The organism is Vibrio splendidus (assembly GCF_024347615.1).
GTDB lineage: Bacteria > Pseudomonadota > Gammaproteobacteria > Enterobacterales > Vibrionaceae > Vibrio > Vibrio splendidus.
In genome coordinates, this window is record NZ_AP025508.1 from 230,687 (window position 1) to 288,357 (window position 57,671).

Here is a 57,671-nt window from a genome sequence, read left to right on the forward strand (position 1 = left end):
ATTGCTGCAAAAAAAAATAAAAAAAATCACTTTGGTAAATTAGTTAACTTTGACTCGATTTTTTTTGGAAGCAATAATAAACTGGAATCGGATATCGGTAATGCCACTTCAAGATACAATCCTTTAGATTTTTTTAAATCATTACTCAGAAAGGTTGTAGATAAAGTCATAAATCCATTTTTTAATGAGCCCTCAAACCTATTAGCTTTGAGGGCATTTTTATGGATAAAGAAATATAGAGATGATATTTTTAACCATATATCGAATAACGATTTTGATACTGTTATTATTAGTGGACCACCATTTACTCTTTTCTCTATATCTAAGGGTATAAAGCGTCAATTTCCTGGTGTAAAAGTTATTTTAGATTACAGAGACCCTTGGGGTATTTGGAATGGTAATAAAAGTATAGCATTTTATCGTGAGCGGAGTTTTATTGATAATTCAGATGAAATTGTAGTAGTTACACCAGCTGCAAAAGTAAGTACTGAAAAGTTTTTCACATTAAATAAACCTGTAAAAGTGATTTATAATGGGTTTTCTAATGATAGCTGGAATTCAATGAAACCTTTAGATGAAGTACGCAGCTGTCTAATCAGGATTGCTTTTATTGGTAGTATTGACTTTAAAGACAATTCCTATAGAAGTACTAAGGTATTTTTTGAAGCATACGATTTGTTTAAAGATCGTTTTGAACTTTTGTTTGTTGGTGCATCTGATACAAGTGAAGCTAGAAGTCTATTAAGTAAATATGAAAACTTAAAAATCATTCCCAATGTTGACCAAACTAAATCTCTTAGTTACATGATGACATCTGACATTCTTCTAACCTTGCACACTACGAATGATTCTTCTGGTTCATTTTTAATCCAAGGTAAGGTGTTTGATTACTTAAGAAGTGGAAAGTTATTATACTCTATTGGCAATGAAAGCGATTATACAAATATCTTCATAAAGAATAATTCCTTAGGGTTTACTTCTAAAAATAGTAAAGAAGAGATTATAGAGGTATTAGAAAGTATCATTGAGTTACATAGTTCTACAGGATTAAAGCGGAGAATTGTTATAGATATTGACGAATATTCTCGAGAGTTTCAAAATAGAAAATACTTAGGTATAATTAATGAAGGTGAGGAACAGTTATGAAACCTAAGTTACTAATTCTTGTTGTAAATTATAATCTTGACTTGAAATTAAGCGCTACAATTAATTCGTTGATAAAATCTAGGGATATATTATCTTCTAGTGACGTGCTTATCTGGGAGAATGGACCGATTAGTTCTAGTAACTCAAGTGTAGAATTTTTAAACACTACTGGCGTTAATTTTCATTATAGGTTTTCGAGAGAAAACAAAGGTTTATCATATATATATAACACGGTTATAAGAGAATATGTTTCTAATTATGACTACTTGGTTATTTTGGATAATGATTCAATATTCGATAGTGAATTTTTTTCTTCTATTAACAAAGCCATCAGTTATGATCCGGAAATTAATTTACTTGTACCATTAATAAAACATGAGGAAAAATTGATAAGCCCCTCAAACTTGAATTTCATATTTATGGAGAGGTGGCAGTCTGATGAAGTTGGAAAAATATCATCGGTAGATAGATTTGCTATAAACAGTGGAATGGTTATAAAATCCTCATTTCTTTTAAATGAGTTTCCTGGCTATAATGAGCTAATTAAATTTTATGGTACAGACGACGATTTTTTTAATAAATACTCGAAAATCAATAAGTATTTTTATGTTTTAGATTATGTGTTTTCTCATGATTTCTCGATGTTCAGTGAGCAAACTTTAGATAAGGAATTGTTTCGTTTTAAGGAGCGATGCACTGCCTATCGATACGTCTATTCTAGCAGTTTTTTAAAAGGAGCCTTTTTGAAAGTATACTTATTCTTAGTCGCTTTGAAATTGGCCTTTAAATTTAGAAGTCTTAGGTTTCTTATTTAAAATGATTTATTTAATAGTTACAGTTTACTTTTTTTGTGTATTTCATTTTTCATTAAAGCATTCAAAGAATACAAGTTTGATTTTTTTTGTTGCAATTTTTCCTATGTTCACACTTTCAGTTCTGAGAGGGGATGTGGGTCCTGATACTCCAATGTATTTGGGTTTTTTAAAATATTTGCAATCTGAACCTGATACTTTAATGATTTACGAACCATTGTATACATTTTTATCTGCATTCTTGTTATTTATACTTAATGAACCTAGAGTTGTACTCTCATGTTATGTGGTTATATTTACTTTGGTTTTACTTTTTTCAGTGAAGAAAGTGGATACTCAAGGCGTTATTGTTGCTTCTATCGTTGTCCCCATATTCTATATAGATATGACAATGAATGCTATTAGGATAGGGCTGGCATTTAGTGTTATTTTATATTCTATGAAAGCATTATCAGATAGAAAATACACATTTTTCTTTATTCTTTCTGTCATTGCAACAATGCTTCATATATCGGCTATAGTAGTCTCCGGACTTATTTATGTTATATTTAGTAAGGGATGCAAGAAAGTCATTATTTTCATTGCATCTATAGCTTTTGTTTTATTGTATTTTAATGATTACATTGTTGCAAAGTTAACAGCTTATGAAACTATGAGCTCGCCTAGTGCATCATCAGGTCTCTCCGTATTGTTTCTATCTCTTAGTTTTATTTTTGTTTGGATCAAGTATCCTTACTTAAGAAAGGGAAGTGAACGAGTAATATTATATTTATTATTTTTTACTATTATGTCTTACCTTCTTGTTTTTGTAAGTTATGCGGGATTAAGAATTCAAAATTTAGTTTTCATTACTATATTTTGTGCTTTCATCGTTCATCTAAGACGTCGAAATTTAGTAATAAGGAAAAATGCATATATATACTTTTGCCTGGTTGGTTTGTGTGGCTTCTTATTTAAGTTTCGAATTTTCTTATCAACTTATGGTTTAGGTGACTCTCCCTTTCTTCCTTACCACTTTTTTTGGAATTAATAAATAATCATTTTTAAATAGTGACATTTACCTCCCATAATGGGTGGTTATATTATAGGAGCGTTATGAAAGACCGTTTTGAAGTTTTAGATAGTTTTAGAGGGCTTTGTGCCATATCTGTTGTTATATACCATATGAATGTGTTTGGTACTGTAACGGAATTAGATTTTTTCCGTGGTAGTTATTTATTTGTTGAATTTTTTTTTGTTTTAAGTGGTTTTGTTCTTTCTCATGGCTACTTAAATAGAAAAGATGTTGGATTCAAAGAGTTTTTTATTGGGCGTTTATTTAGGCTATATCCTCTGCATATCTTTACACTGTCATTAGTATTACTATTCCAAATAATAAAAGTCATTGCTTTAAATTTCAATGTTAGTTTTGAAGCTGAGCCTTTTACAGGACCTTATAATATTGCACAATTATTACCTAACATACTGCTTTTGCAATCCTGGAGCTTTATAACTATACCGACATCTTTTAATGCTCCAGCATGGAGTATTAGTGTTGAATTTTATATGTATTTTATTTTTTTCTTGCTAGTTTGTTTGTTTGGTCGGAGAAGTATTGTTCTTTCAACAGTTTTAAGTATGATTTTTTTTATATTTATTATTGGAGAATTCGAGTTTAGTACACCTAATGTAGCTAGAGGTATAAGCTGCTTTTTTGGTGGAGTTTTGTTTTATTATTTTTATGAATTAATTAAAGATCTACACCTTGAAGTCCATAGGATTTTAGCAACGATAGTTGAGTTTTTATTACTCTTGGCAATATATTTTTCTGTTAGCAGCGATTTTAATTTTGTAGGCCCTATTTCCTCATTACTTTTCATGATTTCAGTCCTTGTTTTTTCCTTTGAGTTAGGAGCCATTTCAAGCTTTTTTAAATTAAAGTTTTTTAAGTTAATGGGGCTTTTATCTTTTTCAATTTATTTGACTCATTGTGTTGTAATAAATTACATAGGTGCAATGATTAAGCTTATATCGAAGGTTGTCGGGGGCGAATTTTACTTTACTTTGAATGATGTTAACTATATTGATTTTGGGGGGTTATTATATAATTATATTTATATTTTTTCTATACTAGCCCTGACTTTTATTTTTTCCATTTTTACTTACAACTTTGTTGAGATTAAATCTGTTCGTTATGGAAAAAGAGTTATCCATAATATTAAGGGGCATGAACACTAAATTTTTTAATGGAAAATTTACACAGGTTAAGGGCGCTATAAACCGCCAGAAACAGAGTAAGCGAGCGGTAAACTATGAACATGTCTAGGTTTGAACATATTATCTATTAGCATTTTTTTAATATTCATGGTGAGAATTGAAACGACTTTTGTTTAACTGGTTTTTTATTAACTAAGGACACTGTATTTTGTCTAGTGGTAACAACCTTTATTAATGAAGCTCATCTCTATTTGATAGGTGCTAATCATGAGTTGCCAGGTTATTGTATTCATATAACTTCATTTTTGTAATGTGTATGCGTTATAAGTTTTGTACTTATTGGAATTTACTTGACTTATGGAGGTTAATTTCTCGTAAATTCTATCACTTACAAAGATAATTCTCGAAATTACTATTGTTCCTATTTAATGAGGTTGACGAATAAAATTTATAAGATTAGATGCTCAATACGATTGTTGATTTTTTCTGTTATAGTGTTGAGTTCATTCCTATTTAGTTAAGCCCGATTTCAGATAATAAGTGCGACATTTATGGAAAGGTGTAGAAGAGGAAGCCAACTGCTGAAAGTGGTACGCTCTTCTCGCCAAAGAAACAAGCAGTACTACCATGAATTATCAGCAGTTGACCGAGAGTAGAAGATACCAGATTTCTGCTCTTTTAGAACGGGGAATTTCGGTTTCTGAAATAGCTAAAACCGTTCAGTGCCATCGCTCTACGGTATATCGGGAGCTTAAACGCGGCAGCAAAGGCAGTCATTATTGCCCAAGCGAAGCTCAGGTATTCTCAATCAAAAAACGCACATCAGCGCGTAAATACAAATTATCTCAGGAGCGTGTTGATTTTATCAGCCTCCCCTTAGAATGGGATTGGAGTCCAGAGCAGATTTCCTGTGTATTAACTAGAGTCGGTGCTGCGGTCAGCCATGAGTGGTTCTATCGATTTGTTGCGCAGGATAAACGCTTAGGAGGCTAGTTATATCGCCACTTGAGGCAAGGTCACAAGCGGTATCGTCGCGGTAGAAAAGAGAAAGCGCCAGCGATCAAGAATGCTGTTTCTATCGATGATAGGCCAAGCATTGTTGACAGTAAGAAGCGATTGGGTGATTGGGAAATCGACACCGTATTAGGCAAACCTGGCACAGGTGGTATGGTAACAATTTTAGAGCGTAAAACAAGATTTTACGTGGTCAAGAAGGTGCCATCGAAGTCAGCAGATGATGTCACTAAAGCCACCATAGAACTACTCATGCCTTATAGGGAACATGTCCATACCATTACGGCAGATAACGGGAGAGAGTTTGCAGGTCATGAAACCATCGCAAAGGCGTTGGAGACTGATGTGTACTTTGCCCATCCTTATAGCTCTTGGGAGCGTGGAGCCAATGAGAGTGCTAACGGGTTTTTAAGGCAATATGTGAAGAAAGGAACCGACTTAACAACGGTAACAGACAGCGATATTGAATTCGCTGTATCACGTATAAATTATCGACCGAATAAGTGTTTAGACTTCAAGCAACCAGCTATTATTTTTGAAGAAATTGCAGTGGCTGCTTGATATTTGAGAGTGTCGCACTTCGCAGTCGAATTCGGGAGTAGTTAGCTAATAATACAAGATCAATAGAGAGCTTATTTAAATCGCAAATACAGAAAACATTTATTCCATTATTATTAGCCATTAACCCTCTGTTTTTCAATCGTTATATTCATACAATTCAGTGTAAGAATTAAGTGGAACGATTTTAATGACGTTAAAACATTAATTTGCATTGTGTAGGTTTTTAAAAAGTGCAACTGCATTTCATTGAAAGCTAGTTGGAGGTAGTGTATACCGAAAGTGATAACTGAACAAGATTGATTATACATAGTGATTGTGTACTAACTGGATAAATTGCGTTTACGAGTTCGTATAAAAGGTACTATCTAGAGTATTATTTTGAAGTTTGTTTAGAATGGAATTAACTTCAATAAGAGTAAGTCATGTTTGTCTTCGAATCGAGGAGCATAAGTTTTTTTGGTGAGTGGTTTGGTGGGTTTGCATATTTATTTAAATAGTAAATATTTATATTAAAGTTGTTAAAATAATCACTCAATTTTATTCTGATGAGTGTGATGTTTCTTTTATTTTGCGCCTTGTTGGTTTAATTTTCTGATGTGATTTTGGAGGTTGTGGTTCAGGAGAGTTATAATGATAAAATTTTCAGAATCATGCTAAAAATAGCAAAATACCACAAAACTCTCGTTTATGTAATCGAGAATTATTAGCAGTTTCTATTCAAATATGTAATTTGAAATTGACATTAAATAACATTTAAGCGTTTACAGGGTAGGAGAATGAAAATAATTGGTACCCACATTTCTGATGTGAAAATTATTGAACCAAGTGTATTTGGTGATGAGCGTGGTTTCTTTATGGAAACCTGGAATCAAAAGCAATTTGAAGAACTAGTAACGGGAAAGCCGACTCAATTTGTACAAGATAATCACTCTAAATCGAAGAAAGGTATCTTACGCGGCCTGCATTACCAAACTGAAAACACCCAAGGTAAGTTAATTCGCGTTGTTTCTGGTGAAGTGTTTGATGTTGCAGTCGATATTCGAAAAGGCTCACCAACTTTTGGGCAGTGGGTAGGAGAGTACTTATCTGCTGAAAACAAACGTCAATTGTGGGTGCCAGAAGGGTTTGCTCATGGGTTCTACGTGACAAGTGATGAGGCGGAGTTTGTTTATAAGTGTACGGACTATTATAACCCATCAGCAGAACGCTCAATTGCTTGGAATGATGAAAATTTAGCTATTGATTGGCCTATCTCAGTCAAGCCTTTATTATCAGGAAAAGATAAGCAAGGCAGCAAACTTTCTAAGGATACTTCCATTTTAATATGAATGTTTATATTTCTGTAATATCACATGGCCACTCAGAATTAATGAACCGGTTATTGTGTTTACCCGCTTTAGCTGAAAAATATCAAGTTGTAGTTAAAAGTAATAAACCTCAAGATAAGTTTGATGCTTGGATTTCACATCCGAATGTTCATTGGATAAATGATGGATATGGGTATGGTTTTGGTCATAATAATAATATTGCTTTTAATCACTGTTGTTCAAAGCTTGGGATGGTTGAAGATGATTGTTTTATTATTTTAAACCCTGACGTTGTTATTGAGGTTTGTGAAATTGAGCGACTAATTTTTGATATGCAAGAAAAACAAGTTAAGTTGGCTGCAATTAATCTGTTTAAAGATAATGAATTTACTAATTATGATAACTCCATTCGAAACTTTCCTTCTTTAATTCAATTTTCAAAATCTTTCTTAGGGTTAGGGAACAGCTCAATATTAGATAAATCTTCATTAAGTGCCCCATCTCAAGTTGATTGGGCGGCAGGCTCTTTTTTGGCATTTCAAGCTCGCCACTATGCTAATCTTGGTGGCTTCGATGAGAACTACTTTATGTATTGTGAAGATATTGATATTTGTTATCGAAGCTATTTAGTTGGAGAGAGAACTATGTATTACCCTGATATAAAAGCGCGACATTTGGCTAAACATGAAAACAGAAAACTTATCTCGAAACATTTTTATTGGCATGTGATAAGTGTAATACGCTTTTTGTTTACTAAGGCGGGTTTAACAAAAGCTAAGTCAGACTTGACTCTAGATAAACTGTTATAGCATTAAAGATAGAATAGGATATTTACATATGCGGTGATCTTATTCCAGCTTTACACCGTGGTATTACCAAATTATCACAATCATTTATTGCTTGTTAACCACCCCTTCAAGCATTAAAAATACGTACTAAATGACTCGTTGAACTGGATAATACTTCGCTGATGCAATAATCGTTTACCATGCCGTGAATTAATCTGTGGTTTATTGGTCGAGGCTATTGATTTCTGCGGAGTAACAGTCTCCTATAAAAACCATGATTTAGTCTGGTCTGATGACTGTCTCAGTGCTGAGGCAAAACTGAGAGGGTTTTACGTTTACGCTTGATTTCCCCAATAGGTGGTGAAACTTGGCTTGTTTGTGAACATCAAAAAATATAGGACACCCATGTATTTGACAGGTTTCAAATCGCCGACTAGCCTTAGTTTATCTGTTTAGATTTTGTTCACTGGCGGTCAGGATGACTCAAGCACGCTCAACTCAAGTTTCCCTTCAAGATACTGCTTACTATCACTGTATTTCACGGTGTGTACGTCGCGCGTTTTTGTGTGGCGAGGATAAGTATTCAGGGCAAAACTTTGAGCATCGCCGAGTTTGGCTGGTCGAACGTATGAGGTTGCTAAGCCAAGTGTTTGCGATTGATGTGTGTGCCTATGCCATTATGTCTAATCACTACCATTTGGTGTTGCATGTTAATACGGCGTCGGTGGAATCTTGGAATGACGAAGAGGTCGTTCAGCGTTGGATTACGTTATACAAAGCGCCTTTGCTGGTGAGTCGTTGGCTGAGTGGTGAGTTAAAATCTAAAGCTGAAATCAACAAAACGCTTGAGCTTATTGATGAATGGCGTGAGCGTTTGCAGGACATCTCTTGGTTCATGCGTAACCTGAATGAGTTTGTCGCTCGTGAAGCGAATAAAGAAGAAGGTTGTAAAGGCCGCTTCTGGGAAGGGCGGTTTAAGTCTCAAGCTTTGTTGGATGAAAAAGCGCTGTTAAGCTGCATGGCTTATGTGGATTTGAATCCGGTTCGGGCTGGCATGGCGCAATCATTAGAGGAATCTGAATTTACTTCCGTCTATGAACGCATTCATTCTATGGCTTGCAAAGGCGATGAAGGTAAAGGCGAGGTCGTCTCTTTACCCGCTAAAGGCTTGGCTGGCTTTTTAGGGAATGAGCGACAAATGCAGCCTTCGGTGTTTTCTAAGATAGGGGGCATTGAGTTCTCTTTGTTGGATTATTTAGCCCTAGTGGAAGCATTAGGCCAAGTGGTTCGGCCAAACAAGCGTGGTTATATTCCGCCATGTGATAATACGACTCTTGAACGGCTTAATATGGGGGCTGAGGAATGGCTTAAACTCTCAGAAAGCTTTGGGGGCAAATTTCGCTGTGCTGTTGGGTCTGCTCAAGAGCTTGAAAGCTATGCATTGCACACCAACCGAGCGTGGGTATCGGGACAAAGCTTGATGACGGCTTGTGACGCCTAGAGGGAGTAGATGTGGTACTAAGTTTCATATGAGTGTCGAGGTCAGAACAAATCACTATGCGAGCCAACCCTTGCCAGTTGGAGTTGTCCGTCGAAAATTCGGTAGATGAGTAATAGATCTGGCTTTATGTGGCAGTCTCGAAACTCTACCCAATTTCCAGTTAATGAGTGGTCGACATTTTTAGCATCGAGCGTTTCACCACGTTGCAGCTTGGATATTATGTTCCCGACTTCAACAATGTCAGGAATAGACATCTTGTTTACTTTTTTGAAGTCTTTCTTAAATTGAGTTGAGTATTCTAACTCATACATTGTTAACTTTACCTTCAGTGAGCTCAGATAGTAGAGAATCAACTGAATTCGTTTTATGTCCCTTACCTTCAATAAGCTCCATGATGGCAGCAGAAGTCACATCGTTTGGCTGTGGTACCCTTAAATCAAAAGGTATTCCGCCGTGGTTGATTACAGCTTTCGCGAATAGTTTTATTGCCTGGGAAGTGCTTAAACCAACCTCATCACAAATATTTGTAAAAGCGACTTTAGTATCGTGATCAATACGTGTACTCAGCATTTCATTTTTCATGTTTATACCTTTATGTAGTGCAATGTAATACAAAGTATAACAGTGTTTGAAAGCGTGCAACAATAAGCAATAAGCAATAAGCAATAAGCAATTCAGGGTTAAGCGTTGCATGGCCTATGTTAATTTGAAACCAGTTGAGACCTATGTGGTTCAGTATCACGAAGCGGTGGTTGATATTATGGTTGAAAAATCGGCAATGCTTAACAACAAGTAATTCCCAATTGTGGATACAGAAATTACCGATTTTCCTAACTGATTAAGAGCTAAAAAATTCATCGCTAAGATATTAGCTAGAGACAAACAATAACCAAAAAAGGCTTAAACCCATGTCACTGTTTGATTACCTTATCGAACTCTCTATGTTCTTCTTTCTTTCATTTTCGGTGTTGTACTGTATGCGTAAAGTGGGCTACGCCATTGGTCTAGTCGATAAACCGAATGCCAGAAAACATCATGAAGGTGTGGTTCCTTTGGTGGGCGGGATCTCTCTCTGCATTACTGTGTTGTACTTCCTTTACGTGAATGCAGCTGAGTTCAAGAATGTAGAGATAGCCGCAGCGTGCTTAACGGCACTGGTATTGATTGGAGTGGCCGACGACCGTTTTGATATCAGCTTTAAGCTCCGAATGGGCGTGCAAGCCATCTTAGCTCTGATCATCATGCATTATTCTGGATTAACCCTCTCTCATGCTGGTGATGTGTTCGGATTAGGCGTGCTAGATTTCCCAATAGTGGTCGACAGTATTGTTACTGTAATTGCCGTGATTGCTGCCATTAACGCTTTTAACATGGTCGATGGTATTGATGGGCTGCTGGGTGGCTTAAGCATGGTGGTGTTTGCATCGTTAGGTGTGGTGTTCTTCGCTTATGAACTCGAGTTTTACGCCTTTTTTATGGCAGTGATGGTGGTGATCTTATTACCCTTTGTTCTGTTTAATTTAGGGTATTTTGGCAAACTGCGTAAAGTGTTTATGGGCGATGCCGGCAGCATGATGATCGGCTTCATTGTCATCTGGGTGTTAATTGGCGGAACGCAACACGAGGAGGCCAAGTATATGATTAGACCTGTGACCGCCTTGTGGTTAATCGCGGTGCCTTTGATTGATATGATGGCCATTATGATCCGTCGGATTCGTAAGGGGCATTCTCCGTTCCATCCTGACCGCGAACACTTTCATCACATTATGCAGCGCATCGGTTTTACACCTCGAGAGTCTTTAGTGGTGATTTGCTTGGTGCAATTGGTGTACTCAACGCTCGGGTTACTAGGCGAATACTTCCAAGTACCAGAATACATTATGTTCTACACCATTGTTGCGTGTTTCTTATTGCACACTTACGCGATGACGCACTCGTTTAAAATGGCCAAGATTCTAAGAAAGTGGAAGAAGTTAGAGGAAAAGCCATCTGAGGAAGCTGCAGTATTATAAGGTGATGGAAGTGAAGAAATAACAACATTTTCATGTTTATAGCAGCGGCAGTTAGCTTCCCTTATTGTCTGTTTCATTCATCGTTGTCTGTTGTTATTGATTAGTCCATTCAGTTTTCAGGTTGCCATAACTCAAGCTATAATGAGCAAAAGGGCCCAATCTCAAGATGAGGTTGGGCCCTTTTTACGTTTAACTTGAGAAGTTTTAGACTTGAGCGCTTTTGCTCTCAATCATCTTCAATTGAAAACCTAAGCCATTAATACACTTCTAATCATTAGTACACTTTTTCTGGAAGGTTACGCCAACTTCTAATCCAGCTTGTAATGCGCCAAACATAGCTCATGGCTACAGTGTATGAAGCAAAACATATCATAAACAGGATGAACATGGTCGATTCTGCGATCTCTAGGAATTCACCGTAGATACCGAAGCCAGCAAAGCTACTTGCGATCGCACAAATGATGGCGAGCGTTTGACGCGATGTAAAACCAAGGCGTTGGAAAATATGGTGTAGGTGTTCACGGTCGGGCTTGAAAGGGGAGTCACCGCGTCGTGCGCGTCTGAACATGATGGCAGCCATGTCCATCAGCGGGACAGCAATTAGCCATAATGCAGTAATCGGTCGCATCATAGCTTCTGATGGATCTTGGCTTGCGCCCAGCAGTAACCAAATCACAGTAAAGCCAATCATCATGCTGCCAGCATCACCCATGAAAACTCTACGCTCTCGTCCAAGAATACCGAGATTCATTAAGATATAGGGAATAGTCGCGGCAATGAATACAGCACACAAGTAAGCCAGGCCGTGTTGACTGTCGATTTTAAGCAAAATGGCGATACCCGCAAAGGTAACAATAGCAAGGCCACCTAACAGGCCATCAATGCCATCGACCATATTGAACGCATTGATAGCACCAATCACAGCAAGTACCGTGACTACAGGGCTAAGAAACCCTAAATGCAGCTCTCCGCTTCCAAAGAGGTTACCAATGTTCTCTAGTCGGATATCGGCGAAATACATCATGCAAATGGAGAGGATCGCTTGAACCACAAGGCGAATCTTGAAACTGATATCGAATTTGTCATCAAGAGCGCCGATAAAAATCAGCGTGGCGATAGAGGCTAAAAAGAGCTGGCTATGGGGGATCACATCGGGGTGCGTGACGATAAACTGGCCTATCGATAAGCTGATAGCGATACCGCCTACCAGTGGGATCGCACCCTTGTGCAGCTTTCTTTCATTGGGTTTATCTACTAAGCCGATGACTTTTGCTACTTTTCGCATTAAAAAGAGTGAGGAAAAGGAGAAGAAACCAACAAATGATAGCTCTAATAACATGATTAACTCTAGCCAGTGTTTTGTATGAAGTTTAATTGCGTGCATCTTACGTTAAAAGTATCAATGTGTACACTCAGTTGAGTATGTTTTGTTCGTTGTTTTTTGAGTGTGACATTTGGTTTTAGTATGTAATTTAATGTTAACTAAGAATGGTGGCTACGATGTTTTGGCCAGTATTATTGATTAAGCTTTGTAGGTGCCTTAAACACAAAATGACATTTTTTTTCACATCCGATCCTCCTACCTGCGCCCTTTCTTGATCTTCCACTACAGTTTTGACTGTAAACTGTAGTAAAATTACGCTAATTTGTTTTTATACCGATTTATTTTGAATTGAACGAGGTCAGTCCTATGTCAGCTAAGAAGCCAATGGCTCTAGTGATCCTTGACGGTTACGGTTACCGTGAAGACAACCAAGACAACGCTATCGCGAACGCTAATACACCTGTATTAGACGGTCTTATTGCTAACCAACCTAACACGCTAATCTCGGCTTCTGGCTTAGATGTAGGCCTACCTGATGGCCAAATGGGTAACTCTGAAGTGGGTCACACCAACATTGGTGCGGGTCGCGTGGTATACCAAGATTTAACGCGTATTACTAAATCAATCGCAGACGGCGAGTTCGCTCAAACTGAAGCGCTAGTGAATGCTGTCGATAAAGCAGTTAAAGCAGACAAAGCCGTGCACATCATGGGTCTTATGTCTCCAGGTGGCGTCCACTCTCATGAAGACCACATCTACGCAGCTGTTGAAATGGCAGCAGAGCGTGGCGCAGAGAAAATCTACCTACACGCATTCCTAGACGGCCGTGATACGCCGCCACGTAGCGCAGAAAACACATTAGCGCGTTTCCAAGAGTTGTTCGCTAAACTGGGCAAAGGCCGTGTGGCTTCGCTTATTGGTCGTTACTACGCAATGGACCGTGATAACAACTGGGATCGCGTTCAAGAATCTTACGACCTTCTTACCGAAGCGAAAGGTGAATTCACGTTTGATACAGCGGTAGCTGGCCTAGAAGCAGCTTACGCTCGTGATGAAAACGATGAGTTCGTGAAAGCGACTGAAATCAAAGCGGAAGGCGAAGAATCAGCAGCTATCGTTGATGGCGATGCGGTTATCTTCATGAACTACCGTGCTGACCGTGCTCGTGAAATCACACGTGCGTTCGTGCCTAACTTCGACGGTTTTGAGCGTAACGTATTCCCAGCGATCGATTTCGTGATGCTGACTCAATACGCAGCAGATATCCCACTTCTATGTGCATTCCCACCGGCTTCTCTAGAGAACACTTACGGTGAATGGCTATCGAAAGAAGGCAAAACGCAGCTACGTATCTCTGAAACAGAGAAATACGCGCACGTGACGTTCTTCTTCAACGGCGGTAAAGAAGACGAGTTTGAAGGCGAAGAGCGTCAGCTTGTTGCTTCTCCAAAAGTAGCAACGTACGACTTACAGCCAGAAATGAGCGCGCCAGAGCTTACTGAAAAGCTTGTTGCAGCGATCAAAGGCGGCAAATACGACGCTATCGTGTGTAATTTCCCTAACTGTGACATGGTTGGCCACACTGGCGTTTACGATGCAGCAGTTAAAGCGGTAGAGTCGCTAGACGAATGTCTGGGTAAAGTGGTTGAAGCAATCAAAGAAGCCGACGGCCAACTGCTAATCACTGCAGACCACGGTAACGCGGAAATGATGGTAAACCCAGAAACGGGCGGCATCCACACGGCGCACACTAACCTACCTGTTCCACTTATCTACGTGGGCAGCAAAGACGTTGAGTTCAAAGAAGGCGGCAAGCTGTCTGATTTAGCACCAACAATGCTTTCTCTGTCTGGTGTTGATATCCCAGCAGAAATGTCAGGTGATATTTTAGTTAAGTAGATGTTTTTTAGATAAATAGCTACTTATTTTTCATCGAATACGAGAACGGCTACACGCGAGTGTGGCCGTTTTTTTGTGATTTTTCTGGACTCAATGTCAAGCCAGTAAAACCAGTGTCTATCTCTTTACCTGTCTACCTATCTTTCATCCTGCTTCTATTTTATAGCCAATATGGCCGACATCCGCTCTTGATGAGTTTGAGTCTGATTCTAAGCATGAGCATCGAAGCGAAATGGATTCATTTCCTCATTGTTTATCAAATAAACAAAACCTTGCACATCTATTTTGTTAGTGCTAAATTTTCAACAATTGAACGATCGTTCAATTGTTGATTTGGTTTGATGAAGATAAATACGATAAACACTTGGAGTGTTTTTCTATTTCTCTAATGGAAGTTAAAAATATGAATAAAAAGACGCTTATCATGACATTTTTTGTCGGGGTGATGGCTAGTATTGCCTTTATCTTGATTCAGCCTTTGTTTGGTATGTCGACACTGACATCTCGACACGCTGCTGCGTACGTGACGTTAGGTGGTTATGATCCAACGAGTGCACTGGTGTTGTCGTGGGTTGTGCATGTTGGCGTTTCATTGTGTTATGCCTTTCTTTCGAATCTTATTTTTATCTTCAATTCATCGCTTTCCGTTAACCTCATCCAAATCGCCGTATTGGGTTGGATAACCACGCTTATTGCAACGCCAGCCAATGAATGGGTGGTGAAATTCGTGACGACAAAACAGTTTCCGTCTATCAGTTCGTTATCTGCACTGAACACCGATGTCGGGCCAAAGTTATGGCTGCATATTTTGTTTTTTTTTCTTATCGTTGGTGGGTTATGGGTGGCGAAAAAACAACGTTTCGCTATGGCTGTTGCGAAGATTTAAAGGGCTGTCGCGAAGATTTAAAGAGCATTTAAACACGTATCTTGGTTTATTCGGCTATCTGTTTGTTTGAGATTTTTAGCTCGTTGTTTACTATTACTCGTTGTTTAGCATTTTTAGCTCGCTGTTTACCATTTTTAACTCAAAGCTCAACAACCATTCTTTGCGGTTCATACCACCGGTGTAGCCCGTTAATGTGCCATTTGCACCGATGACTCTATGGCAGGGAACAACAATACTAAATGGGTTCTTGCCGTTCGCACCACCGACTGCCCTTACGGCTTTTGGTTTGTCCATTCTCTTTGCTTGCTCACCGTAACTGATGGTTTCGCCATAAGGAATGGTGGTTAAAGCTACCCAAGCTTTAAGTTGAAAGTCAGTCCCTTTTGGCTGCAGTGGCAAATCAAAGCTTGTACGTTTTCCTGCAAAATACTCATCTAACTGTTTCGTCGCCAGTTGGCAAAGGTCATCTGGATTGCTAGTCATTAGCTCTTCATGATTTACATGGTCAATTTCAATCAGCGACACACCATTGCTCACAATGATCATCTTGCCAATCGGTGCGTCATAGAACATTTTGTAAATGGTGTCTTCCATGTCATCTTCCTTCTTTTAGTTTTTTCTGCTCTTAAGCTCTTCGAATCTCGCATCTGCTCTTATATCTTTTCGCATCCCGGTTACCCGAATCTCGCATCTGCTCTTATATCTTTTCGTATCTCGATTACTCGAATCTCGCATCTGCTCTTATATCTTTTCGCATCCCGGTTACCCGAATCTCGCATCTGCTCTTATATCTTTTCGTATCTCGATTACTCGAATCTCGCATCTGCTCTTATATCTTTTCGCATCCCGGTTACCCGAATCTCTCATCTGCTCTTAAATCTTTTCGCATCTCGATACCCGAATCTCGCACCTGCTCTTACGCTCTTATATCTTTTCGCATCTCGGTTACTCGAATCCCGCATCTGCTTTAGCTCTCACACGAAGTGCAAAGCAATACCCTGAAATACCACCCATGATGTTCCCCAAGGCTAAACCGATAAACAACCCTTCGACACCATCAATTTGGCTGCCTATCCACGCAAAGGGCAAGGTAAACACAAACAAACGCATGAAGCTCCATTGAAAGGCTTTGAGTGGTTGATGCATCGCATTCATGCCGCTGATCAGCATCATCACAATGCCTTGGAATCCATAGCTAAAAGGGACGACCAACAAGTAATGCCACAAAATGCCTCGTACGGATTCTTCTTGAGAAAACAGGGCGGCCAAAGGAATGCTTAGCGGCACCATCATTAAGAAAATCAAACCTTGGAACATCACAGCAAAACGCATACTGAGAAACAGTGCCTTAAAGCTGCGTTGAGGGTTGTTTGCGCCAAAGTTCTGCGCCATAAAAGGCGTAAGGGCAGAGGTCAGAGACATCAACACAATAATAAGAATGGATTCAATACGCTGGGCAGCACCATAAGCAGCAACGGCTTCGGTTCCTTGTTTGGCCAACATCATCATTATGATGGCACCCGCTAATGGATTGAGTGCATTGGACAGCGCAGCAGGCGTGCCGATGGTCAGTATTTGATGCCAATCGCTAAGGATGTTTTTGATATTCGGTAAAGCCAGAAGCTTTTCTCGTTTAATCAAGATGTACAGCGAGCAACACAGAGCGCCAAACCAACTGAAACCACTGGCAATTGCAGCACCTTGAATGCCTAATTCAGGAAAGGGGCCGTATCCAAAAATGAGCAAAGGGTCGAGAACGCCGTTGATTAACCCTGCCAGCATCATGATTTTAGCGGGCGTTTTGGTATCGCCACTGGCACGAATGGCACTGTTGCCTGCCATTGGGATCACTAATAGGGGAATGGTGATATACCAGATCAGCATGTACTCGGAGATCAGAGGCAGTAACTCCGCTTCGGCACCCAACAAAGTAAATAGGGGTTCGAGTGAGATAATGCCAACGGCGGAAGCGCAACAGACCAGAAGTAGCGCGAGTAATAATCCATGACAGGTAAACCTTGCTGCGTTTTGCGCGCAGCCTTGACCGAGTAAGCGCCCAATACATGTCGAAAGGCCGATGCCGATCCCCATGGTGATGCAGTTAATCGCAAAGGTGATTGGGAAGGTAAAGCTCACCGCAGCAAGGGCTTGTGTACCCAGTAATGAGATAAAGAAAGTATCGACGAGGTTAAACATCAAGATCGCCACCATACCGAATATGGTCGGTATGGTCATGGTACGTAAAGTCTGTGCTATCGGGGCCGTAAGAAGCCCATGCTTATCTTGCATGTAAAACGCCGATTGAACTAGAATATGGATAGGATACAGTGAATTGTGAGTAGTCTGAAGATCGCTTTCATAAAGTTTACAAATCACACAATACTAACAGCATACGGTGTGATAGCATTCTGCCGTTATTAATTCAGATGTTTTGAGAGATTTATAGTGAAGCAGCAGAGTCAACCGCAATCGAACTCCCCAGAAAATCCACTAGCATATAATTCAAATGATGTAATTGACCTTAGAGAGCTTTTTAAGGCGATGTGGGACGGTAAATTAATCATCATATTGGTGACGGCTTTGTTTGCTATCAGTAGTATTGGCTTTGCCTTATCATCTCAGGAGTGGTGGTCCTCTAAAGCTAAGATAGTGCAAGCACAACCTCAAGACATCGCTGCATACCAACAGCAAGTAAAACAGTTTCAACCAGTTTTTAATATTTACCAAGATGATGGTACTGTTTTGGTAAGCCGAGAACTAGATATGTTGGTTAATTCGGAAGTTTTATTTAAACGCTTCGTTAATACTTTGAACTCAACTAACAACAAGCGTGCTTTTTTGGAGAATAGTTCTGAGTTTGAAGACTTTAGAAAGACAATGTCTTCAAATGAAATAGAGATGACTGAAGATGCCACTAGAGCTCTTCATGCTCAGTGGTTTGGTAGAATATCAACATCTAGTGTTGATATAAATGATCGAAATTCCCCTTATTTAGTTAGTTTTCAAACTATGACGAAAGAAAGTAGTTTTGATTTACTGACATCTTATATAGATAAAACTGTAGCTAAAGTTCATGAAGATGCTTTTAACAACTTACAAGCCATTGTTCATGGAAAACGCAATGAACTAATTCAGCAGCAACGAATTCTCGAAAGTCAGGCCAAAAATCAGTTATTGGTTGAAAGTGAGAGAACCAAGTATGCAATGGGTATAGCTCAAGCCGCAGGGGTAGAAAAACCTATCCAAACAGGTAATGACAATGAATTGTTTGGTATAGATTTAGGTTCCAAAGGTTTAGCTGCAAAAGTTCAAGCTTTGGAATCGGTAAAGAATCTGAGTGTCATAGAGCCTCGCCTTCAACAAATAAATGCGAAGTTAGATATGTTGAATAATCTTGAAATAGACCGAAGTGTTGAATTTCAAACTTTTCGATTTTTGGAAAATGTTGAACAGCCAATTGCTCGAGACAAGCCAAACCGTGCTCTAATCGTTATGCTTGGTACTTTGTTTGGTGGCATTTTGAGCGTTGCAATTGTGTTATTACGCTTTGCGTTTAGAAAAAGAGATTAACCTCCTTCAATGGTCAGTGGATTCCCACTGGCCACTTTTTTCTGCACAGCCTGTGATTTGAAATTTCAGACACTTCGCCCCTTAGTTCTGGAATGGCAAGACTCGAAAAGTAAAGACGAAATTCTCTGTCTACTTTTAGTCTTGTCGATTTTCTGCTCTTAAGCTCTTCGAATCTCGTTTACTCGCATCCCGCATCTGCTCTTATCTGCTTTTCAGATCACAATTTTTATCTTTTCCCCCTTGGGTTCTTCCACATCGCCCCAACATATTGGGTAACCCCATGCCAATCGTGGCAACTATCAAATTAAATGGAAATTATCAGGAGATCCGACCGATGAATATCCGTCCTCTACACGACCGAGTTATCGTTGAGCGCCAAGAAGTTGAATCTAAATCTGCTGGTGGCATCGTTCTAACTGGTTCTGCCGCTGAAAAATCAACGCGCGGTACTATTCTAGCTGTTGGCAAAGGCCGCATTTTAGAAAATGGTTCAGTACAACCATTGGACGTTAAAGTTGGCGATACTGTTATCTTTTCTGAAGGCTACGGCACTAAAACTGAAAAGATCGACGGCAAAGAAGTTCTGATCATGTCTGAAAACGACATCATGGCGATCGTTGAGTAATCCGCGCCACACATTGAACTGATTTAATAAAGAATTTTAAAGGAAATTAAGATGGCTGCTAAAGACGTTAAATTTGGTAACGACGCACGTATTAAAATGCTAGAAGGTGTAAACGTTCTGGCTGACGCCGTAAAAGTAACGCTAGGTCCTAAAGGCCGTAACGTTGTTCTAGACAAATCATTTGGCGCACCAACGATCACTAAAGATGGTGTTTCAGTTGCACGTGAAATTGAACTTGAAGACAAGTTCCAAAACATGGGCGCACAAATGGTTAAAGAAGTGGCTTCGCAAGCGAATGACGCGGCGGGCGACGGAACAACAACAGCAACAGTATTGGCTCAGTCTATTATTGCTGAAGGCCTAAAAGCCGTTGCTGCTGGCATGAACCCAATGGATCTTAAGCGCGGCATCGACAAAGCGGTTATCGCGGCTGTTGAAGAGCTGAAGAACCTTTCTGTTCCTTGTTCAGACACGAAAGCGATCGCTCAAGTAGGTACTATCTCTGCGAACTCTGATTCGACAGTAGGTAACATCATTGCTGAAGCGATGGAAAAAGTAGGTCGTGATGGCGTTATCACGGTTGAAGAAGGTCAGGCTCTACAAGACGAGCTAGACGTAGTTGAAGGTATGCAATTCGACCGCGGTTACCTATCTCCTTACTTCATCAACAACCAAGAAGCCGGTTCTGTTGATCTAGATAGCCCGTTCATTCTTCTTATCGACAAGAAAGTGTCTAACATCCGTGAACTTCTTCCGACTCTAGAAGCGGTTGCTAAGGCATCTCGTCCACTTCTTATCATCGCTGAAGATGTAGAAGGCGAAGCGCTAGCAACTCTTGTTGTGAACAACATGCGTGGCATCGTTAAAGTAGCGGCTGTTAAAGCACCTGGTTTCGGCGACCGTCGTAAATCTATGCTGCAAGACATCGCTATCCTAACGGGCGGCACGGTTATCTCTGAAGAGATTGGCCTAGACCTTGAAAAAGTAACGCTAGAAGACCTAGGTCAAGCTAAGCGCATTACGATCACTAAAGAAAACTCAACCATCATTGATGGTGCGGGTAATGAAGACATGATCAAAGGTCGTGTTTCTCAAATTCGTCAACAAATCGAAGATGCAACTTCAGACTACGACAAAGAGAAGCTTCAAGAGCGTGTAGCTAAGCTAGCTGGCGGCGTTGCAGTAATCAAAGTTGGCGCTGCGACTGAAGTTGAGATGAAAGAGAAGAAAGACCGTGTAGAAGATGCACTTCACGCAACTCGCGCTGCTGTTGAAGAAGGTGTGGTTGCTGGTGGTGGTGTTGCACTTATCCGCGCTGCATCTAAAGTTGCTGGCCTTGAAGGCGACAACGAAGAGCAAAACGTAGGTATCCGCGTTGCACTACGTGCAATGGAAGCGCCTATCCGTCAAATCACAACCAATGCTGGCGACGAAGAATCTGTTGTTGCTAACAATGTTCGTGCTGGCGAAGGTAACTACGGTTACAACGCGGCTACTGGCGAATACGGCGACATGATTGCTATGGGTATCCTAGATCCAACTAAGGTAACGCGTTCTGCACTTCAGTTCGCAGCATCGGTTGCTGGTCTTATGATCACAACAGAAGCGATGATCACTGATAAGCCACAAGATTCTGGCCCTGCAATGCCTGATATGGGTGGCATGGGCGGTATGGGTGGCATGGGCGGCATGATGTAATCATCCCCCTTTCTCATAACAGAGAAAGCCATACATAAGCTTTAGAAAACGGAGACTTCGGTCTCCGTTTTTTTTGCTCTTCGCATCTCGTTTACTCGCATCCCGCATCTTCCTTTGATCTGCTTTTCCATTGCTCTTTATGATTTTGCGTCTTATATTCAACAGTACAGTTATGACATTGATCTAACATGGATAGCTGTTGAATAATGGATAATAAATGCTTGATTGAAAATGGATTAATCAAGTCAACAATAAGTCAGTGGAGACTCCCCAATGAAAAAATTACTTTCAGTACTTGCTGTGTCTGCAGCAGTAATGGCACCGGCGGCATTTGCTTCTTCGCCTGTTATGTTTTCAACGATCAACGGCTTCAATGCTCCGGATTCAGATGCGGTTGGTGGTGTACGCTTGGCTTTGCTTCACGGACAAGTGAACGACGTTAAAGGTGTCGACCTTGCGGTTGTGGGTATGTCAGAAACACAAACCACGACGGGTGTGAACCTGGGTATTTTTGGTGCGCATAAAGTAAACCAAGAAATGACCGGTGCTTCTTTGGGTATATTCAACTGGAACCCAGGAAAAACGACAGGTTTGAACTTGGGTGCAGTGAACATCACTAATGATGTGAAAGGCGCGAACGTGAGCTTCGTAAACTACTCTGAAGGCAACACTATGGTTGATGTGGGTGCTGCGAACCTTTCAGAAGTGTCGACGGTTCAGGTTGGTATCTTCAACAAAACCAACAAAATCGAAGGCGTGCAAATTGGCTTGATCAATTGTGCTGATAACGGTTTCTTCCCGTGCTTCCCGATTGTAAACTTTGCTAAGTAAATTGTAGTGAGCCTTTCAACTCCCTATTGGCGAGTTGCTTTTTTTAGTAAGGCTTAAAGCTTTTAATGTTTAAACCTATTAACGCCTAAGCCCTTGAGCTTAGGCGTCATTGCTTTCCATTCCATTCCTAACGCACATATCTCAAATGACTCAATAAGCATTCTGTTTTATATTTCCTATTGCAGTATTTTTACTTATAAGTACAATGTGCGATAAATTCCCAACGATGATTTATATGCTTTGATTAATCCCCATACCGTCGATTTTAAAAAGGCTTTTTTAAGTCTAACCGCCAGTTTTTTAGTAGTTTTGAGCTTGTTGCTCGTTGATTCAGCGGAAGAATCAGATAAACAGTATGGAATCGAAAACCAAGGCGTGACACGCTCTTTAGCGGAGCTCACACAGATCATTAATGCACTAGAGTACAACATCACTGCGCTCTACCCACTGCATGGTGACACCTACGTATTCTCGCATGACAAAAAGATCGAAGATGAAACGTGCTATTTCACCAGTGAAGAGCAGCATGCCCCTCGCTTTGACTTTATGTTCTCTGGCCCTCGTGAGATGTGCGACCCGAAATCGGACCTTTATACCGAGGCGGGGAAGCGCCTGTTTATCGCGCCGACCATGGCTTATTTTGCCAATACCATAGAGACCATCTCTGCGATTTACTTCATTTCGAAAGAGAAGTTTATTATCTCTTCCCCCTCCGATATTGCCCAATATATGAAAGGCGATACGTTTGACTCTGTCGTAAATAGCCGACCATATTGGATTAATACGATTCGCTTTGGCTTAGCTCAGGGGCAAGATCAGGTGGTGTATACCGGCCAATACGATGATTACTTAACAGGTAAGAAAGTGGTGACCTTAACCAAAGGGATCTACGTTAATGGCGAGTTTAAAGGGGTATTGGGTGTCGATGGCTATGTCTCTAACCTCGTATCGAACCCTACCCATGGTTATAAAGTCACCAGTACTCGAGGCGCAAACAAGTACGGGTTTATGGACTTTACCTACTCCAAGCCTCTGTATGTTGATGACATTAACACCCAGCTATATCTGAGTATTGAAGAAGATAAGATCGAACACTTTCTGCATGTATTGGCGATGGAGAAGATTCAGCTTTCGATACTGTTGGTTTTGTATTTGCTCTCGGTTTTATGGCTATGGCGTTTTTATACAAGACAAGAACACCAGCGTTTGAATGACCTAGCAATGCGCGATCCATTAACGGGCTTACTGAATCGACGTGGCTTTGAAGCTCGATTACTGGCTCAGGATGAACAGCCGATTATTGGTGTTGGTGTGTTTGATATCGATGATTTCAAAGTGGTTAATGATCAGTATGGCCACAAAACGGGGGACGAGGTGATTTGCCATGTTGCTCAGTTGATGCTGAACAGCGTTAGGCAGCAAGATATCGTGGCACGGTTTGGTGGTGAAGAGTTTGTTGTCGCGATCACGGGTGAATCTTCTGAGTTGCTTTCGTCGATCTTTGAGCGAATTCAAAACGACATTAGCCTACAGAGTTATCGATGCCCAACAGGTGACAAGGTGAATATCTCAGTGTCTGGTGGCGCGACGCTCTACTCTCTGTATAAGTTCGACAGTGTCGGGCACTTGTGGGAAAACCAGAGTATTCGTTCTTCGGACGAGCAGCTCTATAAGGCCAAGGCTGCAGGTAAGAACCAGGTGTGTATTCAGGTGTATTAATTAGTTGGATACACAAAGGCCTAGTCGTGTGACTAGGCCTTTTTAATGTCTGTTTCAGGTTGAGGTTACTTCTTCACGCGGCCTTTTCTCATCCACTTCTGATGCACACCACGGCGTAGGCTCTGGAAGCTATTTTCCACTTTGTCGACACCAAGCAGGATAACCAATGCCATTAGCGTGATGATGACAGACTGAGAGAGATGGCCTAAGGCAATCATCATCCCTAATGCAGCGAGTACCCAGATAATCGCAGCTGAAGTCACACCATGAATCTTGCCATCCAATGTCATCATGACCCCTGCACCAAGGAATCCAACCCCCGTAATGATCTGACCGAGCACACGAGCTTGATCGAGCGTGTTGGGGGATAGGCTAATCGCCATGGTGAGGAAGAAATAGGTACCACTGATGATCAGAATCGACGTTCGGATTCCGACGGGTTTACCGCGTGTTTGCCTTTCGATTCCTATCAACGATCCACACAGCATACATGCCGCAAGACCTGCCCAGCTAAAGGGGGCAAGGTTGAGAGTTTGTTCTATAAATTGTGACATATCACCCCTCCTAAGAATTTAGAATAGAGCCGAGTATGCTAATAATAGACCGGACGATCGAACAAAAAATTTTTGTCTTAACGACTGATAGAGGTGACTTAAAGTCTAGCAGCCGTTTGTCGTTAAGGTGAAAACGGGTGTCGTGGTCTCCGTCGCTTCTTGATACTCAAGGTAGCAGTTATCAGCCTGTTTTTTTCGGCTAGAAGGCGCATAAAGAATAATGCCATCATTCGCATCTGTGTTGGTAAAGAACCAGTCAGCTCGACCCGTATCCCAAACAGCATCTAGAAAGGTTGATTCGATGAGCTGTGACCAAGTTTGATCGTTCATCGCTGCAGGATAGCCGTAGACGACTGAGATATTGTCACCCTCAACATTAATCGATGCGCTAGCTGCTTTATCTAAGCCCAATGCTGATGTCTTACCATAAAGCATAGCACTTGCGCCCTCCATTCCGCCCTTAAGGCCATTTAATGTCGAGATGCGCGCATCAGTTTGCAGGTTGAGGAACTTAGAAGCCGCGGTGACTGACACAATGCCTAGAATCACGATCACTACAACCAGTTCGATAATGGTGAAGCCTTTCTGTTGAGTCTGTGCTTGTGAGCGAGCGGGTAAGGCATTGGGGTTCATTGATACGACTTCTTTATTCAATATGTAGATCGAGTGGCGTCTTGCTGCTGCGTCCACCAATTTCACGAGTTAACTTAGGTACGAGGTAGCCAGAAACCTCAGAGATTAATCCCTTAAAGTGACGCTTGGCTTCTTCATCTGAAATATAGAAATGAGCGGCGCCCTGAACTTTATCAAGTACATGCATATAGTAAGGTAAAACACCGGCGTCGAATAGCTTTTCGCTTAATTCTTTCAATGAGTTAGCGCTGTTATTTACACCTTTAAGCATCACGCCTTGGTTGAGCAGAGTCGCACCACTGAGTTTCAACTTATGGAAAGCTTGTTTGAGCTCTAAGTTAATCTCGTTGGCATGATTAATATGGCTGACCATCACCACATTGAGACGAGTTTGAGCTAACAATTGGCACAGCTCGTCAGTCACACGTGCTGGAATCACAACCGGTAATCGGCTATGAATTCGAACGGTTTTCACATGTGGAATCTGTTCGATGGCATTGATCAGCCATTCTAGTTCACTGTCCTTTGCCATCAACGGGTCGCCACCGGATAAGATAACTTCGTTTATCTCTGGATGAGCGGCTACATAGTCGAGACTGGTTTGCCACACAGACTTCGAGCCCTTGTTATCTTGATAAGGGAAGTGACGACGGAAGCAGTAACGGCAGTTAATCGCGCAGCCGCCTTTTACAATCATCAGTGCACGATTTTTGTATTTGTGCAGCAACCCTGGGATCGCGTTTTCTTGCTCTTCCAATGGATCCGCGGAATAGCCTTGGTGAACCTCGAACTCTTCGTTGAGTGGTAACACCTGACGCAATAGAGGGTCGTGTGGGTTGCCTTTTTCCATTCGTTCGACAAAGCTAAGGGGTACCCTAAGTGCAAATAATTCACGAGCAGCGAAGCCTGCTTGCCACGGTGTTGGGTCTATTTCCAATGCCTCAAGCAGTTTTGACGGGTCAGAGATCGCATTCGATAGTTGTTTGAGCCAGTTTTGCTCAACAGATTCGACTTTTCGGGTTATGATATGCGGCATTGAAATTAACTCAAAGATGTGGAAGAGAAAATCATGGCGTCAGTAAGCACCAATGAATTCAAAGGCGGTTTAAAATTCATGTTAGATAATGAGCCTTGCGCAATTATCGACAATGAATACGTTAAGCCAGGTAAAGGCCAAGCGTTTAACCGTGTAAAACTTCGTAAACTGCTGTCAGGCAAAGTGTTAGAGAAAACATTCAAGTCAGGCGAAAGCTTCGAACTTGCAGATGTTGTTGACGTTGAATTAGGCTACCTATACAACGATGGCGAATTCTACCACTTCATGAACAACGAAACATTTGAGCAAATCGCAGCAGACGTAAAAGCAGTCGCTGATTCAGCAAAATGGTTAGTTGAAAATGACGTTTGTACTCTAACGTTGTGGAATGATAACCCTATCACTGTTACTCCGCCAAACTTTGTTGAGATCCCAGTAACTGAAACTGATCCTGGCCTGAAAGGCGATACACAGGGTACGGGTGGTAAACCTGCAACTCTAGCAACAGGCGCGGTAGTTCGTGTACCTCTATTCATCGCTATCGGTGAAGTTGTTAAAGTTGATACTCGTACTGGCGAATACGTTGGTCGTGTAAAGTAATTTACTTCAAGTATCTGAAAAAGGTCGCTTAGGCGGCCTTTTTTTGTATTTAAAACGCAGATACGAGTAAGCGAGATGCGGGATACGAAGAGCTTGAAGGGCAGGTGCGCGTAAACGAGATGCGGGATACGAAGAGCGGGAAGAGCAGAGCCGAGTCAGAGAGATAAGATATTCAACAAGCAACAAAAAAGCAGAGCTGGATAACCTAGCTCTGCTTTCGCTTTTCTGCTTTTAAGCTCTTCGAATCTCGTTTACCCGAATCTCGAATCTGCTCTTAACTGTTAGATCATAAAGATGAAGATAACAGACAACGCGCTGATTAGGCCTGCAACGAAGTAGCAGCCCACTTTACCTGCAACGCCGACGTGGAACTTAAGGTCGTGCATGCCGTGGTGAAGACGGTGCATTGCGTGCCACATTGGTAGAGCTAGCGTACCGATGATGAATAACGCACCGATAATGCTGGTGGCAAACTCAGACACACGCTCGTAGCTCATTGCATCTGCATCGATAATGCCCATAGGCACTAAGATACCCAGCACTAAAATCGTGATCGGAGTGATCATCGCGAACCAAGTACCGCCAGCGCCGAATAGGCCCCACCAGATTGGCTCATCAGAGCGCTTCGGATTGTGGTTAACGGGTTTCATTTTGTAATTTGTGTTCATAACGAAGCTCCTTACACCACCATGAGAACGATTAAAGAAATAAATGCCACCGCTGCCCACTGGGTCAGTACGATGATTCTTTTATCTACCAATTTGCCTTTAAGGCGGATTGGCATTACTTGAGGCATCATGCTGAAGAAGGTCTGAGCGTGCAGTAAGCTGCCTAGCAGTGCCACGATATTAATACCGATAACGATAGGGTTAGCCATAAAGCTCAACCAGCCTGCCCACGCTTCAGGACCTTTCACTAGCGAACCTAAACCAAAGGTTAGGAACAGAGTGAATAGAATCAAAGGCAGTACAGTCGCTTCACGTAGCATGTAGAAACGGTAGAACGGATGGTTGCTCCACCACGTTCTCTTCATTTCACGAACATAAGGTTTACGATTGCTCATATTACGCTTCCTCCGTCGCTTTAACCGGTTCGCCATCAGGTTTGAACATCGAAATAACGAAGTCCATTGAAGACTCAACTTTGCCTTGGTTTACCGCAGCCGCTGGGTCTACTTTCTTCGGACACACGTCAGAACAGTAACCTACAAACGTACAGCCCCAAGCGCCGTTGTCGCCATTGATAAGCTTCATACGTTCAGCTTTACCATTGTCACGGCTATCTAGGTTGTAGCGGTGAGCAAGAGCAAGTGCAGCAGGGCCGATGAACTCAGGGTTTAGACCAAACTGAGGACACGCTGCGTAACACAAACCACAGTTGATGCAGCCAGCGAACTGTTTGTACTTCGCCATTTGCTCTGGAGTTTGGATGTTAGTGCCGTCTTCTGGCTTGCGGTCGTTACCAATGATGTAAGGCTTGATTGCTTCAAGGCGCTCGATGAAAGGCGTCATGTCGACAATCAAATCTTTCTCGATTGGGAAGTTAGCCAAAGGCTCAATCTTGAAGCCATTCGGGTAGTCACGTAAGAAGCTTTTACATGCCAGTTTTGGCACGCCATCAACCATGATGCCGCAAGAACCACAAATCGCCATACGACAAGACCAACGGTAAGACAGGTCTTTATCTAGGTTATCTTTGATGTAACCAATCGCATCAAGTACTGACATGGTTTCATCAAACGGAACTTCAAAGGTTTGAAAGTGAGGTTCTGCATCGTGCTCAGGGTCATAACGCAGGATTTCAATTTTTTGGATTCGATTCGCTGACATTATGCTTGCTCCTCTTCGCTCTTCTTCGCATTCTCTTCTGCTGCTTTTTCAGCGGCAGCGGCTTTCTCGGCTGCTTCACCGTACAGACGAGCTTTAGGTTGAGATTTAGTAATCTTAACGCCGCTGTAGTCGATGGTTGGTGCTGCATCTTCGTTGTAGAAAGATAGAGAGTGTTTCAGGAAGTTTACGTCATCACGTTCTGTGCAGTTGTCGTCTAGACGCTGGTGTGCACCGCGAGATTCTTTACGAAGGATCGCTGAGTGAACCATCGCTTCTGCAACTTCAAGGCCGTAACCCACTTCGATAGCGTAAAGTAGGTCAGTGTTGAACACTTTGCCTTTGTCTTTAATGCTGATCTTCTTGTAGCGCGCTTTCAGTTCAGTGATTTTGTCGATGGTTTCTTGCATCAAGTCTTCTTGACGGTAGATACCACAACCCGCTTCCATGGTGTGACCCATTTCAGTACGGATGTCAGCCCAGTTCTCATCGCCTTCTTGAGCCAAGATGCCTGCGATGCGATCTTCAACCGCTTTAATTTGCTTAGTGATAGCTTCTTCGTTCCAGCCTTTGAATTCAGCGGCACGTTTCACGGCTTGTTCACCGGCTACGCGGCCAAATACTACGAACTCAGCCAGAGAGTTAGACCCTAGGCGGTTTGCACCGTGTAGGCCAACTGAAGCACATTCACCAACGGCGAATAGGCCTTTAATGCGAGTCTCACACGTACCGTTAGTTTCAATACCACCCATGGTGTAGTGAACGGTAGGGCGAATTGGGATTGGCTCTTTTGCTGGGTCTACGTTTACGTACGCTTTTGCAAGCTCACAGATGAACGGAAGACGCTCTTGCAGGTACTCTTCACCCAGGTGGCGAAGGTCAAGGTGTACGACATCACCAAGTGGGTGCTTGATGGTGTTGCCTTTCTGCTGCTCGTGCCAGAATGCTTGAGAAACTTTGTCACGAGGACCCAGTTCCATGTATTTGTTTTTCGGCTCGCCCACTGGAGTTTCAGGGCCCATGCCGTAATCTTGTAGGTAACGGTAGCCGTTCTTGTTGACGATGATACCGCCTTCACCACGACAACCTTCAGTCATCAAGATGCCAGTACCCGGTAGGCCTGTTGGGTGGTATTGAACGAACTCCATATCACGCAGTGGAACACCGTGGCGATAAGCCATTGCCATACCGTCGCCAGTCACGATGCCGCCGTTGGTATTGCAGTGGTAAACACGACCTGCGCCACCGGTTGCTAATACAACAGATTTCGCTTTAATCGTAACAAGCTCACCTTCAGACATATGAATCGCGATTAGGCCTTGTACTTCGCCATCTTCAACGATCAAATCCACCACAAAGTACTCATCAAATCGTTTGATTGTGTCGTACTTCATCGAAGTCTGGAACAGAGTATGAAGCATGTGGAAGCCGGTTTTATCCGCTGCGAACCACGTTCTCTCTACTTTCATACCGCCGAATCGGCGTACGTTTACTTCACCGTTTTCTTTACGACTCCATGGGCAGCCCCATTGTTCCATTTGGATCATTTCGCGAGTCGAGTTTTCAACAAAGTATTCAACAACATCCTGTTCACATAGCCAGTCGCCACCGCCAACAGTATCGTTGAAGTGGTTATCTAGGCTATCTTCGTCTTTAATTACTGCTGCTGAACCGCCTTCTGCTGCTACCGTGTGCGAACGCATTGGGTAAACTTTAGAAATCAGTGCTACTTCCAATTCAGGATTAGCTTCAGCCGCAGCGATAGCTGTACGAAGACCAGCGCCGCCTGCGCCGATGACTGCGATATCTGTGGTAATTGTCTTCACAGTTATTCTCCAGTGTGATGCGGAGTATTCCGCTTGTTATTATAAAAAGCTTATTTAGGAGGTTCTAAATCGTAGGAACCATTTAGCACCCCTAAGCCTTAAGTGGTAGGTTCAGTGTAAGAGAGGAAGGCATTTCAAAAATTGATGCATTTGGGTTTTTAGGTCGGTAATGCATATGGAGGCATAGAAATTATAGGTTATGTGACTGCAATCACGGCAATGAATTGTTGATAACGATTAACCCACAGGACGGGTGTTAACGGCTTGTTGAGTATGATTTTCGTTATCAATGTTGATGTGAAAGCTGTATTGATAATTGTATTGTAGAACGTAATTTTCTGGCTTCATTAAAACAACATTTTGCTTTCATCAATAGACAGATAGAAGCTTACAAAAGAGACGAAAGGTGGTAATTTTCGTCGCCTAGAATTCAGTGATATGGAACTTAATAATGCACTCTACATGGCAACCGGCCGCAACCATTAAGCAGTTAAAGCAACGTGCTGATATCCTTAATCAAATTCGCCAGTTCTTTACAGAGCGAAACGTGATGGAAGTGGATACGCCAGCCATGAGTCACGCCACGGTGACGGATGTGCATTTGCATACGTTCAAAACTGAATTCGTAGGGCCGGGTTATGCGCACGGCCAACCACTGTTCTTTATGACGAGCCCAGAGTTTCATATGAAACGACTGTTAGCAGCGGGCAGTGGCTGTATCTACCAAATTTGTAAGTCTTTCCGTAACGAAGAAAATGGCCGTTATCACAACCCTGAGTTCACTATGTTGGAGTGGTATCGCGTTGGTTTTGATCATCATGACCTGATGGATGAAATGGATTTGCTGTTACAGCAGGTGCTTAAATCAGGCTCAGCACAGCGAATGACTTACCAACAAGCCTTTATTGATGTGTTAGGTGTGTGTCCGTTGGAGGATTCGATGGATATGCTAAAGCAAGCTGCGGCGAAACTTGGGCTCAGCGACATTGCAGATCCAGAAGAAGACCGCGATACCTTGTTGCAGCTGCTGTTTAGTCTTGGGGTTGAAGCTAAGATCGGGCAGAAAGTGCCTGCGTTTGTTTATGACTTCCCAGCATCACAAGCGGCGTTAGCCAAGATTAATCCAACCGATTCACGAGTGGCCGATCGCTTTGAGGTGTACTTCAAAGGGATTGAATTGGCAAACGGCTTCCATGAACTCGATAAACCACAAGAACAACTTCAGCGCTTTGAAGGTGATAATGCCAAACGTATTGAGATGGGCTTATCGCCTCAACCGATTGACCATCACTTGATTGAGGCATTAAAAGCGGGCTTACCAGACTGTGCGGGTGTTGCTCTAGGTATCGATCGTCTGATCATGCTGGCGCTGGGCTACGACCACATCGATGACGTGACGGCTTTTCCTTTCCCGCGTTCTTAGTTTTTTGATTTTGTTGTTACTGAGAGTTAGTAGTCCTTAGCTATTAACGGTTAGCTATTAACTCTCAGCTTTCAATTCGCTTCACTAGCTAACCAGAATACCGGTGCTCTATCTGACCAAAATACCGGTGCCTACTAGCTAACCAGAATCCCAGTACCCACCACGGCAACAATGGCACCTATCCAAGCGTAGGCATTTGGCCTCTGTTTGGTGTACAGCCAGAGTATTGGTAACAACATGATGGGCGTGGTTGAAGATAGCAGAGCGACCATGCCGACATTGCCTTCCTGCAACGCATACAAAATCAGTGTCATTCCCACGGCCATCGCTAAAAAGCCGTTAACCGCGGTAATCGTGAATATCTGCTTATTCATTGGGTTAAGTGCGCGCGAAAGCTTGGCGCCTGTTAAACGAAACAGTGAGTGAGCAACAAAGGCGGTGATCATTCGAATGGCAGAGGCGGCTATTGGGTCAATGCTAGTTTGCATCACGGGTTTGGCAATAATGCCGCCCAATGCTTGGCAAATCGCCGCGGTGATTCCCAACGCAACACCAATCCACACCGTGCCCTTAATGGTTTCGAGTTGGTTGTTCGCTTGTCCACGACGACCAAAGAAGATCGCGGTTAACACGCCACTAAACACCAACGCCGAGCCAATCAGCTCCACCGAAGTCATGCTTTCGCTAAACAGGAAGTAACCAAGAATCGCCGAGAACACGGCGTGACAAGAGAACAGCAAACCCGCTTGGCGCGGTCCCATTCGGTTCAAACAGGCAAATAGGGCCGTATCACCAATGAAGATACCAATTAGACCCGACAGCATCATCGGCGTGACTAAGTCAGCTTCCACACTTGACCAACCACCAGTAAACCAAGCCATGCTTGATAAGATGATCGCGGTACAACCCATTCGCCAGCGACTATAGGCGAAAGAACCTAAGTGTTGAGCAGGCTTTACTGACATTAGGCTCGCAATCGCCCAAAGAAAAGCGGCAGCAAGAGCTAACCATTCGAATCCCATCTGAATAACATCCTTGTGTCTGGGATAAATTAGCTCATCAATATGCATCAAACCGAACTGAGAACAAAGTGATTCTTATGAAAGAACGACTTTGTTTCAGTTATTAGTTTATGTCAGCTGTCACTTGCTGGTGTGGTTCACTTACTTTGCTTGAGGCGCGCTATATCTCAAAGCGCTATACCTTAAAGCGCTCCACGTCTTGGCGCATCGACTCAGCAGCGCTGCTCATTTCATTTGAGCTATTGCGACTGCTTTCCGCTTGTTGTGCCAAATCGTCGGAGGCGTCTTTGATTCCTTGCGTATTACGACTGATGTCTTCGCTGACCGCGCGTTGCTCTTCTGCAGCACTCGCTATTTGCAACGCCATGTCGTTGATTTCAGTGATTGCTTGCGTGATTTTAGTCAGGCTGCCATGGGCTTGTTCTGCGAAGCCAACACTGTTCTCTGCCAGTTGAGTGCTGGTGGTCATGCTTTCAACGGCATGTTCGGTATTCTTCTGCAGCGTATCAATCATCACGCGGATTTCTTCGGTCGAGCCATGCGTTCTTTGGCTGAGCACTCGAACTTCATCGGCCACAACCGCAAACCCACGACCTTGTTCACCCGCTCGAGCGGCTTCAATCGCCGCATTCAATGCCAACAGGTTGGTCTGTTCGGCAATGCCTTGAATGGTGGAGAGGATCTGGTTGATGCTTTGAGCATTGCTCTCTAATTCACGAATCACATTGGCGGCATCTTCAACTTGAGTCGCCAAGCCAGTAATCGCATCACGGTTTTGTTGGATGACCTCTTGGCCTTCGTTACAAGCGGTAGCGGATGCCTGAGAAGCGGACGCCGTTAATTCGGCATGGCTAGCCACTTCGGCTGCGGTGGCGGACATCTCATGAATCGCGGTCGCAATTTGGTTGATATCGTTTTGTTGATTCTCAACGCTAATCGAAGATTGGGTCGCCAGTTGATTGGCTTTCTCTGCATGATTGTTGAGATCGTGGCTGTGTTCTATCACGCCCTTCAACATGCTTTGCATCTGGCTTAAGAACTGGTTCACAAGCTCGGCAAGTTTGCCAATCTCATCCATACGTGTGATATCAATGCGCTGAGTGAGATCGCCTCTGCCTTGAGCGAGCTGAGTTAAGGCTTCAGACAAGGTTTGTAATGGAGAAAGTAGGCGGTTGATCACCATTGTGCTCGCAATTGAAATGATGATGTACAACACCAAAGAGGTCAGCGTGATGAATTGAATGGCATCGGATACTGCAGAAAACGCCATGTCTTTATCGATAACAATACCTAACGACCAATCAGTATTCGGGACGTTGGCAATATAGACCAGCTTATCGCCTTGACCCGGCCAAGTGAGAGTGGTGATCATTTGGTCTTGAAGCAGTTGTGACACCTTGTTGGTTGTGAGTTCTGGATTCAAACTGGTCAGTGGTTTTTGACTCAGTTCTTCATCACTGTAGGCCACAATGTTGTTATTGCCGTCGACTAAAAACGCAAAGCCATCGTTATCCAGTTTTACATTGAGCACGGTATCAATAATGCTAGTTACGGTTAGATCGGCCGCGAGAACACCTTGTCTATCGCCACTGAATGCTTTCGCAAAGCTGATGACAATGCTGCCGTCAAAGTCCTGATAAGGTTCGGTAATGATGAGATCTGATGTTGCGTTTGCATCTTTATACCAAGGGCGAGTGCGCGGGTCGTAGCCTGTTGGCCAATCTTCACCTTTGTCGCCATAGGCGATAGTGCCATCGCTGAATCCTGCATAAACAGACAAGAATTGTCCGGCTTGCTTGGTGATCAATAACTCGCGATCAGAGTTGCTACTACTTGAAATAGTCGATTCATTGGCAAGCATCATATCACTGCGGATTGAGAGCCAATCGGCAATGTAATTGGTGGTGCCAACACTGACATTTTTCATTTCTTGGTTAATCGCGACCTCGGTTTCTTGAGTGAGCTGATTAACTGATATCCAGGCTTGAGCGCCACTCACGACGGCGATAATGACCGCAATCGCGATCTGAATTTTAAACTTAATAGTATGTCTCAAGGTCTATTCCTCTCTATTAGACAAAAACCTAATTACAGTGACGTACTTGATGGTGAATTGGTGTGTCTCTGATGCGTGTATAGTGCCGTTGTCTTGATGTTGGTAAATGTGTTTAAAATCAAAAATTTAAAATGACTTATCGTTATTTTTAATAAACCGTGAAGTAGAATCACAATTATCTATCGATTAAAAACTGATAAACCCTCCAGATAGCGAAATCATGATTGCTATCTGGAGGGTTGTAGTGAAAAGCTAACGTGCTAGGTGATAATAAGTTAACGTGCTAAGTGATAATAAACAGTGCGAGGTAGACCATCAGCAAGCCGACGATCCCTAAGATAATACCCATCTTCGCCATGTCTTTACTTTCGATAAGCCCGGTCGAGTAGGCCAACGAGTTTGGTGGTGTCGATACGGGTAAAATCATACCTAGCGATGCAGAGAAGGCGACCACAACCAGTAGTCCTTGCAGGCCTCCTATCGCAACCAAGCTTTCCATTGATGCACCAATCGCAGCGGCGATCGGCATCAGTAAGTTGGCCGTTGCGGTGTTTGACATGAAGTTCGCCATTAACCAACATACGATGGATAACGTTAGCACTACCGCCGTTGGTGAGAGCGACTCATAATCAATCGCGTGTGCGAGTGCCACGGCTAATCCTGTTTTATCTAGTCCTATACCAATCGCAATACCACCTGCTACTAGCCACAACACATCCCAGTTAATCAGCTTGAGCTCTTCTTTGCCCATGATGCCGGTGAGAGTGAACACAGCCAGTGGAATGATAGACACCACATAAGTGTTCATGCCGTGCAGTTTGGTGGTCATCCACAATAGGATAGTGGCAGCGAAGGTGACGTAAACCACAATCGCTCGCCAGCTTTTTCTAAATTGGCCATCAAGCTTGAGCACCATGTTTCTTTCCTTGGACGGGAAAAACTTCTGTAGAAGGAACCAAGCGATGGTCAGTTGAATGATCACAAAAGGCAAGCCCATCATCATCCAGCTTAGGAAGTCGATACTGTTCTCACCCGTCAGGTATTGCAGTGCGATGGCATTGGGCGGTGTACCGATTGGTGTCGCGATACCACCGGTGTTAGCAGCAATTGGAATACACAACACCAACGCCTTGATGCCCATGTCGCCTTTTGGTGCTGACGCCACGATTGGACCTAGCAGCGCGAGCATCATTACCGTTGTGGCGGTATTCGACATGAACATTGAGAACACGGCGGTGATCAGCATTAAGCCGAGCATAATGAAGCGCGGTTCTGTACCAAATGGTTTGAGTAATACTCGCGCTAAGTTGTTGTCGAGTTCGTACTTGGATGCCGATATCGCGAGAGCGAAACCACCCATGAAGAGGATGATGATTGGTGACGAAAATGCACCGAATATGTCGGTATATTTGATTAACTCACCGAGATCGTGTCCTGCTGGTGGGTTTCTAAATAGGTGCAAACCTTTGTCAGAAATCATCACCAGTTCAAGTGCTATGATCAAAATGGAAGTGGCGAATACCGGAACAGGTTCAAGCACCCACAGCAGAGCGGCCAACAAGAATATTGCCAACAAGCGGTGTTGAATCAGCGTGAGATCATCGATTGGTATTGAATCTATCGGCATGAATAACACGCCCAAGGGAATCGCAAAACAAATCAACAGCTTGGCCAGAACGCCAACATTGAGTTTAGGCATGTACAAAGACCCTATGAATAAAATATCTTCAAATAGAGTAAGTTATCTGGATTTTTGGTACTTGGAGACGGGTTGTAAAATCGGAAAGTTGTTTAAGGTTTCGACAGTTGTTTTGTTTTTGGTCAATCTTTTTATGAGGTAATTCGACGTACTGCTCGTTGAGAATAAGGTTATCGGTAGTTAGATTTTTTGAAATCTTGAAGGGAAATGTCTCGAACTAGATAAGAAAAAGGCGCGTTATTCTCTAAAAATAGAAAACTAACGCGCCCTTAAAGCTTACTAAGTTAACTCAGAGAGTTAGACTTGGTCTGTGTTCTCTGTTGAATCAACAGCTTCAGCAGTCTCTTCATTTACTTCAGCGTCTTTGCCCGCAATATGCGCGAAAGGGGTGCCTAGAATGGTTTTCTCGCCATTTTGCATCGTTTCGTCAAACTTGATTGCGTCTTTAGCGAACAGGTTGATAACCGTTGAACCAAGCTTAAAGCGGCCCATCTCTTCGCCTTTCTTCAAGACGACGGCTGTATCACCTTGTGCAGGGTAATCCCACTTGTAAACTGAGTTACCACGAGGTGGAGTAATGGTGCCAGCCCATACTTGCTCGATGCTGCCAACGATAGTTGCACCAACCAGCACTTGTGCCATTGGGCCAAACTCAGTATCAAAGATACAAACCACACGCTCGTTACGTGCGAATAGGTTTGGAACGTTCTCTGCCGTTAACGGGTTTACAGAGAAAAGGTCACCCGGAACGTAGATCATTTGGCGCAGTGTGCCGTCACATGGCATGTGCACGCGATGGTAATCACTTGGCGACAAGTAAAGCGTTGCGAACTCGCCGTCTTTAAATTCATCCGCTAGAGCAGCATCACCACCCAATAGCTCACGAGCTGAGTAGTTATGGTTTTTAGCTTGAATCAGTTGACCGTCAGTAATTGGGCCAAACTGGCTTACTCGTGCATCAGCAGGGTGAACAATAACAGAGTCACCTTCTGCGATAGGACGCATGCCTTCTTTCAATTCACGTACGAAGAATTCATTGAATGTTTTAAAGTGTTTTGGATCGCTATGCAGAGCTTCATCCATGTTTACTTTGTATTGCTTGATGAACCAGTTGATGATCGCTGTCGTTAAGCCACCCGCTTTAGCAGATGCCAGTTTACCGACTAGGCGAGTTAGCCCATGCTGTGGGATCCAGTACTGCAATCCAACTTTAATCTTATCCATTGTATTAATTTTCCAATGCTAATTGTTTTTCAATTAAATCTGTCGATGACGGTTTAGGGCGCGAGATGTTACTTAAATTCGCGCCAATTGTCAGTAAATGCACACATTTGTTCACAAAAACGCGATTAGAGATCGGCTTTCTTGCTTCGTGAGTACTGACGGTTATCTTTGTTGTCAGCCATTGTTTCAATAATGCGATGGTAGCTAGCAAAACGTAAGCGGCTAATTTTACCGTCTTCAACGGCTTCACGTAGAAGACATCCAGGATCGTCATTGTGTTTACAGTCACGGAATTTACAACCACCTAGGTATGGTTTGAATTCAATGAAAGCATCAGTGACTTCATCGGGTTCTAAATGCCATAGGCCGAATTCACGTACCCCTGGGGAATCGATAAGATCACCACCAGAAGGGAAGTGATACAAACGCGCCGCAGTCGTAGTGTGTTGACCCAGTCCTGAGTTTTCAGAAACCGCGCCTTCTTCAATGTCTAATGTCGGCATGAGGGCATTCACTACGCTGGATTTCCCTACGCCAGATTGACCAACGAAAATGTTGATACGATCTTTCAGTTCGGCTTCCAACTCTTTGATGCCGTAACCCGACTCTTTACTGACGAACATGACTTTATAGCCGATTTTCTCGTATATTTTCAGCGTTTCGCGGTATTCGCTAATTTGTTGTTCTGTCAGTAAGTCGACTTTATTGAGCACAACTAACGGGGCAATATTCACCGTTTCAGAGGCGATCAAGTAACGGTCGATGATATTAAGTGATAGCTCCGGCAGTACCGCTGAAACGATAACCATTTGGTCTACGTTTGCGGCAACCGGTTTTAGGCCGTCATAGTAATCAGGGCGAGTTAGCATTGACGTTCTTGGCTCAACGGCTTCTACAACACCAGAGATGCCGGCCATTGATTCAAGTCCTGCGCGCCAAATGACTTTGTCTCCAGAAACTAACGTTTCAATACTGCGGCGTAAGTTACAACGGTGAACTTCGTTGGTTTCAAGATCTTCGATATCGGCATGTTGGCCAAAGCGCGTAATTACGAGTCCGCTTTTTGTTCCGCCAAGCATGTTCTCATCCCACTGGATAGAATCTTCTTTCTTGAGTCGCTTGTTCTGGTTGCTACGTACACGACGCACTTGACCTTTGGTTAACTTCTTTTTTTTAGCCACAATTTTTCACTTAACACATCTAACTTGATGATTGAGGACTCAAACGGAATGTTGTTGGTACCATTGATTTCGATGGCCCTAAAGCTAGTTTGAGTATAGTTATTTGGGTATAGTACCTCTTTTATACATAAACAAATAGGCGACGCCTTATGTCCTTTAGCGATCAGAACCTTATTTGGGTTGATCTAGAGATGACAGGACTTGATCCTGAAACTCATAAAATCATTGAAATTGCTACTATCGTTACTGATAGTGAGCTTAACATCCTGGCTGAAGGACCTGTTTTGGCTATTCACCAACCTCAGAGTGAATTGGACAAGATGGACGAGTGGTGTACAACTACCCACACCGGCAGCGGCCTAGTGAAACGAATTCAAGAAAGCACGGTTTCAGAGCAAGAGGCTATTCAACAAACGATTGAGTTTCTTGAGAAGTGGGTACCAAAAGGCAAATCACCGATTTGTGGTAACAGCATTGGCCAAGATCGCCGTTTCTTATACAAACACATGCCAGAGTTGGAAGAGTACTTCCATTACCGTTATGTCGATGTAAGTACCCTGAAAGAGCTGACTCGTCGCTGGAAACCCGAAGTACTCGATGGTTTTTCAAAGTCGGGAAGTCACCTTGCATTGGATGATATTCGTGAGTCGATCGCTGAACTGCAGTACTACCGAAAAACGATTATTAACATCTAATCAGATCAAATGATCACGTTTATCTAACTTTTCAGGGACATAAGAGCTGATTTTTTTGCAAATCTGCGTGCTTTTACAGCAGTTGAGTAAAAACTTTCGTAATTTTGCATTAAGGACTTGCATCACAAAAAAATGCTCTTATAATTCGCAGCCCTGAACGACGAAAGACGTTTCAGATTGCGATACTAGCTCAGTTGGTAGAGCGCAACCTTGCCAAGGTTGAGGTCATCGGTTCGAACCCGATGTATCGCTCCAATTTCTTTCTTAGGATTGATGTTGGGAAATAGACTCATTGACTTAAACAATGCATCCGGACGCGGGATGGAGCAGTTTGGTAGCTCGTCGGGCTCATAACCCGAAGGTCGTCGGTTCAAATCCGGCTCCCGCAACCACATTACAGCTAAACGTTGATAGCTTCTTTGCAGTAAGAACTTAGTTTCTAGCAGACAAGATTAACGGTTAACTAAGCGATACTAGCTCAGCTGGTAGAGCGCAACCTTGCCAAGGTTGAGGTCATCGGTTCGAACCCGATGTATCGCTCCAATTTCTTTCTTAGGATTGATGTTGGGAAATAGACTCATTGACTTAAACAATGCATCCGGACGCGGGATGGAGCAGTTTGGTAGCTCGTCGGGCTCATAACCCGAAGGTCGTCGGTTCAAATCCGGCTCCCGCAACCACATTACAGTTAGACGTTGATAGCTTCTTTGCAGTAAGAACTTAATTTTGAGCAGAAAAGATGAACGGTTAGCTTATGCGATACTAGCTCAGTTGGTAGAGCGCAACCTTGCCAAGGTTGAGGTCATCGGTTCGAACCCGATGTATCGCTCCAATTTCTTTCTTAGGATTGATGTTGGGAATAGACTCATTGACTTAAACAATGCATCCGGACGCGGGATGGAGCAGTTTGGTAGCTCGTCGGGCTCATAACCCGAAGGTCGTCGGTTCAAATCCGGCTCCCGCAACCACATTACAGTTAGACGTTGATTTGATGCTTTTGAGCAGAAAAGATGAACGGTTAGCTTATGCGATACTAGCTCAGTTGGTAGAGCGCAACCTTGCCAAGGTTGAGGTCATCGGTTCGAACCCGATGTATCGCTCCAAATTCTATTCTTAGAAGCTGTCTCTTTGAGAATGTGCTCAGAATGAAAATGGTTTAGTCTCATTGTCCTTAAACGGTAATGATGCGAAAAGAGAAACATCCGGACGCGGGATGGAGCAGTTTGGTAGCTCGTCGGGCTCATAACCCGAAGGTCGTCGGTTCAAATCCGGCTCCCGCAACCACATTACAGCTAAACGTTGATAGCTTCTTTGCAGTAAGAACTTAGTTTCTAGCAGACAAGTTTAACGGTTAACTAAGCGATACTAGCTCAGCTGGTAGAGCGCAACCTTGCCAAGGTTGAGGTCATCGGTTCGAACCCGATGTATCGCTCCAATTTCTTTCTTAGGATTGACGTTGGGAATATAGAGTCATTAACTTAAATAATGCATCCGGACGCGGGATGGAGCAGTTTGGTAGCTCGTCGGGCTCATAACCCGAAGGTCGTCGGTTCAAATCCGGCTCCCGCAACCACATTACAGCTAAACGTTGATAACTTCTTTGCAGTAAGCACTTAGCTTCTTAGCAGATAGGATTAACGGTTAACTAAGCGATACTAGCTCAGCTGGTAGAGCGCAACCTTGCCAAGGTTGAGGTCATCGGTTCGAACCCGATGTATCGCTCCAATTTCTTTCTTAGGAATGATGTTGGGAATATAGAGTCATTAACTCAAATAATGCATCCGGACGCGGGATGGAGCAGTTTGGTAGCTCGTCGGGCTCATAACCCGAAGGTCGTCGGTTCAAATCCGGCTCCCGCAACCACATTACAGTTAGGCGCCATTTATTGCCCAAGGCAGTAAGAGCAGCGATTAACTAATGCGATACTAGCTCAGTTGGTAGAGCGCAACCTTGCCAAGGTTGAGGTCATCGGTTCGAACCCGATGTATCGCTCCAATTTAAGCCTCATTGTCTTAAACAATGCATCCGGACGCGGGATGGAGCAGTTTGGTAGCTCGTCGGGCTCATAACCCGAAGGTCGTCGGTTCAAATCCGGCTCCCGCAACCACATTACAGTTGAACGTTGGCTTGATGCTTCTTAGCAGACAAGATGAACGGTTAGCTTATGCGATACTAGCTCAGTTGGTAGAGCGCAACCTTGCCAAGGTTGAGGTCATCGGTTCGAACCCGATGTATCGCTCCAAATTCTATCTCACGCTTTATGCTGAAGATGAAAATGGTTTAGTTTCATTGTACTTAACGTTAATGAAGCGAAAAGAGAAACATCCGGACGCGGGATGGAGCAGTTTGGTAGCTCGTCGGGCTCATAACCCGAAGGTCGTCGGTTCAAATCCGGCTCCCGCAACCACATTACAGTTACACGTTGTACACTGCCTTTCAGTAAGCGCTTAGCTTCTTAGCAGACAGTATTAACGGTTAACTAATGCGATACTAGCTCAGTTGGTAGAGCGCAACCTTGCCAAGGTTGAGGTCATCGGTTCGAACCCGATGTATCGCTCCAGCTTTCTTCTAAAAAGCTATTAAGATTCTTTAAGCCACCGTGTTTTTCTTTAGATCACAGAGTTTAAAGGCGACCTTAAAGGTCACGCTCTTTCTTTAATGCTGCGAAGCATAATCCCCCCAAAAAGCAAATAATCCTCCATCATGGTGGATATTTTTTTGTCTTAAATTTTTCTTAGCAACTGGAATGCTAGTAAACATCAGGTCTCTGAAGCAGATACTTGAGGTTTTTCACATCTATAAACAGACTTATCCACAAAATGTTAGGTGTGGATAACTTGGTTGATAAAGTTATTTCAGACTTAATTCTTTACATATCCCCAAAAGATCTTTCTTGTTTTCAATATATTAGCTGAATTATGGCGATCGTAACTTGTTGTTTTTTATAACTTTGAGTGTTTATCTTGAATTTGATAAAAGATCGTTAACTTGTTGTTTTTTGATCTTAATCATTTATCGGTACTGTGTTTAACTTTGTGAGAGTGTCGGAAGTTTACGAGAGTTCTGAATTTTTTCCACATTGCTAAAATTGAGAACAAGGTCAAACATTGTTCTAAAATTATGTGCAACGGGTTGTCTTAAATGTTGGACTATTTAGGTAGGTTAGCTAGCCAATCGTTGATGCCTAAAGGGCTAGGCGTCTCTTGGCAGTCCTTTCTCAACAATACGTATCAGTCTGTGCTTTTTGGTGGAGATTTTACTGCTACTTCTTTGCACACCGCTAGCGTTGGGTAACTGTTGTAGTTGTTTATTCAAAGCCCACTCAATATGCACATCTAGCATTTCGTTTTTGCCTTGATGAGATTCTAGTGTTTCAACAATGCGTTGTTGAAATGGCGTATTGCCCATAGCAACAAAGATATTGCGTAACCACTGGGTGTGGCCGATACGTCTTATTGCTGAGCCTTCCATTTTCTTTAGGAAGGTGGCTTCGTCCCAACTTGAAAGTGAAACCAGATCGGCTTCTTGGAAATCTTCTCTACGATGAAAGTCTGTTTGCTCTGTGAGTTCGGCATGACGGTTCCACGGGCAAACTAACTGACAGTCATCACAACCATAAATACGGTTACCAATGGCGTCTCTAAATTCTTCCGGGATCACACCATCGTATTCAATGGTTAAGTACGAAATACATTTTCGAGCATCCACTACGCCATCAGCAATAATGGCACCCGTTGGGCAAGAAGTGATACATGCGGTGCATTTGCCGCACTCATCAACACTGGGTTCATCAACAGGAAGCGGGATATTAACCAACAGCTCTCCTAGAAAGAACCAAGAGCCCGCGTCTTTATCAAGAATTAACGAGTGTTTACCTGTCCAACCCAGCCCCGCTTTTTGAGCGAGCGGTCTTTCTAAAATAGGCGCTGAATCCACGAAAGGACGTGAGTCTAAACCTTCGACCTCTTTTTCGATCCTTTGTCCCAGCTTTTTCAACTGGTTACGGAACAATTTGTGATAATCGCGGCCTAAAGAATAACGGCTGATATAGCCTTGAGTGGTATCGCTTAGGTTAGAAGCAAACTGAGCTTCTGGTGGTAGGTAGTTCATTCGGGCGCTGATCACTCGAATGGTGCCTGGATGAAGTTCATCAGGACGTGCGCGCATCATTCCATGTCGAGCCATCCAATCCATTTCGCCGTGGTTGCCAGCATCTAGCCATGCTTGAAGAGGGGCTTCGTGTTCACTTAAATCAACATCGCAGATGCCAACTTTTTGAAAGCCGAGCTCTTTTCCCCAGATTTTAATTTTTTCAGCAAGATGGTCTAGATTCATGGCTTCATTCTTAATTCTTATTTTCTCTGTTTTACAATTAGAGATAAGGCTAATTAAAATTAGGTTCGGCAAAAATGGGGGCGGATCTTAACGGATCTTAGTGATATTGACCAGAACTGACGTGTTTTGATCAGTATTTTTCATAGAACTTACACTTGAGTGCTTGTCTACTAAAAGCATCACGGTTTACTATTCTTGTTCTTTTGATTTTTATATAGTCAACGATCGATTTTTAGAGAACGTATTCATGAGCACGAAACAATTTACTTTGAAAGATGAACAAGCAACGATTCAATTAGGGACGGAGCTTTCTAATCTTTGCTCACAGCAGACGACTATTTATCTGCATGGTGATCTTGGCGCAGGTAAAACGACCTTCAGTCGTGGCTTTGTAAAAGCACTTGGCCATCAAGGAAATGTAAAGAGCCCAACGTATACTCTAGTTGAACCTTATCAACTTGCCGATTGGCAGGTATATCACTTCGATCTTTATCGCTTAGCCGATCCTGAAGAGTTAGAGTTCATGGGAATTCGTGATTACTTTACACCGGATGCTATCTGTTTGGTTGAATGGCCTGAGAAAGGTTATGGGATGCTACCAGAAGCCGATTTGGACATTGATATTCGTTACCAAGACGATCACCGTATTGTTTCTTTAACCGCTAATAGTGAATACGGACAGCGCTTACTTAGTCAGTTGGAGTTATGTTGATTTCTAGACGCCTTATTTCAGCAGTAGCCATGATGGCTGCTGTTTTTTCTATACTGTTTTCTTCACTTGTTTCTGCAAACTCACTGAAAAGTTTAAGGGTTTGGCCTTCTCCAGAAGAAACTCGTGTGGTTATCGACTTAAAATCAGAAGCGGACTTTAGCTATTTCACCTTGAGTAGCCCGAGTCGTTTAGTGGTCGATTTAAAACATACCAACCTTGCAACTAAGTTACCGGTCGTGGTGAAAGATAGCCCCGTTCTATCTAAGATTCGTAAGAGTTCACCGCCAGACAAAAATACCTATCGCTTGGTTTTTGAGTTGAAGAAATCCTCTACAGCAGAATTGTTTAAACTCAGCCCGACTCCTGGTGGTCAGTACGGACATCGTCTGGTGATCGATCTGCCTCATGGTGCGGCAAGCAAGGGGGCAACGACGTCGAAGCCGAGTAAACCAACGGTGAGCAAAAATATTAATCAGGTTAAACGTCAGAAAGACATTCTGATCGTGATTGACCCTGGTCACGGTGGTGAGGATCCAGGCTCTATTGGTCCAAGTCGTAAGTATGAAAAGAATGCGACTCTGAGTATTTCTCGTAAGCTTGCTGCACAGTTGAATGCGGTTCCTGGGATCAAAACTCGCATGACCCGTAACGCCGACTACTTTGTAAACCTTAACCGACGTGTCGCGATTGCTCGTGAAAACGAAGCTCATTTGTTTATCTCTATTCACGCGGATGCTTTTACGACCCCTCAACCAAGAGGTGGTTCGGTGTTTGTGTTGAATACTCGACGCGCAAATACTGAGATCTCTCGATGGATCGAGAACAAAGAGAAGCAGTCTGAATTACTCGGTGGTAGCGGTGCGGCTTTCACTGGCAATATTGATGATAAGAACGTAAACCAAACTCTGCTTGATTTGCAGTTCAGCCACTCACAGAAAGAGGGCTATAAGCTTGCAACAACCATTCTGTCTGAGATGGGTAAGGTTGCTAAGCTTCATAACAGTAAACCAATCAATACCAGTTTGGCGGTATTACGTTCACCACAGATACCATCGGTCTTGGTCGAGACGGGCTTTATTTCGAATCCGACCGAAGAGAAACTGCTCTTCCAACGTTCGCACCAAGATAAATTGGCACGAGCAGTGACCAAAGCGGTCGTTAAGTATTTGAAGGCTAACCCGCCAGAAGGGATTATCTTGTCTAACGCAACGTCATCAACCGGTAGCGTGAGCCAACATAAAGTGTCTCGTGGTGAGTCTTTATCGGTGATTGCGAGTAAATATGGCACCTCGACACAGACGTTGATGAAATTCAACAATCTGAAATCGAGCAGCCTAGCGATCGGCCAAGTGCTTAAGATCCCAAGCAGTGCTTCAGGGTCATCATCAAGCAGCGCAGTGAAAACCAAGACCATTACTCACACGGTTAAGTCTGGAGAGTACCTAGGCAAGATAGCCAGCCGTTACAAAGTACGGGTGGCAGATATCAAACGTGAGAACCGCTTGAAGTCTGAAACACTGAGAGTGGGTCAGAAGTTACGTATTACGGTTGAAGTGAAAGATGTCCCTCTGCGCAAACATAAAGTCGCAAGAGGTGATTATCTTGGCAAGATTGCTTCTAAGTACGGCGTGAGTGTTAACAGTATTCGCCAAGCGAATAAGCTACGATCTGACAGCCTAGCGGTGGGGCAGGTGTTGATTATTCCGCACAAGTAAGCTTTTTAACGCAGACATGTTTCCATCAATGGCAGTAAGGTAGCTATAAATATGACGATCAAAATACTGCCAGCTCGATTAGCTAACCAAATCGCAGCGGGTGAAGTGGTAGAAAGACCAGCTTCTGTTGTAAAAGAGCTGGTTGAGAACAGTTTGGATTCAGGTGCCACACGTATCGATATTGATATCGAGAAAGGCGGCGCTAAGATGATCCGCGTTCGTGACAACGGTAAGGGCATCGTTAAAGATGAGCTTGCGTTGGCGCTGAGCCGTCATGCTACCTCTAAGATTCATACCCTTGATGACCTTGAGGCGATCGTCAGCCTTGGTTTCCGTGGTGAAGCGCTCGCGAGTATCAGCTCTGTTGCGCGCTTAACCATGACTTCACGCCCTGCCACTCAAGATCAAGCTTGGGCAGCACACAGTGAAGGTCGTGACATGCAGGTGAAACTGCAGCCTGCAGCGCATCCCATTGGTACCTCAGTTGAGGTGTTGGACCTGTTCTTCAATACGCCAGCACGCCGCAAGTTCTTACGCACCGAGAAAACCGAGTTCACGCATATCGATGAGCTGCTTAAACGCATCGCATTGAGTCGCTTTGATGTGACGATTAACCTTCGTCATAATGGTAAAATGATTCGTCAGTACCGCGCTGCCAAAACACAAGTTCAAGCAGAAAAGCGAATCGCTGCGGTATGTGGCAATCCTTTTGTTCGTCATATGCTTAAGATCGAACTTGAGCATCAAGGCCTAAAACTTCATGGCTGGATCACCACGCCAGAAGGAGCAAGACAACAAAGCGATCTGCAATACTGCTATGTGAATGGTCGTATGATGCGTGACAAGCTGATCAATCATGCGATTCGTCAAAGCTACGAAACCAGCCTGCGCCCAGACCAATTTGCGACGTATGTGTTGTTCATTGAGCTAGACCCACATCAGGTGGACGTGAATGTTCACCCCGCCAAACACGAAGTGCGTTTCCATCAAGCCCGCCTTGTACATGATTTCACTTACCAAGCACTGAGTGATGGACTAGCCCAAAGCAAACAAATTGATGCAGCACCGATCAAGCAGTCTGCGTTTCATCAGTCAGAAGTGATTCATCAGTCAGAAGTGATTCATCATCAGCAAGATAGCTTGAACTCTGGTATCGGTGAAGTGGCCAGTTTCTCAGAGCCTGAAAGCTCAATGCCTAGCCGTTCGGATCAAACCCAAGTCTCTGATAGTGAACGACATGCTATTGAGCAAACGCCAGCCTACCCGAGAAAAGCAGAGTCTGAGCGCGCTTATGATCAACCTCAACACAGCGTTAATGATGGTGGGCAGCGCTATAGCTCAACAGCCAACCGAGGTTCATCGTCTAGCATTGGTTCATCGCCTAGCAGGGGCTCTTCAACCAACTTAGATTCGTCTACTAACATTAGTTCAGCTAACACAGGCTCGTCGGCTCGCGAAACCAGTTTTACCGGGTCCCCTCGTCAAGAGTGGATCGAGTCCCGACCTGAACCTAAAAAAGAAAAAGAGCCAAACCAGCACCACGGTGAACCCGCGCCCTCTAAACGAGAAGTGAAAGCCTATAAAGAGCTTCTGAAAACGCCAGATTTTGATGGTCAAGTTGTAGTTCCATCATCTCCTCAAGAGCATGTGGCACCAGTAGAAACCAAAGACAACATAGAAAATATCGAAAATAAAGAAGCTAAGCCTGGTCAACAGAATCCTGTTCATTCAAAACCAAGAGCTCCTGTGACGGACTTAGGCAAAGCCGTCTCGGTAGTGGAACGCCAATATTTGGTAATGGGAAACAAAAACGGCAGCGTATTGGTGTCTCTAGCCAAAGCGGAATTGCTACGTGTGATAGGCCAACTTGATACTCGAGAAGGGGCGTTAAAAAGCCAACCGCTATTGGTGCCTTTATCGATTAAGCTTGGTAGTGAACTTGTCGAGGTTGCTAAGGCGTTGAGCCAAACACTGGCGTTATTGGGGATTGAGCTTAAGGCGCGAAACAGTGAAGCGGTAATGGTGATGGGCGTGCCTTCTCCTTTGAGGCAGCAAAACTTACAAATTTTGATCCCAGATCTGTTATCTTACGCGGCTTCATTAAACGCTCAGATTGTCGATAATCACGCTGCTACTGTTTTTAACGATATGTTGCCATCATTGGTCAACTGGATCGGGATTCAAACGGCACAAGTAAAAAGCGACTACACTTTATCTGAAGCGGTTCAACTAGTTGGGGAACTTGAACAGCTTTGGCATGGTCTACTTCCATTAGATGATCCAGAGTTTGTAAATCCTATCGACTTTTCAGCGACCATAGCCGCGTTTACGGTTTAACTTTTTCGCGATGGCATTTATCTTTGCAACTGAATGTATCGCGATACGAAGCCCTTTTTTATAAAGCGCTCTAACAGAGAAACAAATACAAAATATCATGACTGAAAAATTACCTTTAGCGTTGTTTTTAATGGGCCCTACGGCATCAGGAAAAACAGATTTAGCTATCCGCTTACGTCAGAAGTACCCAGTAGAGATCATCAGTGTCGACTCAGCATTGATCTACAAAGACATGGATATCGGCACCGCTAAACCGGATGCAGGAGAGCTCGCGCTCGCGCCCCATCGTTTGATTGATATTCTCGATCCAAGCGAAGCGTATTCTGCGGCAGATTTTCGTCGTGATGCGATCAATGAAATGAATAAGATTGTAGCGGAAGGAAAAATCCCGTTACTGGTTGGTGGCACAATGCTGTACTACAAAGCATTGTTGGAAGGCTTATCGCCATTACCGGCCGCGGATCAAGAGATTCGTAAGCAGATTGAAGCGGAGTCTATTGAACAGGGTTGGCAGGCATTGCATGATCAATTAAGAGAGATAGATCCCGTATCCGCTGAAAGAATACACCCAAATGATCCACAAAGGCTTTCAAGGGCATTGGAAGTTTACCGAATTTCGGGTAAAACATTAACAGAGCTAACTCAAACGAAAGGCGATAGCCTGCCATTTCGTGTAAAACAATTTGCAATAGCTCCCAAGGAAAGGAAAGAGCTCCATCGCCGCATTGAACTTCGCTTTGAGAAGATGATAGAGGCGGGGTTTGAAGATGAGATGAAGGCGTTATATGCCAGAGACGATCTTCACCCTGAACTGCCATCGATCCGATGCGTTGGTTATAGGCAGATGTGGGATTATTTAGATGGGAATTGCGATTTAGACGAAGCGGTTTTCCGTGGTGTCTGCGCAACCCGTCAATTGGCCAAGCGACAAATCACCTGGTTACGCAGTTGGGATGATTTAACTTGGTTGGATAGCGAAAACATTGAACAGGCGTTAGAAACTCTTTCAGATGCAATAGCATCTGATTAGTATTGCTGTGTATAATGTGATCGCTTTTGCGTGAATATACTCTGAAAAGGATCAGTTATTGAGGCTTTTAAAAATCACAGCCTTTCAATAACAACGGAGTTTTTTTATTCGTTTAGCTCAGATGCAAAGGCCGCACCTTTTTGTGCACCACTAGCTAAATAATTACAACAAAATATAAATAAGGAAAATAAAATGGCTAAGGGGCAATCGCTACAAGACCCATTCCTAAATGCACTCCGTCGTGAGCGCATTCCAGTCTCTATCTATCTTGTTAACGGCATCAAGCTGCAAGGTCAGATCGAGTCTTTCGATCAATTCGTGATCTTATTGAAGAACACAGTAAACCAAATGGTTTACAAGCATGCGATTTCTACTGTGGTTCCTGCTCGTGCAGTTAGTCACCACAGCGGCGAGCAACAGCGTGCGCCATCTGATCGTCCAGAGAAGACTGAAGATTAATCGTTCAATTGATACAGCTTGTGCTGTAATAAGGAGTTGGTTGCTTGTTTGACCGTTATGAATCCGGCGAGCGAGCCGTACTTGTTCATATCAACTTCACGCAAGAGGGAGAATGGGAAGACCTAAGCGAATGTGAAATGCTGGTCTCCTCAGCGGGGGTAGAAACGCTACAAGTGATTACTGGTAGCCGACAATCCCCACTCCCTAAATACTACGTTGGAGAAGGTAAAGCCCTAGAAATCGCTCAAGCCGTTCAGCTGACCGGTGCTGAAATTGTGATTTTTAACCACTCTCTCTCTCCTGCCCAAGAGCGAAACCTCGAGCAATTGTGTAAATGTCGTGTGATTGATCGCACGGGTTTAATCTTAGATATCTTTGCACAACGTGCGCGAACTCATGAAGGTAAGCTACAAGTTGAGCTTGCTCAGCTTCGTCATATCTCTACCCGATTGATTCGTGGTTGGACTCACCTTGAAAGGCAGAAAGGTGGTATTGGTCTTCGTGGTCCAGGTGAAACTCAACTGGAAACCGATCGACGTTTGTTGCGTGACCGTATAAAAGCGATATTACGTCGTTTAGCGAAAGTGGCTAAGCAGCGTGAACAAGGACGACGTGCTCGTAATCGAGCTGAAATCCCAACAATTTCTTTGGTTGGTTATACCAACGCAGGGAAATCAACACTTTTCAATCAAATCACTAGTGCAGGTGTTTATGCGGCAGACCAACTGTTTGCAACTCTAGACCCAACACTACGTAAGATTGAATTGGCAGATGTCGGGCCTGCAATTCTCGCAGATACCGTAGGTTTTATCCGTCATCTACCACACGACTTGGTCGCTGCGTTCAAGGCTACGTTACAAGAGACGCAGGAAGCTGACATTTTGTTACATGTTGTTGATGCCAGTGATGACCGCTTTCGTGAGAACATTCAGGCTGTTCATGAAGTATTAGAAGAAATCGATGCTCATGAAGTGCCAACCCTTGTAGTCATGAACAAAATTGACTGCATGGAAGACCAAAAACCTCGAATTGAAAGAGACGAAGAGGGCGCACCACGCGCTGTTTGGGTTTCTGCAATGGAAGGAGAAGGGATTGAACTGCTGTTTGAGGCTTTAACTGAGCGTTTAGCGAGTCAAATGGTTCAATTCCGGTTGTGTATTCCACATCAACATCAAGGCCGTATTCGCAGCTTATTCTTCGAGATGAAATGTATTCAACAGGAAGAGTATGATGAAAATGGTAACTTGTTGATAGATATCCGAATGCAACAAATAGATTGGTCTAAACTTGAAAAAAGAGAAGGGGCGCTCTTAGGTGACTTTATCGTTACCAAAGAGACTGCTACAGTATAACGTCATATCAAATGATGGAGCTTTCTAATGGCGTGGAATGAGCCTGGAAATAATAACAACGGCGATAATAACGGCCGCGATAATGACCCTTGGGGTAAGAACAATAATCGCGGCGGCCGAGATCAAGGACCGCCAGACTTAGACGAAGTGTTTAGTAAACTAAGTCAAAAGTTAGGTGGCAAGTTTGGTAAAAAAGGTGGCAACGGTAACGGGCCATCTATTGGTGGTGGCGGTGCGATTGGCTTTGGTGTCATTGCTGTCATTGCGATTGCTATCTGGTTCTTCGCTGGTTTCTACACCGTTGGCGAAGCAGAAAGAGCCGTTGTACTTCGACTGGGTCAATTCGACCGTATCGAAGAACCGGGTCTTAACTGGCACCCACGCTTCATCGATGAAATCAAAGATGAGCAACTGGTTAACGTTCAAGCGATTCGTTCTCTACGTGCTTCTGGCACCATGCTAACGAAAGATGAAAACGTTGTGACGGTTGAAATGGGCGTTCAATACCGTGTTTCTGACCCATACAAGTACTTGTATCGTGTAACGGATGCGGACGATAGCTTACGTCAAGCAACTGATTCTGCGCTTCGTGCGGTAATTGGTGACTCACTAATGGATAGTATCCTAACAAGTGGTCGTCAGCAGATTCGTCAAAGCACTCAAGAAACGTTGAACCGTATTATTGATAGCTACGACATGGGTATTCTGATTGTTGACGTGAACTTCCAGTCAGCACGTCCACCTGAGCAAGTTAAAGATGCATTTGATGATGCTATCGCGGCTCGAGAGGATGAAGAGCGTTTTGAGCGTGAAGCTGAAGCTTACCGAAATGACATTCTTCCAAAAGCAACAGGTCGTGCTGAGCGTTTGAAGAAAGAAGCGGTGGGTTACTCAGAGCGCACAGTTAATGGTGCTCTAGGTCAAGTTGCTCAGTTCGAGAAGCTTTTACCTGAATACCAAGCTGCTCCTGAAGTAACACGTAACCGTATGTACCTTGATACAATGGAAAAAGTGTACTCAAGCACATCGAAAGTCCTGATTGATTCTGAATCAAGCGGTAACTTGCTATACCTACCAATTGATAAGCTAGGCGCACAAGGTGGTTCTCAGTCGGGCACTCGCCCTGCAAAAGCATCATCAACTTACGATCAAATTGAGTTAGAAACTCAAGCGGATCCAAAGTCTAGCACTCAAACTCGTTCAGACAGTTCACGTCAAGGGAGATACTAATAATGCGTAAATTAATGATCCCTGTATTAGTTGTGACGATTGCCCTTCTATTGATGTCACTATTTGTGATTCAAGAAGGCGAGCGTGGCATGGTAATTCGTTTTGGTCGAGTTCTCGATGACAACGGCGTATCACGAATCTATGAACCAGGCTTGCACTTTAAACTGCCTATGTTTGATCGTGTAAAAGTACTTGATGCTCGTATTCAAACGATGGATGGTCGTTCTGACCGTTTCGTAACATCAGAGAAAAAAGATGTTCTAATTGATACCTACGCAAAATGGCGTATTGCTGATTTTGGACGTTTTTATCTGAGTACTGGCGGCGGCAATATCATGACGGCAGAAGCACTTCTTGAGCGTAAAGTGACAGATGTTCTTCGTTCTGAAATTGGTGCTCGTGAAATTAAGCAGATCGTGTCAGGCCCTCGTAATAAGGACATCCTGCCAGACTCTGCTGATAGCGAAGTCGTCACAACGGTAGCAGCTGCAGAAGCTCTAGAAGTTGATGGCGAACGCGATAAGATCATGGAAAACGTTTTGTCTGGAACGTCAGAAAGTGCAATGGCTGATTTAGGTGTTGAAGTTGTTGATTTCCGAATGAAGAAGATTAACCTTCCTGACGAAATCAGTGAATCTATCTACCGCCGTATGCGTGCAGAACGTGAATCGGTTGCTCGTAGACACCGTTCTCAAGGTCGTGAGAAAGCAGAAGTTATCCGTGCTCAAGCTGAGCTAGAAGTAGCAACAGTTCTTGCAGAAGCTGACCGTACAGCTCGAATCACTCGTGGTGATGCAGATGCAGAAGCAGCGAAGATCTACTCTGATGTGTACAGTAAAGATCCTGAGTTCTATGGCTTCATGCGTTCATTGCAAGCTTATGAGACATCGTTTAGCGATAAGAGCGACATTCTAGTACTGGATCCGAAGACTGACTTCTTCCAATACATGAATCAAGCGAGCGGCGCTCCAGCAAAATAAGCTGATGCGTTAGCGGATGCTTAGCTCAATAAGCAAAATACGTTAAAACTTAAAAGGCTCCCATTATGGGAGCCTTTTTGTTTTCTATTCTTTAAAGACTGAAGACTGAAGACTGAAGACTAAGGACTAAAGACTGAATATTGGCCATTAGGTCCTCGAGGAAAATCGAGCGACAGAGCCGTGCTTTGAGAAAGCCTAGCGGTAGGTCATGAAAGCGATAACGACGCCGGCAACCACAAGGCAACCGCCAATTCGGCGCAGTTGCGTGTCTGGCTGTTGGCTTAATTGAGCAACCATGTTTCTCCAGCCATTGGGTGCAATCAAGGGCCCCAGCCCTTCAACGATAAGAACAAGCCCGATTGCGAGCCAGATAGAATTAGACATGTTGCTGCCTTTTGCCTGTAAAAAGATAATAATATCAGCATCTTTACGGATCTTCGCGGTGTCATTGCAAATTTGCTTGTCGTTAGCTTTAACAATTATGAACAAAAAATGACTGCAAGAAATGTGATTCGGTGCTAGAATCCATTTTTAATTAGCAACAGAAATTGGAAAGATGGGAAATAACGTAGTCGTTCTAGGCACCCAATGGGGTGATGAAGGTAAAGGTAAAATCGTTGACCTTTTAACTGAAGATGCAAAATACGTGGTTCGCTACCAAGGCGGTCACAATGCAGGTCACACACTTGTAATTGACGGTGAAAAAACCGTTCTTCACTTAATTCCATCAGGTATCCTACGCAATAACGTTAAATGTGTTATTGGCAACGGTGTAGTATTATCGCCTGACGCACTTCTTAAAGAAATGAAACCTCTTGAAGATCGCGGTATCCCAGTACGTGAGCGTCTTTTCATCTCTGAAGCTTGTCCTCTAATTCTTCCGTACCACATTGCAATCGACAACGCGCGTGAAATCGCTCGTGGCGCTAAAGCTATCGGTACAACGGGTCGTGGTATCGGTCCTGCTTACGAAGATAAAGTTGCTCGTCGCGGTCTACGCGTTGGCGACCTTTTCGATAAAGAAGCATTTGCTGAGAAGCTAAAAGAAGTTATGGAATTCCACAACTTCCAACTAGAGCACTTCTACAAAGCTGAAACAGTAAGCTACGAAGAAGTTCTTGAGCAAGCGATGAGCTACGCAGACATGTTAACTGCGATGGTTATCGACGTAACTGACGAACTAGACGCAGCACGTAAGCGCGGCGACAAGATCATGTTCGAAGGTGCTCAAGGTACGCTACTAGATATCGACCACGGTACTTACCCATACGTAACGTCTTCTAACACGACTGCTGGTGGTGTTGCTGCAGGTTCTGGTTTTGGTCCTCGTCACATCGGTTACATCCTTGGTATTACTAAGGCTTACTGTACTCGTGTTGGTTCAGGTCCATTCCCAACTGAGCTATACGATGGCCTTGAAAAACAAGACCCAGTTGGTAAGCACCTAGGCGATGTTGGTCACGAGTTTGGCGCAACGACTGGTCGCCTACGCCGTACTGGTTGGTTCGATGCTGTTGCTATGCGTCGTGCAATCCAAATCAACTCTCTATCTGGTATCTGTCTAACTAAACTAGACGTTCTAGATGGCCTAGAAGAACTAAAAATCTGTACTGGTTACAAGATGAAAGATGGTTCTATCCTAGAAGTTTCTCCAATGGCTGCTGAGTCATTCGAAGAAGCGACGCCAATCTACGAAACAATGCCTGGTTGGTCTGAAAACACATTTGGTGCTAAATCTATCGACGCGCTTCCACAAGCTGCTCTAGATTACATCAAGCGTATCGAAGACTTAACTGGCGTTCCAATTGATATCGTATCAACTGGCCCAGATCGTAACGAAACTATCATCAAGGTTCACCCATACGGCGCATAATGCCCGCTGAGTGATTACCACAGCACAAACCGTACTGTGGTAATTAAAGTACTTTGATACTTAAAGTGCTCTGATAATGAAATAGTTTTCTAAAAGCCGACTTTATTAAGTCGGCTTTTTAATACCTGCAATTTAGCCACGCACTCTTTGATGGTGATCTTTTAAGCGTCATCAGGCAAAATATTGCCCATTAGCGGCAAGTTTTGTCTAAAGCCGTCAGGGTTATTGCCGATACAGATATCATGGAAAGTGAAGTTCACCCTGTTTTGTGCGTGTAGAAATCCTCTGCGGCCCTCAATAGATAACTTTAGCGACAGATAATAGAGTGCAGGTATGAAGCTACGAATTGTAGCAGCTTCATTGATAATGGCGCTGAGCTCACCCTTGAGTCATGCAAATTTGACTGACGTGGGAGAGCCCGTTCCAATATATACAGAAGCTGAACTGATTAATTTAATCGAGAATAATCAACACCTAGAGCGAGTGAAAGCTGATAAGTGCCAGTTAGTTGAAGATATCGTTGCTCGTGCAACGCGTATTAGCTTGCCTTCTTATGAGTTTTTATACGGTGATATGTTGGCTTGGGGCGTGTGTGTTCCACAAGATGTCGAGCTTGGCATTTACTATATGGAAAACGCGGCGCATCAAGGTTTACCGGCTGCACTAGAGCAGCTAGGTCGTTATTATTCTCGCGGTACTTTGGTGCAACAAGACAAAGAACGCGCGATTCCGTATTTACGTGAAGCGGCCTCTATGGGTAACCTAAGTGCGAGTATTCACTTAGCGGAACTCTTGCTGCGTGATTACGGTAGCCCGTTAGATTATGAAGATGCTTACCGCTGGTTATACAACTCGGTGACTGCGGATGATAGGCAACACAAACGCATCACCGTGCTTCGAAGCGGTCTGGAACAGAGAATGCCGGACAATATTATTGCTCGAGCAAAACGCCGAGACGTGTTCTGGTAATTACGAATATTAATTAAGGTTAGATGGTGAACGACTGCACTCGTTAACCATCTATCTTGATATAGAAAGATACCGTATTAAAAAGGCCTCGTAGGTAAATACCTATGAGGCCTTTTTTGATCTTAACGGTAAACCGTTTATCTCACTCGGTGGCGTTATTGAACAACTTCACCAGATTCAATCACCGTCTTACGAACGACTTTGGTGAAATCGAGTGCTTCTTGGCGAATCTTATCTTCATCGACCGTTAGCATGTCGCGGTCTTGCATGATGATCTTACCGTCAACGATGGTGTGGCGAACGTTACCCGAGTTAGCTGAGTAAACTAATGCCGAGTATGGGTTGTAGACTGGAACCATGTTTGGCGCTTTCGTATCGATCACTATGATGTCGGCGAGTTTACCGGCTTCAAGAGAACCGATCTTATCTTCCATGTGTAGCGCTTTTGCTGCGCCCATTGTTGCCATGTCGATCACTTTGATCGGCGGCATTGCGGCACGATCTTTATTAACCAGCTTGTGAACTTTAGCGACTTGGTTGAATTCATCAATGGTGCTCAGTGTGTTACCAGACATTGGGCCATCAGTACCTAAACCAATACGAACGTTTTCGTCATACATCTTAAGCGCAGGAGATACACCTTTTGCTGACTTGATGTTAGCACTCATGTTGTGAGCCACACCCATATCCGATTTTTTCACTAGCTCGATATCATGATCGTCAACGAGGATCATGTGTGCACCCACCAAGTTTTTGTTGAGTGCGCCAATGCTGTCCATGTATTGAACCGGTGATAGGCCATCTGAACGCTCGGCGATTTTCTCTTCTTCACGGTGTGATTCTGCTAGGTGAATCATTACTGGTACATCGAGCTCTAGAGAGAGCTTAGAGATCTTCTGCAGTATCTCTGTGGTGTTGGTGTAAGGCGCGTGTGGTGCAAACGCGGGTGTGATACGCGGGTGGTCTTTGTATTCTTCAATGAAATTCAGCGCGTATTGGATGCCTTCTTCCGCAT

At 43.3% G+C, this 57,671-nt stretch carries 48 protein-coding genes, 17 tRNA genes and 1 pseudogene (2 of these 66 running past the window's edge); 46 read left to right on the forward strand and 20 right to left on the reverse strand.

All coding sequences use genetic code 11. The annotated features are described in order from the left end of the window. From OCU90_RS01070 to OCU90_RS01105, 8 genes and pseudogenes are all read left to right on the forward strand, one after another. Window positions 1-1,146, forward strand: the 3' portion of a protein-coding gene (locus OCU90_RS01070) for a glycosyltransferase (RefSeq protein ID WP_061023835.1). It extends 120 nt beyond the left edge of the window; 1,146 of the gene's 1,266 nt are visible here — the last part of the coding sequence; its start codon lies beyond the left edge, outside the window; its stop codon occupies window positions 1,144-1,146. Then, window positions 1,143-1,961 carry a glycosyltransferase gene (locus OCU90_RS01075; protein ID WP_061023837.1) on the forward strand — a complete coding sequence of 273 codons (819 nt, stop codon included), beginning with the start codon at window positions 1,143-1,145 and terminating at the stop codon, window positions 1,959-1,961. The genes OCU90_RS01070 and OCU90_RS01075 overlap by 4 nt, the downstream gene beginning before the upstream one ends. Window positions 1,962-2,094: 133 nt before the next feature. Beyond that, window positions 2,095-2,988: an EpsG family protein gene (locus tag OCU90_RS01080; protein WP_240513392.1), complete on the forward strand. Its 894-nt coding sequence runs from the start codon at window positions 2,095-2,097 to the stop codon at window positions 2,986-2,988. Between the two features lie 65 nt (window positions 2,989-3,053). Then, the gene (locus OCU90_RS01085) at window positions 3,054-4,175 is read left to right on the forward strand and encodes an acyltransferase family protein (RefSeq protein ID WP_061023841.1); all 1,122 of its coding nucleotides are present in this window, start codon (window positions 3,054-3,056) and stop codon (window positions 4,173-4,175) included. Between the two features lie 606 nt (window positions 4,176-4,781). Beyond that, window positions 4,782-5,729, forward strand: a pseudogene (locus OCU90_RS01090) (IS30 family transposase). 776 nt (window positions 5,730-6,505) lie between these two features. Then, window positions 6,506-7,057 (forward strand): dTDP-4-dehydrorhamnose 3,5-epimerase, encoded by a 552-nt coding sequence (rfbC, locus tag OCU90_RS01095; protein WP_061023842.1) that lies wholly within the window; start codon window positions 6,506-6,508, stop codon window positions 7,055-7,057. Then, a complete protein-coding gene (locus OCU90_RS01100; protein WP_061023844.1) occupies window positions 7,054-7,845 on the forward strand; it encodes a glycosyltransferase family protein in 792 nt (263 codons plus the stop codon). Before rfbC ends, OCU90_RS01100 begins: the two co-directional genes overlap by 4 nt. A 457-nt stretch (window positions 7,846-8,302) precedes the next feature. Further along, a complete protein-coding gene (locus tag OCU90_RS01105) occupies window positions 8,303-9,325 on the forward strand; it encodes a transposase (protein ID WP_061023845.1) in 1,023 nt (340 codons plus the stop codon). 41 nt (window positions 9,326-9,366) lie between these two features. Here OCU90_RS01105 and OCU90_RS01110 read toward each other — a convergent pair whose 3' ends face one another. Together OCU90_RS01110 and OCU90_RS01115 are read right to left on the reverse strand one after the other, a co-directional pair. Next, window positions 9,367-9,636, reverse strand: a complete 270-nt coding sequence (locus OCU90_RS01110) for a type II toxin-antitoxin system YafQ family toxin (protein WP_061023846.1) — start codon at window positions 9,634-9,636, stop codon at window positions 9,367-9,369. Beyond that, on the reverse strand, window positions 9,629-9,907 hold the full coding sequence (locus OCU90_RS01115) for a type II toxin-antitoxin system RelB/DinJ family antitoxin (RefSeq protein ID WP_050652034.1): 279 nt from the start codon (window positions 9,905-9,907) through the stop codon (window positions 9,629-9,631). Before OCU90_RS01115 ends, OCU90_RS01110 begins: the two co-directional genes overlap by 8 nt. Before the next feature lie 326 nt (window positions 9,908-10,233). Here OCU90_RS01115 and wecA (OCU90_RS01120) point away from each other — a divergent pair, with 326 nt between their 5' ends. After that, a complete protein-coding gene (gene wecA / locus OCU90_RS01120) occupies window positions 10,234-11,337 on the forward strand; it encodes a UDP-N-acetylglucosamine--undecaprenyl-phosphate N-acetylglucosaminephosphotransferase (protein WP_061023848.1) in 1,104 nt (367 codons plus the stop codon). A 274-nt stretch (window positions 11,338-11,611) separates the two neighbouring features. On the opposite strand, the gene wecA (OCU90_RS01125) is transcribed toward wecA (OCU90_RS01120), so the two are convergent. Continuing rightward, window positions 11,612-12,676, reverse strand: coding sequence for a UDP-N-acetylglucosamine--undecaprenyl-phosphate N-acetylglucosaminephosphotransferase (wecA, locus tag OCU90_RS01125; protein ID WP_061023891.1), 1,065 nt, complete (start codon window positions 12,674-12,676; stop codon window positions 11,612-11,614). A 351-nt stretch (window positions 12,677-13,027) separates the two neighbouring features. Between wecA (OCU90_RS01125) and gpmM the strand changes: the two genes are divergently transcribed. Continuing rightward, entirely contained in the window at window positions 13,028-14,560 is a 1,533-nt protein-coding gene (gpmM, locus tag OCU90_RS01130; protein ID WP_061023849.1) for a 2,3-bisphosphoglycerate-independent phosphoglycerate mutase, read from the forward strand. A 403-nt stretch (window positions 14,561-14,963) separates the two neighbouring features. Further along, the gene (locus tag OCU90_RS01135) at window positions 14,964-15,446 is read left to right on the forward strand and encodes a hypothetical protein (RefSeq protein WP_099426145.1); all 483 of its coding nucleotides are present in this window, start codon (window positions 14,964-14,966) and stop codon (window positions 15,444-15,446) included. 93 nt (window positions 15,447-15,539) lie between these two features. On the opposite strand, the gene OCU90_RS01140 is transcribed toward OCU90_RS01135, so the two are convergent. Both OCU90_RS01140 and OCU90_RS01145 read right to left on the reverse strand, forming a co-directional pair. After that, a complete protein-coding gene (locus tag OCU90_RS01140; RefSeq protein ID WP_061023850.1) occupies window positions 15,540-16,040 on the reverse strand; it encodes a methylated-DNA--[protein]-cysteine S-methyltransferase in 501 nt (166 codons plus the stop codon). A gap of 351 nt (window positions 16,041-16,391) precedes the next feature. Beyond that, complete coding sequence (locus OCU90_RS01145; protein WP_061023852.1) at window positions 16,392-17,735, reverse strand: MATE family efflux transporter; 1,344 nt, start codon at window positions 17,733-17,735, stop codon at window positions 16,392-16,394. A 156-nt stretch (window positions 17,736-17,891) separates the two neighbouring features. Between OCU90_RS01145 and OCU90_RS01150 the strand changes: the two genes are divergently transcribed. From OCU90_RS01150 to OCU90_RS01170, 5 genes are all read left to right on the forward strand, one after another. Further along, window positions 17,892-19,016, forward strand: a complete 1,125-nt coding sequence (locus OCU90_RS01150) for an LPS O-antigen chain length determinant protein WzzB (RefSeq protein ID WP_061023854.1) — start codon at window positions 17,892-17,894, stop codon at window positions 19,014-19,016. Between the two features lie 334 nt (window positions 19,017-19,350). Then, complete coding sequence (locus tag OCU90_RS01155) at window positions 19,351-19,641, forward strand: co-chaperone GroES (protein WP_004733324.1); 291 nt, start codon at window positions 19,351-19,353, stop codon at window positions 19,639-19,641. Window positions 19,642-19,692: 51 nt separating this feature from the next. Continuing rightward, entirely contained in the window at window positions 19,693-21,339 is a 1,647-nt protein-coding gene (gene groL, locus OCU90_RS01160) for a chaperonin GroEL (RefSeq protein ID WP_017086888.1), read from the forward strand. A 273-nt stretch (window positions 21,340-21,612) separates the two neighbouring features. After that, window positions 21,613-22,170, forward strand: coding sequence for a VC2662 family protein (locus OCU90_RS01165; RefSeq protein ID WP_004733330.1), 558 nt, complete (start codon window positions 21,613-21,615; stop codon window positions 22,168-22,170). A gap of 240 nt (window positions 22,171-22,410) precedes the next feature. Next, entirely contained in the window at window positions 22,411-23,889 is a 1,479-nt protein-coding gene (locus OCU90_RS01170) for a sensor domain-containing diguanylate cyclase (protein ID WP_061023857.1), read from the forward strand. A gap of 65 nt (window positions 23,890-23,954) precedes the next feature. Here the strand turns inward: OCU90_RS01170 and OCU90_RS01175 are convergent, their stop codons facing one another. The 3 genes from OCU90_RS01175 to epmB all read right to left on the reverse strand — a co-directional run bounded on the left by OCU90_RS01175 (window position 23,955) and on the right by epmB (window position 26,112). Next, a complete protein-coding gene (locus OCU90_RS01175) occupies window positions 23,955-24,443 on the reverse strand; it encodes an MgtC/SapB family protein (protein ID WP_004733333.1) in 489 nt (162 codons plus the stop codon). Between the two features lie 105 nt (window positions 24,444-24,548). After that, window positions 24,549-25,076, reverse strand: a complete 528-nt coding sequence (locus tag OCU90_RS01180; RefSeq protein WP_061023860.1) for a prepilin-type N-terminal cleavage/methylation domain-containing protein — start codon at window positions 25,074-25,076, stop codon at window positions 24,549-24,551. 13 nt (window positions 25,077-25,089) lie between these two features. Next, the gene (epmB, locus tag OCU90_RS01185) at window positions 25,090-26,112 is read right to left on the reverse strand and encodes an EF-P beta-lysylation protein EpmB (RefSeq protein WP_061023862.1); all 1,023 of its coding nucleotides are present in this window, start codon (window positions 26,110-26,112) and stop codon (window positions 25,090-25,092) included. 33 nt (window positions 26,113-26,145) lie between these two features. Between epmB and efp the strand changes: the two genes are divergently transcribed. Then, a complete protein-coding gene (gene efp / locus OCU90_RS01190; RefSeq protein ID WP_004733338.1) occupies window positions 26,146-26,712 on the forward strand; it encodes an elongation factor P in 567 nt (188 codons plus the stop codon). Window positions 26,713-26,993: 281 nt separating this feature from the next. On the opposite strand, the gene frdD is transcribed toward efp, so the two are convergent. The 4 genes from frdD to frdA are packed head-to-tail and all read right to left on the reverse strand — an operon-like array spanning window position 26,994 to window position 30,364. After that, a complete protein-coding gene (gene frdD / locus OCU90_RS01195) occupies window positions 26,994-27,380 on the reverse strand; it encodes a fumarate reductase subunit FrdD (RefSeq protein WP_029225230.1) in 387 nt (128 codons plus the stop codon). An 11-nt stretch (window positions 27,381-27,391) separates the two neighbouring features. Continuing rightward, on the reverse strand, window positions 27,392-27,775 hold the full coding sequence (gene frdC, locus OCU90_RS01200) for a fumarate reductase subunit FrdC (protein ID WP_061023864.1): 384 nt from the start codon (window positions 27,773-27,775) through the stop codon (window positions 27,392-27,394). A 1-nt stretch (window position 27,776) separates the two neighbouring features. Next, window positions 27,777-28,541: a succinate dehydrogenase/fumarate reductase iron-sulfur subunit gene (locus OCU90_RS01205; protein WP_004733343.1), complete on the reverse strand. Its 765-nt coding sequence runs from the start codon at window positions 28,539-28,541 to the stop codon at window positions 27,777-27,779. After that, window positions 28,541-30,364: a fumarate reductase (quinol) flavoprotein subunit gene (gene frdA / locus OCU90_RS01210; protein WP_004733344.1), complete on the reverse strand. Its 1,824-nt coding sequence runs from the start codon at window positions 30,362-30,364 to the stop codon at window positions 28,541-28,543. The genes OCU90_RS01205 and frdA overlap by 1 nt, the downstream gene beginning before the upstream one ends. A 451-nt stretch (window positions 30,365-30,815) precedes the next feature. Between frdA and epmA the strand changes: the two genes are divergently transcribed. After that, complete coding sequence (gene epmA, locus OCU90_RS01215; RefSeq protein WP_061023866.1) at window positions 30,816-31,787, forward strand: elongation factor P--(R)-beta-lysine ligase; 972 nt, start codon at window positions 30,816-30,818, stop codon at window positions 31,785-31,787. 134 nt (window positions 31,788-31,921) lie between these two features. Here the strand turns inward: epmA and OCU90_RS01220 are convergent, their stop codons facing one another. The 5 genes from OCU90_RS01220 to rsgA form a co-directional block, all read right to left on the reverse strand. Further along, the gene (locus OCU90_RS01220; RefSeq protein WP_061023867.1) at window positions 31,922-32,809 is read right to left on the reverse strand and encodes a DMT family transporter; all 888 of its coding nucleotides are present in this window, start codon (window positions 32,807-32,809) and stop codon (window positions 31,922-31,924) included. Between the two features lie 175 nt (window positions 32,810-32,984). After that, window positions 32,985-34,865 (reverse strand): methyl-accepting chemotaxis protein, encoded by a 1,881-nt coding sequence (locus OCU90_RS01225; protein WP_061023869.1) that lies wholly within the window; start codon window positions 34,863-34,865, stop codon window positions 32,985-32,987. Window positions 34,866-35,148: 283 nt separating this feature from the next. Next, window positions 35,149-36,564: an SLC13 family permease gene (locus OCU90_RS01230; RefSeq protein ID WP_004733348.1), complete on the reverse strand. Its 1,416-nt coding sequence runs from the start codon at window positions 36,562-36,564 to the stop codon at window positions 35,149-35,151. A gap of 297 nt (window positions 36,565-36,861) precedes the next feature. After that, entirely contained in the window at window positions 36,862-37,788 is a 927-nt protein-coding gene (gene asd / locus OCU90_RS01235) for an archaetidylserine decarboxylase (protein ID WP_061023871.1), read from the reverse strand. 125 nt (window positions 37,789-37,913) lie between these two features. Continuing rightward, window positions 37,914-38,969: a small ribosomal subunit biogenesis GTPase RsgA gene (rsgA, locus tag OCU90_RS01240; protein WP_004733350.1), complete on the reverse strand. Its 1,056-nt coding sequence runs from the start codon at window positions 38,967-38,969 to the stop codon at window positions 37,914-37,916. 149 nt (window positions 38,970-39,118) lie between these two features. Between rsgA and orn the strand changes: the two genes are divergently transcribed. The 18 genes from orn (at window position 39,119) to OCU90_RS01330 (ending at window position 42,224) form a co-directional block, all read left to right on the forward strand. Further along, the gene (orn, locus tag OCU90_RS01245; RefSeq protein ID WP_004733351.1) at window positions 39,119-39,664 is read left to right on the forward strand and encodes an oligoribonuclease; all 546 of its coding nucleotides are present in this window, start codon (window positions 39,119-39,121) and stop codon (window positions 39,662-39,664) included. Between the two features lie 179 nt (window positions 39,665-39,843). Then, window positions 39,844-39,919 (forward strand) — tRNA-Gly (locus OCU90_RS01250). Window positions 39,920-39,979: 60 nt separating this feature from the next. Continuing rightward, window positions 39,980-40,056, forward strand: a tRNA-Met gene (locus OCU90_RS01255). A gap of 75 nt (window positions 40,057-40,131) precedes the next feature. Next, window positions 40,132-40,207: transfer RNA gene (locus OCU90_RS01260), tRNA-Gly, on the forward strand. 60 nt (window positions 40,208-40,267) lie between these two features. Continuing rightward, window positions 40,268-40,344, forward strand: a tRNA-Met gene (locus OCU90_RS01265). A 76-nt stretch (window positions 40,345-40,420) separates the two neighbouring features. Continuing rightward, window positions 40,421-40,496: transfer RNA gene (locus tag OCU90_RS01270), tRNA-Gly, on the forward strand. A gap of 59 nt (window positions 40,497-40,555) precedes the next feature. Next, window positions 40,556-40,632: transfer RNA gene (locus OCU90_RS01275), tRNA-Met, on the forward strand. A gap of 59 nt (window positions 40,633-40,691) precedes the next feature. After that, window positions 40,692-40,767 (forward strand) — tRNA-Gly (locus OCU90_RS01280). 104 nt (window positions 40,768-40,871) lie between these two features. Further along, window positions 40,872-40,948, forward strand: a tRNA-Met gene (locus OCU90_RS01285). Between the two features lie 75 nt (window positions 40,949-41,023). Further along, window positions 41,024-41,099 (forward strand) — tRNA-Gly (locus OCU90_RS01290). Window positions 41,100-41,160: 61 nt separating this feature from the next. After that, a tRNA-Met gene (locus tag OCU90_RS01295) sits at window positions 41,161-41,237 on the forward strand. Window positions 41,238-41,313: 76 nt separating this feature from the next. Continuing rightward, window positions 41,314-41,389: transfer RNA gene (locus OCU90_RS01300), tRNA-Gly, on the forward strand. 61 nt (window positions 41,390-41,450) lie between these two features. Continuing rightward, a tRNA-Met gene (locus OCU90_RS01305) sits at window positions 41,451-41,527 on the forward strand. Between the two features lie 56 nt (window positions 41,528-41,583). Beyond that, window positions 41,584-41,659 (forward strand) — tRNA-Gly (locus tag OCU90_RS01310). A 35-nt stretch (window positions 41,660-41,694) separates the two neighbouring features. After that, window positions 41,695-41,771 (forward strand) — tRNA-Met (locus tag OCU90_RS01315). Window positions 41,772-41,830: 59 nt separating this feature from the next. Beyond that, window positions 41,831-41,906: transfer RNA gene (locus tag OCU90_RS01320), tRNA-Gly, on the forward strand. An 88-nt stretch (window positions 41,907-41,994) separates the two neighbouring features. Next, window positions 41,995-42,071 (forward strand) — tRNA-Met (locus OCU90_RS01325). Between the two features lie 77 nt (window positions 42,072-42,148). After that, window positions 42,149-42,224: transfer RNA gene (locus OCU90_RS01330), tRNA-Gly, on the forward strand. Window positions 42,225-42,856: 632 nt separating this feature from the next. Here OCU90_RS01330 and queG read toward each other — a convergent pair. Then, the gene (queG, locus tag OCU90_RS01335) at window positions 42,857-43,999 is read right to left on the reverse strand and encodes a tRNA epoxyqueuosine(34) reductase QueG (protein ID WP_061023873.1); all 1,143 of its coding nucleotides are present in this window, start codon (window positions 43,997-43,999) and stop codon (window positions 42,857-42,859) included. Between the two features lie 247 nt (window positions 44,000-44,246). On the opposite strand from queG, the gene tsaE reads away from it, so the two are divergent. The 8 genes from tsaE (at window position 44,247) to hflC (ending at window position 53,814) form a co-directional block, all read left to right on the forward strand. Then, window positions 44,247-44,711: a tRNA (adenosine(37)-N6)-threonylcarbamoyltransferase complex ATPase subunit type 1 TsaE gene (tsaE, locus tag OCU90_RS01340; protein ID WP_004735870.1), complete on the forward strand. Its 465-nt coding sequence runs from the start codon at window positions 44,247-44,249 to the stop codon at window positions 44,709-44,711. Further along, window positions 44,705-46,426 carry an N-acetylmuramoyl-L-alanine amidase gene (locus tag OCU90_RS01345; RefSeq protein ID WP_061023875.1) on the forward strand — a complete coding sequence of 574 codons (1,722 nt, stop codon included), beginning with the start codon at window positions 44,705-44,707 and terminating at the stop codon, window positions 46,424-46,426. Before tsaE ends, OCU90_RS01345 begins: the two co-directional genes overlap by 7 nt. Window positions 46,427-46,477: 51 nt before the next feature. Next, entirely contained in the window at window positions 46,478-48,763 is a 2,286-nt protein-coding gene (gene mutL, locus OCU90_RS01350; protein ID WP_061023876.1) for a DNA mismatch repair endonuclease MutL, read from the forward strand. A gap of 97 nt (window positions 48,764-48,860) precedes the next feature. Further along, complete coding sequence (gene miaA, locus OCU90_RS01355) at window positions 48,861-49,793, forward strand: tRNA (adenosine(37)-N6)-dimethylallyltransferase MiaA (protein ID WP_004735867.1); 933 nt, start codon at window positions 48,861-48,863, stop codon at window positions 49,791-49,793. Between the two features lie 192 nt (window positions 49,794-49,985). Continuing rightward, complete coding sequence (gene hfq / locus OCU90_RS01360) at window positions 49,986-50,252, forward strand: RNA chaperone Hfq (RefSeq protein WP_004735866.1); 267 nt, start codon at window positions 49,986-49,988, stop codon at window positions 50,250-50,252. A 44-nt stretch (window positions 50,253-50,296) separates the two neighbouring features. Further along, window positions 50,297-51,604, forward strand: coding sequence for a ribosome rescue GTPase HflX (hflX, locus tag OCU90_RS01365; RefSeq protein WP_004735864.1), 1,308 nt, complete (start codon window positions 50,297-50,299; stop codon window positions 51,602-51,604). Window positions 51,605-51,631: 27 nt separating this feature from the next. Then, a complete protein-coding gene (gene hflK / locus OCU90_RS01370) occupies window positions 51,632-52,834 on the forward strand; it encodes an FtsH protease activity modulator HflK (protein ID WP_004735863.1) in 1,203 nt (400 codons plus the stop codon). Between the two features lie 2 nt (window positions 52,835-52,836). Beyond that, window positions 52,837-53,814 (forward strand): protease modulator HflC, encoded by a 978-nt coding sequence (gene hflC, locus OCU90_RS01375; RefSeq protein ID WP_004735862.1) that lies wholly within the window; start codon window positions 52,837-52,839, stop codon window positions 53,812-53,814. 195 nt (window positions 53,815-54,009) lie between these two features. Here the strand turns inward: hflC and OCU90_RS01380 are convergent, their stop codons facing one another. Beyond that, window positions 54,010-54,198, reverse strand: a complete 189-nt coding sequence (locus OCU90_RS01380; RefSeq protein ID WP_026012244.1) for a DUF2065 domain-containing protein — start codon at window positions 54,196-54,198, stop codon at window positions 54,010-54,012. A 172-nt stretch (window positions 54,199-54,370) separates the two neighbouring features. Here OCU90_RS01380 and OCU90_RS01385 point away from each other — a divergent pair, with 172 nt between their 5' ends. Both OCU90_RS01385 and motX read left to right on the forward strand, forming a co-directional pair. Next, on the forward strand, window positions 54,371-55,687 hold the full coding sequence (locus tag OCU90_RS01385; protein WP_017078237.1) for an adenylosuccinate synthase: 1,317 nt from the start codon (window positions 54,371-54,373) through the stop codon (window positions 55,685-55,687). 333 nt (window positions 55,688-56,020) lie between these two features. Continuing rightward, window positions 56,021-56,656 (forward strand): flagellar protein MotX, encoded by a 636-nt coding sequence (gene motX, locus OCU90_RS01390; protein ID WP_004735859.1) that lies wholly within the window; start codon window positions 56,021-56,023, stop codon window positions 56,654-56,656. A gap of 155 nt (window positions 56,657-56,811) precedes the next feature. Here motX and OCU90_RS01395 read toward each other — a convergent pair whose 3' ends face one another. Then, a protein-coding gene (locus OCU90_RS01395) for an amidohydrolase (protein WP_029224282.1) crosses the window boundary here: on the reverse strand, window positions 56,812-57,671 show its 3' portion. The gene runs 550 nt beyond the window's last position; 860 of the gene's 1,410 nt are visible here — the last part of the coding sequence; its start codon lies off the right edge, out of view — the gene reads right to left on this strand; its stop codon occupies window positions 56,812-56,814.

Bases quoted from the DNA above. Each gene is read 5' to 3' on its own strand.
- motX (WP_004735859.1), top strand. From the start codon at position 56,021: ATGAAGCTACGAATTGTAGCAGCTTCATTGATAATGGCGCTGAGCTCA.
- gpmM (WP_061023849.1), top strand. From the start codon at position 13,028: ATGTCAGCTAAGAAGCCAATGGCTCTAGTGATCCTTGACGGTTACGGT.
- rfbC (WP_061023842.1), top strand. From the start codon at position 6,506: ATGAAAATAATTGGTACCCACATTTCTGATGTGAAAATTATTGAACCA.
- OCU90_RS01140 (WP_061023850.1), bottom strand. From the start codon at position 16,040: ATGGAAGACACCATTTACAAAATGTTCTATGACGCACCGATTGGCAAG.
- efp (WP_004733338.1), top strand. From the start codon at position 26,146: ATGGCGTCAGTAAGCACCAATGAATTCAAAGGCGGTTTAAAATTCATG.
- wecA (WP_061023848.1), top strand. From the start codon at position 10,234: ATGTCACTGTTTGATTACCTTATCGAACTCTCTATGTTCTTCTTTCTT.
- OCU90_RS01345 (WP_061023875.1), top strand. From the start codon at position 44,705: ATGTTGATTTCTAGACGCCTTATTTCAGCAGTAGCCATGATGGCTGCT.
- frdC (WP_061023864.1), bottom strand. From the start codon at position 27,775: ATGAGCAATCGTAAACCTTATGTTCGTGAAATGAAGAGAACGTGGTGG.
- orn (WP_004733351.1), top strand. From the start codon at position 39,119: ATGTCCTTTAGCGATCAGAACCTTATTTGGGTTGATCTAGAGATGACA.
- OCU90_RS01230 (WP_004733348.1), bottom strand. From the start codon at position 36,564: ATGCCTAAACTCAATGTTGGCGTTCTGGCCAAGCTGTTGATTTGTTTT.
- OCU90_RS01155 (WP_004733324.1), top strand. From the start codon at position 19,351: ATGAATATCCGTCCTCTACACGACCGAGTTATCGTTGAGCGCCAAGAA.
- queG (WP_061023873.1), bottom strand. From the start codon at position 43,999: ATGAATCTAGACCATCTTGCTGAAAAAATTAAAATCTGGGGAAAAGAG.
- wecA (WP_061023891.1), bottom strand. From the start codon at position 12,676: ATGTTATTAGAGCTATCATTTGTTGGTTTCTTCTCCTTTTCCTCACTC.
- OCU90_RS01165 (WP_004733330.1), top strand. From the start codon at position 21,613: ATGAAAAAATTACTTTCAGTACTTGCTGTGTCTGCAGCAGTAATGGCA.
- hflC (WP_004735862.1), top strand. From the start codon at position 52,837: ATGCGTAAATTAATGATCCCTGTATTAGTTGTGACGATTGCCCTTCTA.
- OCU90_RS01380 (WP_026012244.1), bottom strand. From the start codon at position 54,198: ATGTCTAATTCTATCTGGCTCGCAATCGGGCTTGTTCTTATCGTTGAA.
- OCU90_RS01135 (WP_099426145.1), top strand. From the start codon at position 14,964: ATGAATAAAAAGACGCTTATCATGACATTTTTTGTCGGGGTGATGGCT.
- epmA (WP_061023866.1), top strand. From the start codon at position 30,816: ATGCACTCTACATGGCAACCGGCCGCAACCATTAAGCAGTTAAAGCAA.
- OCU90_RS01075 (WP_061023837.1), top strand. From the start codon at position 1,143: ATGAAACCTAAGTTACTAATTCTTGTTGTAAATTATAATCTTGACTTG.
- OCU90_RS01110 (WP_061023846.1), bottom strand. From the start codon at position 9,636: ATGTATGAGTTAGAATACTCAACTCAATTTAAGAAAGACTTCAAAAAA.
- OCU90_RS01115 (WP_050652034.1), bottom strand. From the start codon at position 9,907: ATGAAAAATGAAATGCTGAGTACACGTATTGATCACGATACTAAAGTC.
- OCU90_RS01220 (WP_061023867.1), bottom strand. From the start codon at position 32,809: ATGGGATTCGAATGGTTAGCTCTTGCTGCCGCTTTTCTTTGGGCGATT.
- hflK (WP_004735863.1), top strand. From the start codon at position 51,632: ATGGCGTGGAATGAGCCTGGAAATAATAACAACGGCGATAATAACGGC.
- OCU90_RS01100 (WP_061023844.1), top strand. From the start codon at position 7,054: ATGAATGTTTATATTTCTGTAATATCACATGGCCACTCAGAATTAATG.
- OCU90_RS01205 (WP_004733343.1), bottom strand. From the start codon at position 28,541: ATGTCAGCGAATCGAATCCAAAAAATTGAAATCCTGCGTTATGACCCT.
- OCU90_RS01085 (WP_061023841.1), top strand. From the start codon at position 3,054: ATGAAAGACCGTTTTGAAGTTTTAGATAGTTTTAGAGGGCTTTGTGCC.
- OCU90_RS01385 (WP_017078237.1), top strand. From the start codon at position 54,371: ATGGGAAATAACGTAGTCGTTCTAGGCACCCAATGGGGTGATGAAGGT.
- mutL (WP_061023876.1), top strand. From the start codon at position 46,478: ATGACGATCAAAATACTGCCAGCTCGATTAGCTAACCAAATCGCAGCG.
- asd (WP_061023871.1), bottom strand. From the start codon at position 37,788: ATGGATAAGATTAAAGTTGGATTGCAGTACTGGATCCCACAGCATGGG.
- tsaE (WP_004735870.1), top strand. From the start codon at position 44,247: ATGAGCACGAAACAATTTACTTTGAAAGATGAACAAGCAACGATTCAA.
- frdD (WP_029225230.1), bottom strand. From the start codon at position 27,380: ATGAACACAAATTACAAAATGAAACCCGTTAACCACAATCCGAAGCGC.
- hfq (WP_004735866.1), top strand. From the start codon at position 49,986: ATGGCTAAGGGGCAATCGCTACAAGACCCATTCCTAAATGCACTCCGT.
- OCU90_RS01105 (WP_061023845.1), top strand. From the start codon at position 8,303: ATGACTCAAGCACGCTCAACTCAAGTTTCCCTTCAAGATACTGCTTAC.
- OCU90_RS01175 (WP_004733333.1), bottom strand. From the start codon at position 24,443: ATGTCACAATTTATAGAACAAACTCTCAACCTTGCCCCCTTTAGCTGG.
- OCU90_RS01145 (WP_061023852.1), bottom strand. From the start codon at position 17,735: ATGCAAGATAAGCATGGGCTTCTTACGGCCCCGATAGCACAGACTTTA.
- miaA (WP_004735867.1), top strand. From the start codon at position 48,861: ATGACTGAAAAATTACCTTTAGCGTTGTTTTTAATGGGCCCTACGGCA.
- epmB (WP_061023862.1), bottom strand. From the start codon at position 26,112: ATGCCGCATATCATAACCCGAAAAGTCGAATCTGTTGAGCAAAACTGG.
- OCU90_RS01180 (WP_061023860.1), bottom strand. From the start codon at position 25,076: ATGAACCCCAATGCCTTACCCGCTCGCTCACAAGCACAGACTCAACAG.
- groL (WP_017086888.1), top strand. From the start codon at position 19,693: ATGGCTGCTAAAGACGTTAAATTTGGTAACGACGCACGTATTAAAATG.